Source organism: Sorangium sp. So ce185, from assembly GCF_051526825.1.
Taxonomy (GTDB): Bacteria; Myxococcota_A; Polyangia; order Polyangiales; family Polyangiaceae; genus Sorangium; species Sorangium cellulosum_D.
The window spans coordinates 9,822,262-9,879,932 of sequence record NZ_CP150316.1 but is presented as its reverse complement, the minus strand read 5'-3'; the positions used below and the strand labels follow the sequence as shown (position 1 = coordinate 9,879,932).

The window sequence follows — 57,671 nt, the reverse complement described above, 5'->3', positions numbered from 1 at the left end:
AAGAACGAGTCGCCGGCCATCGCTCCCGCCGGATCCATCCTCGTACGCGGGAGGTGCGTGTCCTGCCTGGTACGGCGATTGCGCTGCCGCGGGCCGCGTTTGTCATGGACCACAGGGGGCCAGGACACAGTAATGTAGAGACACTGCGCGCGCCTGGGGCCGCATCTCGGGGGGGAGCACCTTGCGAAGCCACGACATCCATCTGCTTGGCAAGCAGATCTTGGCATCGCGCCGAGCTCCACCCCCCTCTGGCGTGCGGATCAACTTGCGCGATCCGAAGGTGGCTTGTCCTCCTACTCCATGAGCACCCCTACGACACGGCCTGGCGAAGGCCAGGGCCAAGGGAGTCGACCTCCTATGCAGATCTGGATCGACCCGGAGCGCCAGGTGCTGGCGAAGAGCGCCGCGAAGGCGCTCAAGGACAACGCCGTGCACAACCGCAGCGGCCTCCCGCCGTTCCGGTTGTCGCAGGTCGCGCAGCAGATCCTGGACGAGCTGTTCCAGTTCCTCGCCACCGGCGACGCGGCGCCCGTCCTGTCGCTCGGGCGCAAGCTCGGGCAGCAGGGGCTCGGGCTGCGCGCCCTCCTCGGGCTGAGCCGCGCTCTCCTGCGCGACGTGCTGGCGCGCCTGCCCGATAACGCGCCCGAAGCGCTGGAGCAGGTGGCGCGCGTGAACGACTATCTGACCTTGCTCGTGGACGCGGTGGCGGAGCACGAGAACAGCGCGATCGGCGTCCAGCGCGACGAGATGCAGCTCGCGCTCGAGCGCGCCATCCAGAACCGCGAGCGCGAGCTCCGGCGCGTGATCCTCGAGCTCTCGACGCCGATCATGCCCGTCCACGACCACATCCTCGTGCTGCCGCTCATCGGCAAGCTCGACGCCGAGCGGGCGGCCAGGATCACCGAGTCGCTGCTGCGCGAGGTGGTGGAGCGGCAAGCGCGCACCGCGATCCTCGACGTGACCGGCGTGCCGTCGATGGACGCAGAGGCCGTCGCCGCGCTCGTGCGCACCGCGCGCGCGCTCGACCTCCTCGGCACCCACCCGGTGCTGGTCGGCATCCGCCCGGAGGCCGCCCGCGCGCTGACCGACCAGGGCATCCCCCTCGCGGGCATCGTCGTCCTGGCCAACCTTCAAAGCGGCATCATGCATGCGCTGCGGCGGGAAGGGCTCGACGTGTGCGGCAGCCCGCTCCCGCAGCGCGGGGCTGCTCGCTCGTACCGCGGCCGCTGAAGGGGCGCGCCGCGCGCTCGCGCTAGGAGGGCACCATGGAGATCGACATCACCAAGCCGCACGTCGGCCGGGTTTATGACTACGTTCTCGGCGGGCACCACAACTACGACGTCGATCGCCGCGCGGCCGCGGCGATCATGAACCTCGTACCGACCTATCCGAAATGGGCGAAGCTCAACCGCTGGTTCATCCAGCTCGTGGGACAGCGATGGTCCGAGGCGGGCATCACGAACGTGCTCGATCTCGCCTCGGGGCTGCCGACGCAGGGCCACCTCAACGACTACCTGCCCGACGCGCGCATCCTGTTCTCGGACATCGATCCCGTGAGCGTGATCTACGGCGAGCAGCTCCTCGCCGACAAGCCGAACATGCGCTACGTCCAGGCCGATGTTCGAGAGCCGTCGTCGCTCCTGGCCGCGGCGGCGCAGTTCTTCGGCGCAGAGCGTCGCGTCGCGGTGGGGTGCATCGGCATCGCGTACATGATGGACGATGAGCGCTTGAGCGACCTCCTGCGGAGGATGCACGCGTTTTGCGCCCCTGGCAGCGTGCTGGCCCTCAGCTTCATCGAGGCGCGCGCTACCTCCGCTGCGCACCAGCTGAACGGCGCCGCGGCCCTCGCCGGGGTCAAGGTCTACCCGCGCACGTCCGAGGAGCTGGCGGCGCTCATGAAGCCATGGAAGGTGCGTGAATGCCGGCCCCTCGTGGCGTGGCTCGACCTCGACAACTTCCTGACCCGGGAAGAGTACGAGTCGAGCCCGTTCGACATGCTGGGCTTGATCGCGCACCACTGAAGGTCCCTCCGCGCCCCCACCGCCCCGTCGATCCCCCCGAGCCCTCGGCCGCGCACCCCCCCGCAACAATCGCCCCCTTCACGCGTCTCCCCCTGCAGCCATCGAGCCCGCCCCCCTTTTACCCCCGTAGGCCCGAGGAGGGAGGTGGCGGTGCACGGCGCCTGGGGGATGGGCCGATGTCTGAGCACGCGCCCTGGGCCTTACCCGCAGGGTAAGGTTCAGGGCGCGTGCGAGTTCGGCGGGGCCCCCAGGCGCCGTGCACCGCCACCTCCCTCCTCGGGCCGGTCTTTCTCGACGAGGATGGCCTTGGCCGCGCTCGCCCTCGCCGCCCCGCTCGCCACCGTCGCGTGGTCGACCACCCAGTGCGCGTCCAAGAGGTCCAGGTAGTCGAGATCGAGCTGCCCCCCCGACGGCAGCATGAACACCGCCGAGATGTGCGCGTGGCTCTGCACCGCCTGCACCATCTCCCGCGGGATGTAGAGCGCCGCGTGCGTGAACAGGTGCACCACCGGCGTGCGCGGATCGTGGTGCCGCGTCAGGTCGAGGTCCGTCGCGAGCTCGGCGAACACGCGCGCCGGGTTCCTGCCGCGCTCCCCCTTGAACGACAGCAGGTGCGCCGTGGGGAGCTGGCCGTTCTTCGCGCGGTAGAGCTCGTAGAGGCGCGCGTCGAAGAAGCGGAACGCCACGTCCTCGCCCTCGAGCAGCAGCCGCTTGCCCGTGGCGATCGCCATCCCGCGGGCGAACGTCTGGCGGTCGCCGCGCATCGAGGCCGACGCGTCGATGAGGAGGTAGTGGATGCGCCGCTGCTCGTCCCGGCTCTGCTCGCGCGCGAAATACAGCACCTCGTTGTCGGCGATCCGGCGCGCGAGCTCCACGTCGTCCCAGGCGAGCTCCGTCAGCACCATGCTGTCGATCGATCCGCGCGTGCCGAGCCCCGAGTAGCCGTGCGCCGCCGACGTGCCCGCCGCCGGGCGCGTCTTCGTCTCGAGCACGCTCGGCAGGATCTCCAGCGAGAAGTTCACGATGTCGTTCGCCTCGGGCGACGAGAGCGCCGCGAGCAGGTCGACCTGGGCGAGCGCCCCGGCCGACGCCTCCGAGCCCAGCATGCCGAACAGGCGCAGCGTCTCGACGTCGAGCGCGTCCGACATCGTGAGCACGTACAGCCGCGACATGTCGAGCGCCTCCAGCGCCCGCTGCTCGAACTCGCGCCGCGCCGACAGGAACAGGCCGCGCAGCTGCGGCTCGATCCCCTCGAACAGCGCCGCGTCCGCCGGGAGCATCGCGCGGTAGGCCGGCGCCGCGTGGGTGCGCGCCGCGACCGCGCCGAAGAGCCGCGAGAGCACCACCGTGACCAGATCGTCGCTCATCCGGAGCTGCGCCGCGCAGCGCGCGGCCTCGCTCTCGGCGAGCTCCCGGAGCATCGACCGGTACCCGTCCAGGATGCGCTCCGCGTCGCGCAGCCGGCCCGCGAGCTCCCTCGCGTCGCAGCGCGGGCCGATCTCGAGCTGCTCGCGCGGCGTCGAGAAGAGCAGGCCCGCGTCGTGCACCATCGCGAACGGCAGCACCACCCCGAGCCGCTCGAGGCTCTGGTGCCAGCGGATCGCGCGCAGCGCGAGCGACGAGCTCAGCGGGCGGACCTGCGAGAACGCGAGCGTGCCGAGCGGGCCGGCGATCGAGGGGTTGGCGAGCTGCGAGGCGGGGACCGGCACGGCTACAGGTTCGTGACGCAGCGGAAGCCGATGCCCGGCGCGCTCGCCGTCGCGAGCTGGTGGAAGCGGAACGCCGGGTTCAGCCAGAGCAGGACGCCGCCGTTGTAGCCGCCGCCCCGGATCGCCTTGCGATCGCCGGCCGGCGCCCCCTTCGGGTTCACCTGCTCCTCGTCCTTGTAGGTCTCGAACCAGTCCGCGGTCCACTCCCAGACGTTGCCGACGACGTCGTGGGCGCCGAACCTCGTCTTGCCCTTCGGGAACGAGCCGACCGGCGCCGTGCCGTAGAAGCCGTCGTCGGCGTCGTACATGCGCGTGCTCGGCGCGAGCCCGCGCGCCTTCTCCCACGCGGTGCACTCGGTGCCGCACGCGTTCATGAAGGTCTTGTCGCCGGGCTCGTCGCCCCAGGGGAACTTGCGCCCGTCGGAGCCGCGCGCCGCGTACTCCCACTCGGCCTCGGTCGGCAGGCGCTTGCCGTGGACCTCGCAGTACGCGTCCGCGAGGCTCCACGGCACGCAGTTGATCGGGTGCTTCTCGAGCCCCGGCTTGCCGAAGGTGCAGTGCTCGGCGAGGACCGTGAGCGCCTTCTGGTGCTCGGCGTCGGACACCCCGTCCGCCTTCGGGTAGTCGGGCGTGGTCGGGGGCCGCTTGCACTCCCCCTTGTCCGAGCACGCCTTGTAGTCGCCCGCGGTCACCTCGTGGATGTCGATGCAGAAGGTGTCGAGCGTCACCTTGTGCGCCGGCTGCCACAGCTTGAAGCCCGGCTCGTCGGAGCCCATGAAGAACTTGCCGCCGGGCACGAGCACCATGCCGGAGGGGCACTCGGTCCGCCGCGCGGGGACCGCGGCCGCGGCGGCCGTGGCGCTCGCCGTCGCGACCGCCGTGGCGGACGCGGTGGCCACCGGAGCGACCGGCGTCGCCTCCGGCGCGGGCGGCTCGGAGCGGAGCAGGCCCCAGACGAGCGCGCCGCCGGCCGCGAGCGCGAGCGCGGCGCCGCCGAGCGTCAGCGCGCCCTTCGACCTCGGCGCCGCCGCCGACCGCTGCGTCGCCGCGTCGTTCGCGGTGCCGCCCGTGCTGCTCGTGTCGGCGGCGACCGACGTCGGCTTGGCCGAGGCGGCGGGCCCCGGCGCCGTCGAAGGCGCCGCCAGCGTCGGCGCGACCTGCGGATAGGACAGCCGCGGGGCGGAGGACATGCGCGGGGCGGAGCCGCGGGCCGCCTGTGCCCCGGAGGTGGGCGCGGGCGCGCCGTTGCCCGTGGCGACGGCCCAGGCCGGATCGTCCGGGAAGACGGCCCGGCGCAGCGCCGCCCAGAAGCGGCCCATGGTGGGGAACCGATCCGCCGGCGCGACGGCGAGCGCCTTCTCGAAGACCGCCTCGACCTCGTCGCTGACGGTGAGCCCCAGGGTGCGCGGGGTCGGCCGGCGCGACGGATCGCGGCTCGCGACGGCGAGCTGGAGGTAGTCGTCGCCCTGCAGCGCCGGCGCTCCGCCCAGCATCGCCTCGATCATGATGAGCGCCATCGCGAAGACGTCGGTCCAGGGCCCGGTCGCGCCGTGGGTGCGGCTGAACTGCTCGGGGGCGCCGTAGCTCGGGGTGAACGCGGTGATGTCCTTGCCGGTGTGGGCGAGCGCCGTCGCCGCCGCCGCGTGCTCGGCCATCACCTTGGCGATGCCGAAATCGAGCACCTTCACGAAGGTCGCGGCGTCGCGCGGCGGGCCGATGACGAACAGGTTCGCCGGCTTGATGTCGCGGTGCGCGATGCCGCGCGAGTGCGCGAGCTCGAGCGCGACCGCCGCCGACTCGAGCAGCGCGATGGTCGCGAGCAGATCGCGCGGCGGCGCGCCCCGGGTCGTCTCCTCGTAGAGGACCTGGTCGAGCGGCTTGCCGTCGAGCCACTCGAGGACCATGTAGGGCAGCCACTGCCCGTCCGGCGCGTTGAAGGTGCCGATGTCGCGCGCCTGGACGATCGCGGCCGAGCGGCTGGAGAGCTCGGCCATGAGCTTGCCCTCCTGGATGAACGCCTGGAGCAGCTGCTCGCGCTGCTCGGTCGGCGCGTCCGCGAGGAGGGTGAAGCACTTGAGGGCGACGGGCTGCTTCCAGATGACGTGCTCGGCCCTGTAGACGACGCTGAAGCCGCCCTCGCCGACGGCGTGATCGACCCTGTACTTGTCGGCGATCAGGCTTCCGGCGATGTTGAGCGGATCGCGGCGGTCCGAGTTCTGGCTCATGAGATCCCTGCGCACCGCGGCGGGGCGCCGATCGGAGCGCCTCGTGCGTGCGTCGGGGTCATCTTAGTGGCCCGGCGGCGGCAGGTTGGAACTCTTTCGCGCCTCCGGGCGTCCGCGCCGCCCCCGGCGCCCGCCCTCCGCCGCCGCGCCCCGGCGGGCGCCGCCGGCCGCCCCCGGCGCCCCAGGTGTCCGGTATGACGGATGTCGCCGCTCCCGTGTCCTGGCGCACAGCCGTCGGCTTTGAGCGCTATTGTCGAAGATTCAGGATGTGTTGACAGATGCCGTTGTCCGTTATATTGGACGTCGGCACGGTGGCTCTCCGCTGGCGTGGCTGATCTCAGCTGGGCGCTCGCGGCGGCGGTCTGGCGTCTGCGCGTGTGGCGCGAAGCGCAGGCCGCGGGGCGCGAGGGGCCGCCGCCGGCGAGGGCGTGGTGCGCCTTCGCGCCGGCGGCGCGTGCCGCCGGGCGCGCAGCACAGGGTCTGATCCGAGGACAGGACGCTTGAAATCGATCCATCGAAAGAAGTCGCACACGGTCCGCGCGGCGGCGGCGCTCTCGCTCTTCGCCGCCGCGCTCCCCCTCCAGGCGTCTGCGCAGGCGCCCGCGGCGCCCCCGCCGGCCCCGGCGCCTGCGCCGCCGCCCTCGGCGCCGCCGGCGCCGCAGGAGATCGGGGCGGCGGAGGGCGTCGAGCCGCTGAGTCGCCGGGTCGCGGAGCTCGAGCGGCAGCAGCGCGCGTTGCTGGAGCGCCTCGACGCGGAGCGCCGGGCGGCGGCCGAGAAGGAGGCCGCCGCCGCGCCGAAGCCGGCGAAGGACAAGGGCGGCGACGTCAAGGTCACGGCCGCTCCCGGAAAGGGCTTCACCGTCAGGACGGCGGACGACACCTTCTCGTCCACGATCCGGGCCCGCGTGCAGATCCGCGAGACCATCACGCACACGGCGGAGGACGACACCAACGAGATCAACGTCAAGACGCTGCGCCTCGTGACGAGCGGCCATGTCCTCTCGCCCGACCTCAAGTACAACGTGCAGCTCGCCTTCGGCGGCAACGACTTCGAGAAGGACAGCGCCTCTCCGATCTTCGACGCGTTCGTCGAGTACACGGGGATCCGCGATCTCAACGTGCGCGTCGGCCAGTTCTTCGTCCCGTTCGACCGGGCGCGGACCACGCGCGAGTTCACGCTCCAGCTGGTGGATCGCCAGATCGCGGTCCGCGAGCTGACCCTCGATCGCGACGTCGGCCTGATGCTCTCGTCGCCCGATCTCTTCGGCCTCGGAGGCAGGATATCGTACAACCTCTTCGTGGGCGGCGGCGAGGGGCGCAACCGCTTCGGGGGCCAGAAGCACGGGCCGCTCGCGGTCGCGCGGCTCTCGTTCCGCCCGTTCGGCGCGTTCGACGACGATCAGGAGGGCGACCTCTCCCGCGAGGCGCGGCCCCGGCTCGCGATCGGCGTGGCGGGCGGCTACAACCACCAGACGAACCGCCAGAACAGCACCTATGGCGCGACGCTCTCGCTCGGCGCGGCGGACTACCTGCATGGCGCGGCCGATCTCGTGTTCAAGTACGCCGGCTTCTCGCTCTCGGCCGAGGCGGTCGCGCGCCACGCCGCGCGGGACGCGATCGAGGGCGAGGTCGACGGCGCGCCCGCGCGCGAGTGGACCCGGTCGGGCTACGGCTACTTCGTCCAGTCGGGCTTCCTGCTGACCGAGCGGCTCGAGATCGCCGCGCGCTGGGACCAGATCTTCGCCGAGCGCGGCACCGATCCGAAGCTCGTCGAGCTCGTCGACACGCAGGGAAAGCAGGTGGGCGGCGGGCTCAACTACTATGTGAACGGCTACGCCTTGAAGCTCCAGGGCGACTATTTCTACATCTTCGGCAAGGACGCCTCCGAGGGCCGCCACGTCGGCCGCCTCCAGCTCGACGCCACGTTCTGAGGGGACGGGGCGCGCCGGAGGGCAGTGTTCACGCTCGAGCCATGATCCCCGGTGCACGTGGCCTGGCCGGCCTCTGGCCTGCCTTGGCCGGCCAGGCCTGGCTTACCGAGCCTGGCCAGAAGCATGCGCGGGGCGGTGGAGAGCGCGGGTCTCCGAGGTGCCGCGCGTGGCTTCGTTCTTGCCATGGCGCTCCTCCCCGGCGCGATCGATTGCGCCGTTTCAGGGAAGGAGTTCACCATGGCTCGTTCATTCACCTCCCAGGATCTCGTCGCTCTCCCCCGTCTCAATGCCGCCGAGTCGGTCGTGCTTGCCACGGAGCTCATCACGGTGGCTGACGCCAAGGAGCGGCAGCTCAGGCCGAAAAAGCTCCCCGAGGCGATCGGGCGATCCAAGGGCCGCCTCGCCGCCGCCGTCGCCACGCTCGAGGCGCTCACCCGGCCGCAAGGGGGCGATCCGGTGGAGACGAAGACCAAGCCGAAGGCCGATCGCCTCCTCGACAACGCGTGGAGCGGGACGTTCGACTGGCTCGGAGGGTGGTGCAAGCTCCCGCCGGAGCGGAACCCGAGCCTCGATGAGGCGAAGGAGCTCTTCAAGCTCCTTTACCCGGACGGCCTCTCGTTCACCCGGCTCCCGTACAAGCTCGAATGGAAGGAGTCGAAGGCGCGCCTCGACGCGATCCGGAGCGCGCGGCACGAAAGGACGTTCAAGAAGCTGGGCGGCGAGGCGTTCCTCGCTCACCTGGAGGAGGCGCACGAGGCCTACGGCCGGGCCCTGCACATCACCGCGCCGAAGCCCGAGAGCGCGCCGACGGGCGACGTGCGCGCCGCGTTCCTGGCGACGCTCGCAGCGCTGCGCGACTACGCGGCCCGGGTCGCCGCGCACGCGGATCCCGACGTTCCCGGCAGCGAGGAGGTCAGCGCGGCGCTGCTCGCGCCGCTGGCGGCGTGGGAGTCGCGGCCCGCTGGATCGAGCAGCGAGGCCGGCGACGACACCGAGGCGCCCTCCGCGCCCGCCGCGCCGCCGGAAGCGGAAGAGGAGGCCCTGGCCGATCCGGCGTGAGTCGCGCTTGACGCTGTGAAGCGACTTACGTTTCTGTGAAAAGACAAGCGTTCTTCATAGGATGCGTCTCCACGGACCAGAACGCGTTGTGGTCGCGGGCGAGCGCGGTCGCGACGGACCAGAACGCGTTGTGGTCGCGGGCGAGCGCGGTCGCGACGGGACCAGAACGCGTTGTGGTCGCGGGCGAGCGCGGTCGCGAGGGGGCCAGGACGCGTTGTGGTTGTAGGCGAGCGCGGTCGCGCGGGGACCAGGACGCGTCGTGGTCGCGGGCGAGCGCGGTCGCGAGGGGACCAGAACGCGTCGTGGTCGCGGGCGAGCGCGGTCGCGAGGGGACCAGGACGCGTCGTGGTGACGGTTCACCGCGGGGGCGCGCCTCGCCTGGCGAAGTGCGCGTAGTAGCGCTGGTAGATGTCCTGCCACCTCGAGTGCTCCGCCGGGTTCCCGCGGAGCCGCTCCTTCCAGGCCGCATCGACCGCCGACCGCATCTCGCCGGAGCCCAGGCCGTAGCGCCGGAAGATCTCCTCGGCCGTGGCGGGCGACAGGGCCAGCTCCGCGCAGAGCGCGGCATACGCGGCGAGCGGCAGGATCGTGTCCAGCGCGTCGGGGAGGGGCGCTGTACCTCCGTCGCCCGCCGTGCTCGAGGGCCTGGAAAGCGGCGATGCTGCGGCTGCTCCGGTCCCAGTGGCCGGCGTGGACGCGGTTTGCGTCAGCAGCTCACGGGGGATCGCGAGGTGTAGCGACGTCTCCTGGAGCTCTGCTGCGGCCGGCGGAGCGGCCTTCGACGCTGCCAGAGCTCCGCCAGGCCTCGTGGGATCCGCTGCCGCGAAGGGGATCGCCGGGCCGCGAGGGGGAGCCTGCACCGGTGACGTCTCTGCGCCCTCCCGGGGGGCTCGCGGCTGCTGCGGCCGGGCTGTCGGTGGAGACGGCGCGGGAGCCCCCGAGGCACCGGCCGTGAACGGGAGCGCGGGGCCACGGGGAACGTCCGAGAGCGGCGCGGTCTCCGCGATCGCAGGAGGCGGGCGCTTCACCACCTTCGCCGCGTCGGATCGCGGGAACGGCAGCTCCGGCCCTCGCGGAACGTCGGACAAGGGGGCGGTGCCGGTGAGCGACTCCGCAGCGCGAGGAGGCTTCGGCTCGGTCTTTCGGGTCGCGAGCTCGGCGTGCACGAGCACGAAGGGGACCGCTGCGCCTCGAGGGACACCCATCAGGGGCCCCGTGCCGTGCAGCGCCGCCGGGGCCATGAGGGGCGCCGCAGGGCCGGCCATCGCCTCGGAGGACGGCACGGCAGGCGCGGACGAGGCCGCCGATCCCCGCGCCTCGGCCATCCTCGACGGACGCAGCACCCGGGGGCCAGCCCGGAGCGGCCCCAGCTTCCCGGGCTTCGCGTGCAGATCCTTGAGCAGCTCGCCGACCTTCGCGTCCTCTCCAGCGCGCCGCGCCCACCGGCGGCGGAGCCGCGCGACGTCGTTCATGCCCAGGTCTTTCTCCTGCAGCAGCTCGAACGGGGCCGGGTGCGCCCCGAAGGCGGCAAGGAAGCTCGCCCAGGCGGCCGGGTCGCTCGCGAGCGGCTCGACCTGCCGATCCAGCCAGTCCTCCGCCCGTGCCAGCTCCAGCTCGTACGCCGCGAGCAGCTCCGGCTCGGCGACCAGCCGCTGCTTCCAGGCAAGATCGGCCCGCGCGAACGTACGCGGCGAAAGCCCCTCGACCTCGAGCACGTCCGCGAGCGGGAACCCCTCGGTCACCGCCGCCTTGACGGCCGCGTACCGCGCCAGCGAGATCCCTTCGCTCGCCCCCTGCGCCCCTGCTGCGGGCTTCGTGGCTGCCGCCATCTCCCTGCCTCTAATCGCCGACCAAGACGGTTCCGGAGGCGATCACGCTCCCGTTCGGCGCGTCGGCCGGGTCGTTGCAGGTCATCGCCGGATCCCCGAGGTGCGCGGCGGGCTTGTCGTTGATGAGCACCGTCTTGCTGCTCGCCTGAACCCGGGCCTGGTTCGACGGCGGCCGCTGGAACGTGCCCCCGGGAGGTACGTGCGCGGGCGCGTTCGCCGCGGTGCTGCCATGGATAGCGGCCGGTTTGCCTTCGATCAGCACGTCGCGGCTCAGATCGCCGTTCAGCGTCCCGCTGAAGGGCAGCGGCGCCGGCGTCGGCACCGGCCCGCCCGGCGAGGGGAGCATCACCACGTGCGTGTCGATGCCGACGACCTTGTCCCCTTGCTTTGCCGCGGGCTTGCCCGCCTTCGGCCCATGCGCTGGCATCCTCGCTTCTCCTTCTCTTTATCTCGCGGCGATCACCGGCTCACGGTCCGCAGTAGGGCGCGAGCGAGTTCCAGGTCTTCTCATCATGGTGGGCCACGTGAGCCGTCACCTCGAGCGGCTTCTCCGGCTGCCCGGACGGCGCGATAGGCACGAAGGTCATGATCCATAGCGCGTCGCCGATCACGGCCCGGAGCCCTCGATCGTCGACCAGGACACCGAAGAGGCCGTCCACCTTGGGAATCTTGGTGAACGGTAGGTCTTTCCTCGCCTGGACGAAGATGCCGTAGAAATCGTCGTGCGTCCAGGAACATTCATGCTCTTCCGTGGGGTGAAGCCAAGTCGCTGTAATTTCGAGCACCACGCTTCCGCCACCACCGGGCAGCTCGCCGCCGCTCACCGCTTCCATGTAGCGGCACTCCGGGGGTTCGCAACGCTTCTGGGGGATGAGACCTTCGGGGGGAGCACGTTGGGTCAATGTCTCTTTCTTGTGCAAGAGGCACCTCTCCGGCGATTCGGTCTGCTGAAACACGACCGACCGTGCCGACCGACCCTGCTCAGGGCACACCCCCTCGAGCACCCGCACGACCCTCGCGATCTGGGGTCCCCAGCTCTCGCGCTGGAGCAGATACTGCCCCGGCGTCATCCGGCACGGCGGAACCCCGTCGCCCAGTATCCACACCGGATCGTTGCTAGAGGTGGCACCTCGCGCCCGCGCGCTGGCTTCGTCCAGCGGTACCTCGGAGTCCTCCTGCACGGGCTCTCTGGGCGGACTCTCCACCATCTCGGGCAAGAGCCAGCGCTTGTCGTGGGCGCGTTGTTCTTCATTGAACGTGGCCACCCGGGCGCGCTGAATCGGTGGACATAGGCCGACCTGCTCCCTCGGCGCTGCGGACGGACGAGGAGCGGCGTGCGCGACGCCGGCTTCAGGCTTGGCTTGTCGCGCCGCTGGGCGGCAGGCAGAGGTGGTCACGCCGATCGCGACAGATAGACCAAAGAGAAAAAGACGACTCATCTCGCGCATCATGGTACCCGATCGGAACGGCTGGGACACGGCGTCGACCTACATCGCGGTCGCCTGTCGTGCCTCGGTTTCGGCCTGCTTGGCTGCCGCCAGCGCCGCGTCTGCGGCATCCAGCGCCTTTTGCCTCTTGTTTTCTGGCATCTTCTCGCTGGAGGCAGCTCTCTTCACGGCATCACCGGCAGCGCTCACCTTGCTGAGCGCTGCGTCTGCCGAGCGTACCGCCGTACGGCATGCGTCCTCCTTCGTCGTGTTGCCGGCGAGGCTTGCCTGGTTGGCCGCTGGTCCCGCCGCCTCTGCTGCACTCTTGATCGCCGTAGCAGCATCCCTCAGCTTTTGGAGGCCGACATCGTCCTTCGTGCCCAACATGTTCAAGAGCTGCGACGCCTTGTGTGCGACGGCGACGTCATAGAACTCGTTGAGCACCTCGAATCCCATATCGAAGTGCATCATGTCGCCAAAGTCCTGTCCTCCCCAGCGCAGGCCCACCTTGATCAGCGCCAGCACGACTTCCTTCTTGAGCATCAGGAACCCTCGACAGGGCTCTCGGAAATTGGTCGCGCTCTCATCGATGCGGTCGGCGCTGATCTTCAAGGCGTTCTTCACCATGCCGTACCGCATCACCTTGCGATCGGCCTCGATCTGGGCGTACGCCTCGCCCAGGAGCCGCTCATCGACGCCCCCTTGCTCGTCGTATGGGCTCCGTTCAGCGAGCTTTCCGATCCCATCGCGGAGTAAAATTTTGCAACCGCTGAGCGTCGTATCCTTCTCAGATTTGACACGGTTGATGAAGTCGCTGAGGGATGTCTCGGTCAGGTCCTCCTGTGCGCCGTTGGGGTAACGGTAGGCAAGGTAACTTACCAGCCCATCATGGACCTTCTTGAACGTATCGTAGGAGCGTGATGCATCGCTCGACTTGCGCGGCTGAATGCTGTGGCCGAAGCAGAAGAGCGTGGCGCGCTGGTACACCTCCAAGCAAGGCTCCCAGACGTTGATCCTGCTCCACTCGACGTTCCTGTTGTTGTGGATCTCGCCGGTTGGGCCACTGCTATCGTAGATCGGTACCCATGGTGAGGTCGTATACTCGACGTCGATCGCACTCCCGTCTCGGTGGTTGCCCCCGCCGCGCTTCCCCTGTCCTCCGACGAGCTCCTTCGCCGAACACCATTCCTTGAACTTCTTCTGATCGTCGGCGTCGTCAGCCGGAGCGCCCATCGCTTCGCGGTACTGTCGATAGAGCTCCTCCTGTGCGCGAAGCAGCTTCTTGAGGAGCTCCCGGTTGACACCCATCACATTGCCAGAATGGAAACCTACGCCAAGAAATTGGAACCAATAAAGCCGAACGGTTCGCTTGGTGGTTGGCCCGCCCTTCGGGTAGGTGAGCTCCAGATCGGCGGCGTCCTGCGTCTGGGTAATCTCGAGGACCCACTTCGGCAACGCAGCCGTGAAGGGCGTGCCGGCCGCCTGGGAGATGTGGTTGTCAGGCCCTGGGCTTACGTCAGCAGCCACGGGTGGCGGCGGATCTTTTGGCAAGGTGCTCGGGGGAGGAGGCGGCGGTGGAGGGGCCGGCGGCTGCTCGGGCGGCAGCGCCTCAGGCTCGTGGGGATCGGACGTGTGATAATCGTACGCCTGCGGTCCGCCCTCGGCACCATCGAACCGGGGATCGCTCCCCCCGCTCGCTCCGCCGGCGCCCCCTCCGCCATCGGTCCAATTCATGACACACCTCGAGAAGACCTGGTTTGCATCCTTCGCGCCCGCATCACGACGTCAGTGGCCATATGCCTCTCTCAGCTTCGCGACGGTCGCTGTATCGAGCTTGCCGGTCTCTTCCACTCCATGGTCCCGCTGGAACTCCACGAGCGCGTGCACTGCTGCCTCGGGTAGCTCGGCCATGTCATCCCGGAGCGGCCCCTCGTAGTAGCCCAGGTTGCGCAGCCTGAGCGCTGCGCCCGGCACCGAGCCGGCGGGCGCGCTCTCGCGCAGGCTGAGGGTCCACTGCTGGCGCGGCCCCTCCGGGTAACTCTCGATCCAGACCACAAGCACCGCGCTCCTCGCGGCTTCCGGTACCTCCAGCTCGAGCTCACCGTTCGGGCCCGTGGTTCCCTCGTGGACGTGACCGTCGACCGTGAGGCGGTAACGCTTTTCCGCGTAGGGCACCATCGCGACATCCGACAGCTTGAGCCGCAGCGGCCGGGTCCTCGGGGGCTCCTGGTCCTCGTCGCCGGAGAGCAGGTCGGCCGAGTCGCAGTTGAGCTTGACCAGCTTGCCGCGCAGGTGCGCATCGTCGTCCAGATCGAGCGAGGCGTTCGGGGAGAAGATCCGGATCTTCTTGGCGACGAGCTCGGCCTCCTCGCCCAGCTCGAGCGCAGGGCCCTTGCCCTTGATGCTCGCCCCGCTCGCTCCGGCCAGCGCGAGCACGTTGCCGCCGATCTTCACGCCCTCGGGCGTGAGGGCGATGATGCTGTCGCCACATTGCAGGGTGAGCGAGCGGCTCGCCGTGAGCACGAGGCTGCCCGCGGCTCCGGTCGTGTGATCGCCGAAGACGTAGAAGTCGCTCCGGGACGAATCCCCGCGAGAGCCGATCGTCACCGCCGCCTGACGCTCGACGTGGAGCGTGTAGGTGTCCTGGCAGAGCGTTGCCGCGTCGTCCATGAAAACCTCCTTGGATACGCCGCCGACGACGAGCCGCCGGTTCCCTCCAATCTCCGTCGTCTGGTCGCGGTCCACGCGCACGGTCTGGTGGCCTTGAACCCGTTCCTCGTGATCGCCGCCGACGCTGCCCCGCCGGTTTCCTCCGATACGCTCGTGTCGCCCACCGGCGACCCGATGGTGCTGGTCACCGCGCACGTCGGTCTGTTCGTCCTCGCCGATGAACGTCGTCCGGCGCCGCTCGATCCGCTCGTCGAGGTCACGCTGCGCATGCACGTAGATCTGCTCGTCGCCGGCGGTGTCATCGAAGCTGAGCTCGTTGGAGCCAGCCGCAGCCGGTGAGCTCTGGGTTCGAACTCCGCTCCTGAGCTCCTCGGCAGGGAGCTGGAAGGGCGGCGGATGCGTGGCATTGTACAGGCACCCGAGCACGACCGGGCAGTCGGTGTCCCCGCCGAGGAAGCCGACGAGCACCTCCATGCCCACGCGCGGCACGAACTGCGCGCCGAACGACGCGCCCGACCAGCTCTGCGCGACACGCAGCCAGGCCGAGCTCTTCTCGTTATGCTGCCCCGCGAGATCCCAGTGGAACTGCACCTTGACGCGCGCGTGCTCGTCGGTGTGGACCTCGTGCCCTGCCGGCCCGGTGACCACCGCCGTTTCGAGGACCTGCCTCGGCTTGCGTCCGGGGGCGCGCGGTCGGAGCAGCGCCGTCGCGGGGATGCACTCGAATCGGTTGCTGTAGGTGCGCTCCGCGGATCGCGCGGACAGCTCGGGGGTATGGCCCTCGTGGACGACACGGGTCACGGCGTAGGCTCCCTCGATCCCGGGGGAGAGCTCGGCGCTGAGATCGAAGCGACGTCCCGGCGCGAGCTCGCGCACCCAGCTCTCCCCGCTGCCCACGACGGCTCGGCGCTGGGCCTGCTCCAGGAACACCCGCGCGCGATCGGGGGTGACATCCGGCGTGTCGTAGTCGGCGTGGTGCTGGTACACCTCCAGCGGTGGCGGCCCGCTCGCCTCGAGCCCGACCCGCTCGCTCAGGACCAGGTTTGGCCGGCGGAAGTCATAGTCCCTGAGGTGTACCGAGCTTGGCTTGATGGATCGCTGCAGACCGAAGGAGATGATCTCGCGCCCTGTCGGCATGAGGCCCTCCTCGGGACGCAGGACGAGGGGGCCGGCCTCGCTGCCGATCGCTGGGGGGTAGTGGGCGGGGTCGTCGAGGAAGATCACGGGAGCGCGGGTCCCCACGGTGCCTGGCGGCGCGTCCGCGAAGCAGAACGCGATCCCCTCCTCGGCCGCGAGCCGCCGCACGAACGCGAGATCGCTCTCGCGGTACTGCACACAGTAGCTGCGGACCGCATACGTCCGCGAGAGGCGGAGCTCGACCGGGATGGAGGCCGCGGCAAGGACGTGCTGGAGGATCTGCGGCACGGTCTCGTCCTGGAAGATGCGGCTCGTGGTCCGGCGCCGGAGCAGCGCGAGCGGGGGGACGAGGCGCAGGTGCCAGGTCGGGCCAGTCCGCGCGACGAACGCGGCGTCCGCGCGCACCTGGTCGACGAGGGCCTCGATGCGGCGTTCGGCCCCGCGCCCGTCGCGCAGGACGAAGGCGGCGAGGCTGCCGAGCAGCTCGGCGTCGCGGCCCTCGAGCTCGGGGGTGCCCTGCACGACGAGATGGAACGAGAACAGCTCGGAGAGCGCCTCACGCCCGCGGAAGGAGACGACGCGCACGTCCGCGGGCGTGAACTTCCCGGCGTGGAGCTCGAAGGGATCGCGGATCACGGGCGCAATGTAACAGGAGCCGCAAGGCCGCCTGCAAGGAGCACGGTTGCCGCGCGACGGACGTGCGTGGCGTCGCGCATGTGAGGACGTCGCTCGGGCTGCGCCACCATGCGGCCGGGCGCGACCATGCGACCTCCCTCTGCCGGGGGCACGTCGGCCTGATCGGGGACACGGTCACCGAGCGTGACGAGCGCCGTGCGCTCGGCGGATTCAGCGGGGTTGCTCATGAGCTCTTCACCTCGGGCTGCCGTGGTGAACCCGCGAACGCTGAAGCGGCCAGCCGGGGGCGCAGGTAAATTTCTTCCAAGATCTCGGCGGCGCGACCCTCTAGGAAGCTGGCATGCGCCGTCCCCCGGGAACGGTGCAGCTCGATGCGAGCACGAAGGAGCGCGACGATGACGAAGAGCCAGGTCCCCCCCGTCCCCGAAGGTCAGACGTGCATTCCTTACCTGACGGCGCGTGGCGCCGCGGAGGCCATCGACTTCTACAAGCGCGCTTTCGGCGCACGCGAGGAGTTTCGCGTCACGATGCCCGATGGGCGGATCGGCCACGTCGAGCTGTCGATCGGTCGAGCCCGGTTCTACCTGTCGGACGAGTATCCCGATCTCGGCGCCGTCAGCCCCGCGACGCTGGGGGGCACCAGCGCGAGCGTGATCGTCTACGTGGAGGACGTCGACGCGCTCGCCGCGCAGGCCGCCGCGGCGGGCGCGACCATCGAGCGCCCGCCGCGGGACACGCCGTTCGGAGACAGGATGGCCTGGCTCCGCGATCCGCACGGCCATCGCTGGGGGCTCGCGAGCCGCATCGAGGCGATCTCTCCGGAGGAGATGCAGAAGCGCCTCTCGGCGACGTAGCTCCGTGTCGAGGAGGTCCGAAGAGCCAGAGAGATGAACCGCAGAGGCACAGAGGGAGGGGAATGAAGACTCTCTCCCTCATCCTCGGTGTCCTCTGCGCCTCGGTGGTTCAAATTCTCCTCCATCACCGAGCCAGGAACGTCAGGGGCATCGAGCCGCGGTGTACTCGCCGTTGGCGTCGAAACGGTCGGTCTCGGTGCCGCTCAGCCGGACCACGACGTTGGCGGCGTCGATGCTCACGATCTCCAGCGTGCCGGACGTGAAGATGCCGCCGCGCCGCGAGCAGTCGCCGTCGCCCCTGTCAGGGCCGTTTACAGCGTAAAGCGATAGCAGATAAAAATTCTCATCGCTGAAATCGATGACGCCGGGCACCTGCAGCGTAGGGGGAATACGGAAGCTCACGCGCCATTCGCCGCATTCGAGCGCCTCGCTTGGAGCCGCGCAGGAGCGCGCCGGGGCGCCGAGGATGACGAAGAGATCGTTCGGATCGTAGGGAAGCCCGCCGCCCGTGGCGGAGCTGCTATAGGGATCATCCGGCCGCTCGGGGAGCTGACTCCCGAGGAGCGCGATCGCGCCCGCCGTCGCCGACTCGGAGCCGCCCCCGGTGCCGGAGTTTCCGCCGCCCCCGACCGGCGAGCCGCCCCCGGTGCTGGAGTTACCGCCGCCCCCGACCGGCGAGCCGCCCCCGGTGCTGGAGTTTCCGCCGCCCCCGACCGGCGAGCCGCCCCCGGTGCTGGAGTTACCGCCGCCCCCGACCGGCGAGCCGCCCCCGGTGCTGGAGTTTCCGCCGCCCCCGACCGGCGAGCCGCCCCCGGTGCTGGAGTTTCCGCCGGCGCCGCCGCTGCCGGTCCCGTTGGCGTCATCATCGGGCCCTGCCGCATGACCGCTGTCGTCGCCGACCTCCACGAAGGCGGTGCAGCCGGCTCCGAAGGTCTGGAGCATCATCAGCCCAAAGAACAATGAAATGGATGTGTTCGCGAGGCGTCGCATTCCTGTCTCCCCGGGCGTGTTCGCGCAGCCCGTCGTCATCCCCCTGCCCTTCATGGCCGCGTGGGCGAGAGCTTATGAGAGAAAATCGATGCCGGGAGCGAATCGCGTGGAACCAGGGAAATTCAGGGGAAATCGACGCCGAGCAGGACGTCCGCCGTCCCGGCGAGCGGCGCCATCTGGAAGATCTCGCGATCCCGGCCCTGCGCGTCGACGTAAAAGAAGGTGTCGCGCACGAGCGGCACGATCAGCCCGAGGCCGCCGCCCGCGGTGAGCGGGCCGACGAGCCGCCGGGTGAGACGGACGTCGAGCGCGCCGCCCGCGGTCAGGCGCTCGTCGGCGCGGTCGACGCCGAACCCGAGGCCGCCGACGCGGAGCGCGCCGAGGCGGGCGCCGGCGCACGCGGAGAGCCGCGTGGCGCTCCCGAGCGAGACGGGGCACGCGGACACGAACCCCTCGCCCCAGGAGAAGCGCGCCGAGGAGGCGCCGGTGGTCGCCTCGTTCGGGAACCAGACGGCCCCCCCGACCTCGAACGACCAGAACCGGGGCGGCGTGAGGCGCGCGCGGATCGCGGCGGCGGCGCCGGGCGAGGGCAGCAGGCCGAGCCCGAAGAGCGGACCGGCGCCGACCTCGACACGCCACGGCGCCGGCGGCGGAGGCGCCGGCGGCGGGACCGGGATCAGGATGCGCTGCACGAGGATCTCCGGCTGCGAAGGCGCCGGCGCCGGCGCCGGGGGTGGAGGCGGAGGCGCCGGCGGCGGAGGCGCCGGCGGCGCGCCGGGGGACAGCACCGCGCTGGGGTCGATCATGAGCGCGATCGCCAGGGCGAGCTCGTCGTCGATCGCCCCGCAGCGGGGCGACGCCGTGGCGATCTCGCGCGTCCCGAGCAGCGCGCCGTCCGCATCGGCGACCGCGATCACCGCGCGCCACCCGCCGGAGGCGCCCGGCTCGACGCGCCCCTCGATCGTGAGGTCGGCCCGGGCCGCCGAGACGAGCGCCGCGCGCCCGAGGCGCGCCTCCACCGCCTGCGCGAGCGCGCGCGCCGCGACGCACGCCTCGGCGCCCGCGAGCCGGACCCAGCTCAGCGACGCCGTCTGCTCCCCGGAGGACGCGCGCGCGGGGCGCGCCGCGGCGACGAGCGCCGCGGCGAGGAGCGCGAGGCGGGCTGCGCGGCGCGCCATCACTGGCCCGGCGAGGCCACGATCCCGACGTAGGTGGGCTCGGGGACGGCGGTGACGCGGCCGGTCGGCTCGAGGGCGCCCGTCGCCTCGTCGACGCGGAACGCGACGATGTCGTCCGAGTCCTGGTTCGCGACGAGCATCAGCGCGCCGGACGGCGAGAGCTGGAAGTGGCGCGGGGTCATGCCCTCCGTCGGCGCGTGGCCGACCGGGGACAGCGTCCCCTGGTCGGGATCGACCGCGAAGATGGCGATGCTGTCGTGGCCGCGGTTCGACCCGTACACGAACTTCCCCGACGGGGAGACCTGGATCTCGGCGCAGGTGTTGCCCCGGCCGCTCACGCCCTCCGGCAGCGTCGAGACGGTCGCCACGACGGAGAGCGCCCCGCGCGACGGGTCGTAGCTCAGCGTGGTGATCGCGTCGGCAGTCTCGTTGATCACGTAGGCGAACCGGCCGTTCGGGTGGAAGTCGAGGTGCCGGGGGCCCGCGCCGGCGGCGAGCGCGACGGCCGCGGGGTCGCTGGGCTCCACCTGGCCCATGTCCGCGTCGAACGTGAGCTGGGCGATGGAGTTGAGGCCGAGGTTGGTGACGAAGGCGAACCGGTTGTCCGGGTCGGTCACGACGTGGTGCGACCTCGGCATGCGCCCGTCGAAGGCGATCTGGTCGACCGCTTCCCCGAGCGCGCCGTCGTCGCCGACGGGGAGCACCGCCGCCGTGCCCCCGCCGTAGTTGGCGACGAGGACGAAGCGCCCGGCGCGATCGAGGGAGAGGTGGGCAGGGCCCTCGCCCTGCGAGGATACCCGGTTGAGGAACGAGAGCGTCCCGTCGCCCGCGTCGATCCGGAACGCGGCGACCGCGCCCGACGCCTCGCCGTCCACCTCGTCGAGCTCGTTCACCGCGAAGAGGCGCCGGCGCGCCGGATCGACGGCGAGGAAGGTCGGGTTCATCTCGGCGTCGAGCGGGCCCTCCACGGCCGAGAGCGCGCCGTCGGCCTCGTCCAGGCGGAAGACGAAGATGCCCTTGCGCCCCCCGACATAGACCAGGGGCGCGACGGCGGGCGGCGCGCCGCCGCCGCCCGCGCCGACGCTCGCGCCGACGCTGCCCGTGCCGCTGCCGCCCATACCGCTGGCCGTCGTCGTGGCGTCGCCCTGGCTCGTGCCGCCGCCGCCTGCGGAGCTCCCCGCCGTCGCGCCGCTGTTCGCGGCCCCATCGGCGCATCGGCTGCATCCGAGCCACAGCCCAGCGGCCAGACAGAAGAGGAGGCGCTGCCTCGGTCGGTTCGCGTTCACCGGTCATGCGTTACCCCCGGCCGGCGCCGTGGGGCAAGCGCCACGGCGCTCGTCAGGCTCGCCCGCGCAGCGCCCCGGCGGCGGCGCCGAGGAGCGCGCCGGCCGCGATCGGGAGGCCGTGGGCGAGGGCGACGTGGATGAGATCGTCGAGCTCGCAGTGCGTCCCGAGGCCGATCACCACCGCGAGGCCGCACAGGGCGCCGATCGCGGCGCCGCGCCACGCCGGGGCCGAGAGGAACGAGCGGCGCAGCACGAGCGCCGCCAGCGCGAACGGCACGAGCCCGGTGCCGACGGCGCTCGCGATGCACCTGAGGTGCAGCTCCAGCGGCACCGGCGGATCGGCCACGCGCGACGTCGCGAGGGCCGCGGCCAGGAACCCGACCGGCACCGCGGCGACGAGCGTCTGGAGCGCCCGCACGCCGGCCGGCAGGCCCCGGGCGCGCGGCCTCAGCGCGAGCAGCAGGCCGAGGCCGGAGAGCGCCGCCCCGACGGCGAGCGGGACGGCGACCCCGGGAGACCCGAGGTCGTCGCGGAAGCCCTCGATCCAGCTGAAGATCAGGATCCAGGCGAGCCCGACCATGCTCGCGATCAGGGCGCGGCGCTCGCGCGCCGGGCGCGTCAGCGACGGCTCGGCCGGCACCGCCGCCGGGGCGGGCGGCGGGCGGGCGACGAGGTGGGCCGCGGGATCGGGGATGTCCTCGATACCGCTCAGCAGGTCGCGCTCATTCGCCATCGGCACCTCCCCGCACGCCCGGCTGTCCCTTGCCGCGGCGGCCGCTCCGCTCCGGTTTCGCGGCCGCGGGCCCGTCGTCCTTTGCTCTGGCGCCCTTCTCCGCGCCCCCGCCTTCGCCTGGTCCCGCCTCGGGCTGCCGCTTGAGCTCCTCGAGGGCGGCGCGCAGCGCCTCGTAGGCGCGGAACGCGCGGAGCTTCACCGCGGTCCCGGTCGTCCCCAGGATCGCCGCGGCGTCCTGCACGCTCAGGCCCTCGTACCGGATCAGGATGAACGCCTCGCGCTGCGACGCCGGGAGGCGCGCGAGCGCGCGCTCGACCGCCCGCGCCGTCTCGGTGGCGATCGCCACCGCCTCGGCGTCGGCGCCGCGCGCGTCCGGCGGCTCCGCGCCCGGATCGCTCGGGAGCCGCTCGGTGCTGCGGTGCTTCTGGGCGCGCGCGTGATCGACGTACACGTTCCGCGCGATGGCGTAAGCCCACGGCGTGACGGCGCCGCCCCGCGCGAAGGTCGATCGGGCGCGGTGCATCCGCAGGAACGTCTCCTGCGCCAGGTCGCCGGCGAGCGTCTCGGAGCCGCACATCCGGGTGAGGTACGCGAGGAGGCGCGCGGAGAGCGCGCGGTGCAGCTCGGTGAACGCGCGCGCGTCGCCGCACGCGTACCGGTCCATCGCTGCGTTCAGGGCGAGCTCGTCCATGGCGCCTCTGACGGCATACACCGTCTGCGCGCCGGCGATCAGCACGGCGCGGCGCCCGGCGCGCCGATGGCCGGCGCGCGCGACGGTCCGAGGAGCGCCCCGCGCTCGGCGAGGTCGCTCAGGAGGGCCGCGGCGCTCGCCAGCACCGGGCCGTCGACCGGGTGCCCCAGCGCGGCGCAGCCCTGGACCACGGCGTCGCCGAGCGCGGCGCCCGCGAGGAGGCGGTCGAGGAGCTCGGCCGCGAGCGGCGTGAGCTCGAGGAAGCGCACCTCGTGCCCGGCGTCGCGGTATACGAGCAGGCGCGTGGGCTCGCGGGCCGGCACGTCGCGCGCCGACTCGGCGCCTTGGAGCCGGTGGACCGCGTGCTCGTAGCGCGCGAGCGCCGCGGCCCGCTGGAAGCGCACGCCGCGGTCGAGCGAGAGCGCCTCGCCGGGGGCGGGCGCGCCCGGCGTATCCGGTCCGCGCGGCGCGTCCGGGTCGCCCGTCGCGCCGGGGTCGCCCGTCGCGCCGGGGTCGCCCGTCGCGCTGGCCTCTTCCTCGTCCGGCTCGGCGCACGCCGCCGCGAAGGCGGCGAGCTCGTGGCGGGCGAGATCCGCGAGATAGGCGGGCACCTCCGGGTCCTCGACCCAGCGCGGCGCCGCGAAGGCCACGAACGCGAAGGCGATGTCGCGGAGGTAGCGCGACCGGGGCAGCTCCGCCTCGAGGAAGCGCGCCGCGTCCGCCTCGAACCGGGCGCCGAGCCGCGCCGCGGTCCGCGGGATCCCGGCGCGGATCGCGCCGGTCAGCCCGCGGCGGACCAGGCTCCGGTAGAGCAGCAGCCGCCTCGGCGGGAGCGCGGCCATCGCCTCGAGGTCCGGTCCCTCGAGTCCGGCGCTGGCGAGCCACGCGCGCGGGTCGGCCGCGATCGCCTCGCCGTCCGGCGCGCTCACGCTCGCCTGGAGCGCCCGCTGCAGCGCCGCGAGCTCCGGCGGCGGCCCGTCCGTCGCCGCTGGCGCCGCGGTCGCGCCCGGGAGCTCCGGCGGCGGCCCGTCCGTCGCCTCGCGCGCCGCGCTCACGCCCGCGCCTCCCGCGCGGCGAGCCCGCGCCGGTACGCCGCCTCGACCTCGGCGAGCTCCGCGAGCAGCGCGTCGAGCGGCGGCACGTCGTTGTCGCGCTCCAGCACGACCGGCACCGGCCCGGTCCGCGCGACCGCGCGGGCGAGCAGGTCGAGCACCGGCGCGACGACCGGCGCGCCGTGCGTGTCGACGACGACCCCCGCGTCGTCGCGCCATTCGTGCCCGGCCACGTGCATCGAGACGACGCGCGCGGGTGGAATCTTCTCCAGGTACGCGACCGGATCGAAGCCGTGGTTCCTGGCGTTGACGTAGACGTTGTTCACGTCGAGCAGGAGCCCGCAGCCGGCGCGCTCGAGCACCTCGACGAGGAAGTCGGCCTCGTCGAGCGAGGCGCGGCCCGGGACCAGGTAGTAGGTGATGTTCTCGATGGCCATCGGGCGCTCGAGCCGGTCCGCGGCCTCGCGGATGCGGGCCGCGGCGTGGGCGGCGGCCGCGGAGGTGAGCGGGAGCGGCAGGAGGTCGTGCACGAACCTGCCGTCGACGCCCGAGAAGCAGAGGTGGTCGCTGTGGAACGGCGGGTCGAGCCGATCGACGAACCCCCGCAGCGCGCGCAGGTAGCCGTCGTCGAGCGGATCGACCCCGCCGACCGAGAGGGTGAGCCCGTGCGTCAGGATGGCGCGGTGCTCCCGGACGCGCGCGATCGCGGCGGGGTAGTAGCCGCCGCGGCGCATGTAGTTCTCGGGGGAGAGCTCGAAGAAGGGGACGGCCAGCGCCGCGCCGCGCGCGCCCTCGTCGGGCGCCTCGAGCGCCGCGAGTACCTCGTCGAGGAACTCCCATCGGAGCCCGAGGCCGACGCCGGTGAGCGCGCTTTCGGTCATGGGGGCGCGGGGCGGGCGGGGCCGACCGGGATCAGGCGCAGGTGCCCTGGCCGCAGCCCGCGTGGCCGGGCTTCTTGGCGGCCGCCTTCTTCGCCGCGGGCTTGGGCGCGGCGGTCGGCGTCGGCGGCGTGGGCGCGGTGGCCGCCGGGGTGGCCGTGGGCGCGACCTGCGGCGAGGTCGCGGCGGACTGCGCGTCGCTCGGCGGGGCGGCGGAATCCGGCGCGGCCGGGGCCGCGGGGACGTTCGCGCCCGCGGCGGCGTCGCCGGAGGTCGTCTCGGCCGGCGCGGGCTCGGCCGGCGCGGCGGGGGCGGCCGGGGTCGCCTCCTGCTCGGCGGGGACCTCGGTCGCGTTGACCGGCGCCTGCGCGCCGCCGCAGCCGCCCATCAGCAGGGCACCGGCGCTCAGCGCGGCGAGGGTCTCGTAAATGCTCTTCTTCGACAGCATCGTGTGGCTCCTCTGGTTCTCGTCGTGACGGCCTGCGCCCACTACGGGCGAGGCGTGATCCGGTTTCCCGGCGGCGCACGGAGCGCCGTGTCATCTCAGAGCCGCCGCGGCGCCGCAATGGCTCCCGGGCAGGCGGCGCGCGCGGCTCATCGCGCCGCGCTGCCCGCCGGCGCCGCGGCTGCGGCCGGCGCCGGGGTCGCGGCGCCGGCGGTCGCGGTGAGCTCGAGCGACACCATCGCCTCCTTGGCGACCTTGGGCGCCAGCACCTCGAGCGTCTTCTGGGCGAGCTTGCCGAACGCCTCGCGCGGCCGGACGTCGTGCTCGGCCAGCCCGACCGAGAACGGCTTCGCGGTCTTCACGGTGACGCCGGCGGGCCTGTCGCCCTCGTACCGGAACGTGGCGATGAGCTCCACGGTCTTCGGGGTCTGCCGCTGGTGCAGCAGGAGGTCGCCCGACGCGGTGAGGGTCACCGTCCGCTCCGCGCCGGACAGCTTCGAGAGGTCCTTCTCGCCGGAGGTCGAGATCGACCGGATCGCGAACTGGGCCTTGGCGTTCTTCTCGCGGACGTCGTCGGGCGTGTCCTTGGAGATCTCGAGCCAGGTGCGCGCGTGCTCGTTCTGCACGTCGCTCTTCTTCTCCTCGCCGGGCTTGCCGTCGTCGCCCACGGCGGTCTGGAAGAGCTCGAGCGTGGAGAGGTCGACCGTGATGAGGCCCGTGGTCTTCGTGATGTCGGCGGGATCGACCTGCAACGTCCCCCCGGCGGCGCCCTCGATCCGCCCGCGGATCTTCTCTCGCGGCGCATCCATCGCGAGCTCGACCTTGCTGCCCGCCCGGTCGATCGCGAAGGCCGCCGCGGCGGGCGCCTTCGCTTCCGGGGCCTTGAGCTCGGTCGCGGCGGGCGCGAGGGGCTGCGGCTCTCCCTGGCAGGCGGTCGCGCCGGGCGCGGCGGCCGCGAGCACGACGAGGAGCAGTGTCCTAGTCCGTATCGTCTTCACGCTCGTCTCCTGGGTCTCATGGGGTTGGTGCTCGCGGCCGCGATCGCGTGGCGCTCTCCACTGGAGCAGGAAGGTCGGAGGGCGGGAAGGGCGATCGGAGCTGCCCTGTCTGCCCGCCCGTTCGCTCGATGTCATCGTCGACCCGAGCGATGCCGTGGCCGCGGGCGGCGTCCGATCCCGGCGAGCGGTGGCTCGGCGCGCCTCGCTCGATGCTGCGTACGGGTCTACGTGCGAGCGGCGGCGCGGTTTCGGCGGTGGATGCGGCCGTGAGGCGGCGTCCGCGCGGGCGGGCGTGCGGCGCGGGCGAGGGCGTCGGACCCGGGTTGCACAGCCGCGCGTGGCCTGCGGTGTGCACGCGGCGGCGTCGGAGGCGGAACCGGTCCAGCCGGGGGGAGGCGGAGCCGGGGCCATCCGGGGGGAGAACTGCAATGAGCACGCGACGATTCGCGGCGTCGGCCATGGTTGCCGCCGCCATGATGGCGCTCGCTGGCGCGGCGGAGGCGCAGGGCGCGGCGCGACAGGACCAGCGCGACCGGCCGGCGGGCAACGTCCCTCCGGCGGATCAGCCGCTGATCCGGCGCATCCCCGAGCCCACGATCGCGGTCGAGGGCGGCTTCGGCATGCTGGGCTACCTGGGAGGGACGGCGGGGGTCGGGCCCACCTGGAACGTGCGCGTGACCGGGAGCATGTCGCCGCGCGTGGCCGTCGAGGGCAACTACATCGGCTCGGTGAACCAGCGCGCGACGCTGGGCCGGTCGCTGGTGCTGACGTCGCTCGACGCGGGGCTGCGTTACAACGTCTTGCGGGCCGACGAGGCGATCGTGCAGCCGTTCGTGGTCGCGGGGCTGGGTTACGCCGGCTGGGCGGGCGAGGGGGGTGATGCGTTCGCGCTGACGGTGCCGGTCACCGTGGGGGTGGAGCGGCTGGTCACGCGCAACGTCAAGGTGGGCGCCCGGCTCAACTTCCGCCCGGCGTTCTTCGACGACCTGACCGTCCGGGGCGCTGCGACCCAGACGGGCGGCGACAGCTGGGCGCTGCTCGCGCACGGCGGCGGCGCGTTCTGACCGGGGTTGAGGCGGGCGGCCCGACCCAGGTTGAGGCGGCCCGACCCAGGTTGAGGCGCGTGGCCCGGCCCGGGTTGAGGCGGCCCGACCTGGGTTGAGGCGGCCCGACCCAGGTTGAGGCGGCCCGACCCAGGTTGAGGCGGCCCGACCTGAGGCGGCCCGACCCAGGTTGAGGCGGCCCGACCCAGGTTGAGGCGCCCGACCCAGGTTGAGGCGCCCGACCCAGGTTGAGGCGCGCCGTCCGACCGGGGCCTCTGGCCGCCGAGGCAAAAGCGCCGGACGACCTCGTTCCGTGGAGTAGTCTGCCGGGCGCGCTGGTCGGCGACCTGCCTTCCGGTCCCCGACCCAGCCTCACCCACGGAGAACGACGGCATGAACATGCGCAGCTGCTCGCCCCGCCGGGGCCTGCTCTTCTTCTTCACGGGGCTCGCGCTCGCCGGGAGCGCCGCCTGCACGCCCCGGCAGCAGGCCACCCAGGGGACGTCGACGACGGCGACCGGCCCGACCCCGGAGCGCGACTGCTCGGTCGGTCCGCTCCTGGATTGCCCCGAGGGCCAGCTCGACGGCTGCGCCAACGGGACCACCTCGGTGCACCGGTGCGTGGAGGCGGGCCCCGGGAAGTGCCTCGACATCCGGGCTGCGCTCGTGAAGTGCCAGGAGGACGAGATCCTGACCCACGACGGCTGCCCCGAGCCCGCCTACATGCAGCGGTGCGCGCCCAGGCCGACGCAGCAGCAGCAGCCGTGACCCGGCGGCCCGCCGGGGAGCTCCGCGGGCCGTGTCATCGACGAATACTCCCGTAACTACGAAGGCTTACGCCCCGATCTCCCCGCGGGGAGCTTCGTGTCCGAGATCACCGGCCCCCCCTCGTACGAGCCGGCGCCGCCCTCGCTGCCCCAGGTCTCGACCTCGCCGGGGGGCGCGTCCTCTCGCTCGCCGGACGACGTGATCGGCCCGCGGACCCCGGGGACGTCCGCCTGCGGGTGGGGCAGCTTCTCCTCGCTCACCTCGCGCTCGGGCCGCGGGGCGCCCAGCTGGTCGTGCGTTGTCTCGTCTCCCATGTTTCCTCCTTCCGGAGGCCTCTGGGGCCGGCGCGCTCGATCGTCCACTCCCTCCCGGGGCGGCCGCCCCGGCGCTCGCCGCCGGCTTACCCCTCGGCGTTCCCGACGGGGATCGTGAACCGGAACGTGGTCCCCACGCCCACGCGGCTCTCCACCTGGATGGTCCCCCCGTGCGCGACCACGAGCTCCCGGGCGATGGCCAGCCCGAGCCCCGTGCCCTTGTAGCCGTTCCGCTGGCCGCGCCAGAACCGCTCGAACAGGTAGGGCAGCTCGTCCTCCGGGATCCCCGGCCCCGTGTCCGCCACCGAGAAGACGACGTGCTCCTCCCGGTGCTCGCACCGCACCGTGACCGACCCCTGGGCGCCCGTCACCTTGAGCGCGTTGCTCAGGAGATTCGAGAGCACCTGGAGCACGCGATCGCGATCGCACACGACGAGCGGGACGTCCTCGGCCGGCGTCACGCCCAGGTGGATCCCCTTCTCCTGGGCCTGCGACTCGAACGTCTCGACCGCCTCCCGGCCGATCTCCCGCGGGTCCTGCGGCTGCCGGCGCAGCGCCAGCCGGCCGGCGCGCAGGCTCGCGAAGTCGAGCAGGTCGTGGAGCAGCCGGTCCATCCGGTGCGCCGACCGCTGGATCGCCTGGATCGCCTTCGCGTCCCCTTTTTCCCCCCGCGCCGCCGCGCGCTTGGTCATCACGGCGGCCGCCGTGATGATCGCGCTCAGCGGGTTCCGGAGGTCGTGGGACACCGTGGCGAGCACGTTGTCCCGGAGCTCGATCGCGCGCTGCGCGGCCTCGTAGAGCCGCGCGTTGTCCGCGGCGAGCGCCGCCCGCTGCGCCAGATCGTGCGCGACCGCCAGGTCCGCCTCGTCGTAGACCCGCCCGGACTCCGCGGTCGCCAGGGTGATACAGCCGAACGTGCGCCCCCGCGCCACCATCGGCACCACCATCGCCGACGTGATCCCGAGCGCGCGGACGAGCCGGCGGAAGGCGGCGTGCTCGCCGAGCGAGGCGAGCAGCGGGTGCGACAGGTCCCGGACGAGCTCCGGGCGCTCGGTGCAGAGGACCTGCTCCATCAGCGCCGCCAGCGCCGGGGGCGGCTCCATCTCGCGGAAGAGCGCGCGCGCCCTCTTCACGGTCTCCGGGTCCGCGTGCGTCAGCGTGACCCGCCGCGCCGCTTCGAACTCCGGGAGCGTCTGGATGACGCACCAGTCCGCGAGCTCGGGCACCGTGAGGCGGCCGAGCCGGTCGAGCGTGCCCTGGAGATCCAGGCTGTCGCTCAGGGCGGCGCTCGCGGCCGCGAGGAAGCGCTGCCCCTGCTCGGCGCGCGTGCGCTCGGTGATGTCGAAGAAGGTGACGATGCCCGCCGAGACGCGCCCGTCCGGATCCCGCACCGGCGATGAGCGCACGAGGATGCGCCCCCACGTGCCGTCGCCGCGGAGAATGTCGATCTCCTCGTCGTCCACGACCTCGCCCGTCGTGACGGTGCGCGACAGCGGCCACTCCCATGTCTCGTACGGCTTGCCCGACCGCGGGTGGAAGCCGCGGCCGGTGTAGCCCTCGATGCTCTGGATGCCCTCGAACGACTGCCGGAAGATCTCCGTGGCCTGCCGGTTCGTGAGCAGGACGCGCCCCGTCTGCCGCTCGCCGATGATGAGCCCCGCCGGCATCTGCTCGACCACGGTCGCGAGCAGCGCGCGGGCGTCGTCCGCCTGGTGCCGCGACGCGCGCTCCTTCGCGACGAGCTGCGCCTGCACGATGATCCCGGTCGCCCGGCTGGTCATCGTGCGGAGCATCAGCATGTCCTCGTCGGAGAAGTCCTCGGCGTTGCGGGAGCCGAGGATCGCGACGCCGATCGCGTGCCCCTCGTGGAGCAGCGGCACGCCGTAGACGGCGCGCAGCCCCCTCGACCGGATCTCGCGCGCGGTCGCGGGCAGGGCCGGGAGCGCGGCGTCGAGCGAGGTGGGCCCGCGCAGCGCGAGCACCGCGCGGGCGAACTCCCGCGTCGCCTCGAGCGGCGGGCCGAGCAGCGGCCCATCGTCGAGGCCGGCCGTCGCGTGCACCTCGAGGCCGTCCCCGAGCAGGACGATCGCCACGTCCACGGCGGCCGCCGCCTCCCGCGTCGCGCGGATGAGCGCCTTCAGGAAGGTGTCCAGGTCGCTGCTGCCGAGGGCGGCCGCCGAGATCGTGTCGAGCGCCTGGAGCAGGCGCACGCGCGCCTCCTGGTAATGCGACACGGCGCCCGCGATCGCCTCGTCGATCGCCGCGTTCAGCCGGATGAGCTCGCGCCCGCCGTCCCCGCCGCCGTCGCGCTCCCAGAGCTCCAGGATCACGGCGCGGAGCGCCGCGTACTCCATCACCACGTCGGAGAGGTCGTACCCGTGGGCCAGCCGGTTCAGCGCGTGATACCCGGGCATGCCGCGGAGCCTCCGGTCGACCGCGGCCTCCGCGCCCTCGCTCCCGGTGGCCTCGGCGATGTACGCGAGGACGCTCGGGATATGGTCGGTCAGCAACGCATCCGACAGCCGCCGCGCCGGGCTCAGCGATTGGACCCGCTGCTTCCACTTCTCCAGGACCGCGTCGTGATGGCGCTGGATGAAGTCGGAGAGCCGCTTTGGGTCCGGTCTACCGAGCTGCTCCATCGAGGTCCTTACGATAGCGCGAAACCTTGAGCATGTGTTCACCTCGCGCCCCGCCCCGCGCCGCGTGGAATCGAGCTGGCGGGCGGGAGTCGCTCCCGGGCGGAGCCCGCGCCGCGGCGTGGAGCCGCGCCCTCAGCTCCGGATGCCTGGCGCCTCGTGTCCGCTCTGGGCGACATACTCCAGGTATCCGCCGCCGTAGACGCGCGGCCCGTCGGGCAGGAGCTCGAGGACGCGGTTCGACAGCGCGGCGAGGAAGCGGCGATCGTGCGAGACGAACAGCATGGTGCCCTCGAACGAGGAGAGCGCCTCGACGAGCATCTCCTTGGTCGCCATATCGAGGTGGTTGGTCGGCTCGTCGAGCACCAGGAAATTCGGCGGATCGTAGAGCATGATCGCGAGCACGAGGCGGGCCTTCTCGCCGCCGGACAGCACGCGACACGGCTTGTCGATGTCGTCGCCGGAGAAGCCGAATGCGCCGGCGAGCGTGCGGAGCGAGCCGATGGAGGCCTGAGGGAAGGCAGCGACGATGGACTCCCAGACGGAGCGGATCGGGTCGAGGAGCTCCATCGCGTGCTGCGCGAAGTACCCCAGCTTGACGCTCGCGCCGACGCTCACCTGGCCGGCGTCCGGCGCGGAGGCCCCGGCGATGAGCTTGAGGAGCGTGGACTTGCCGGCGCCGTTCACGCCCATGACGCACCAGCGCTCGCGGCGGCGGATCAGGAGGTCGAACCCGTCGTAGATGGGGCGGCCGCCGAACGCCTTCTTGACCCCGTCGAGCCGCGCCACGTCGTCGCCGGAGCGCGGGGCCGGCTTGAACTCGAAGCGGATGGTCCTCCGGCGCTTCGGCGGCTCGACCTTGTCGATCTTCTCGAGCTTCTTCACGCGCGACTGGACCTGCGCCGCCTTGGCGGCCTGCGCCTTGAAGCGCTCGATGAAGCGCATCTCCTTCGCGAGCATCGCCTGCTGGCGCTCGTATTGCGCCTCGGCCTGCTGCTCGTTGATGGCGCGCTGCTGCTCGTAGAACTCGTAATTGCCCGAGTAGCTGGTGAGCTCGCCGCCGTCGATCTCGATGATCTTGGTGACGATGCGGTTCATGAACTCGCGATCGTGCGAGGTCATGACGAGCGCCCCTGGATACTGCTTCAGGTACCCTTCGAGCCAGATGATCGACTCGATGTCGAGGTGGTTGGTCGGCTCGTCGAGCAGGAGCGCGTCGGGCCGCATGAGGAGGATGCGCGCGAGCGCGACGCGCATCTTCCAGCCGCCGGAGAGGGCGCCCACGTCGCCATCCATCATGGCCTGGCTGAAGCCGAGGCCGGCGAGGATCTCGCGCGCCTTGGCGTCGAGCGCGTAGCCGCCGAGCTCTTCGTAGCGGGCCTGCGCCTGGCCGAAGCGCTCGATCAGGCTTTCCATCTCGTCCATGCGCTCGGGGTCGGCGAGCGCGGCCTCGAGCTCGCGGAGCTCCGCCGCGACGACGGAGACCGGGCCGGCGCCGTCCATGGTCTCGGCGACGGCGCTCCTGCCCTTCATCTCGCCGACATCCTGGCTGAAGTAGCCGATGGTGACGCCGCGGTCGATCGCGACCTGGCCGCCGTCGGGCGCCTCTTCCTTGGTGATCATCCGGAAGATCGTCGTCTTGCCGGAGCCGTTCGGCCCCACCAGGCCGACCTTCTCGCCGCGGTTCACCGCCGCGGAGGCCTCGAGGAAGAGGATCTGCTTACCGTGCTGCTTGCTGATGGAATCGAGGCGGATCACGAGGGGCGCTGCCGCGGGGAGGCGGCTCCTTTCCGCGCACGTATACCAGACGGCCCGTCGCGCGACGTGGCAATTTTTCCGCCGCAAGGTGGTGACCACACCGGCGGCTGGCCTGTGATAAATCCACGTCGTTGCGCACCTTGGGATGGAGAACTTTGCTTATGAGAGCTCGATTTTCTCTGCTGGTATGCGGAATCTTGGCTGCGGCCGCGAGCGGCTGTGGTGACGGCGCCGATTCTCCCGGATTTTCCTCGGAAGGGGGCGGCGATCCGGGCGGCTCCACCGGGGGCCAGGTCGCCACGAGCGGCAGCGGCAGCGGCAGCGGCAGCGGCAGCGGCAGCGGCAGCGGCAGCGGTGGCGCGGGCGCGAGCGGCGCGACGAGCGGCGCGACGAGCGGCGCGACGAGCGGCGCGACGACGGCGAGCGGGTCAGGCGGCGCGGGCGGCGGCGGGTCCGGGGGGGGCGGGCTCGGCGCGGGGGGCGGCGGGAGCGGCGGCGGTGGCGGCGGCGGCGGCCCGGGGATCTGCCCGGGAGGGCCGTATGCGGCCGATCCGCTGCCCGCGAACCGCAGGGCGGAGCGGGTGCGCGGCGGGTTCGACTACGTCGAGGGGCCGGTCTGGGTTGCCGAGCTCGGCGCGCTGTTCTTCTCGGACATTCACCGCTTCCAGCAGAACCAGCCGCCGCTCAACGGCCCGCCGGCGACCCTGCACCGGTTCACGCCTCCGGGCTCGTTCGAGGTGTTCATCGAGAACAGCTCGACGAACGGCCTCGCCCTGTCCACGGACGGGGAGCTGATCGCGTGCACCCACGACACGCGCGACATCTCCGCCTTCAACCTCGGCACGAAGGCGCGGCGCCCTGTGGCCGAGCTCTACGGGGGCAAGCGGTTCAACTCGCCGAACGACGTCGCCGTGCGGGCCGACGGCAACATCTATTTCAGCGATCCGGAGTTCCAGCTCACCGGCTGGCCGGAGCTGCCGACGGCGGTGTACCGCGTGTCGCCGTCCGGCGAGGTGAGCGTCGTGGGCACGATGAACGAGCCGAACGGCGTCGCGCTCTCGCCCGACGAGCGCGTCCTCTATGCCACCGAGTTCAGCATCGGCCGGATCCGGCGATATCCGCTGGACGAAGGCGGCGCGCCCGGCCCCTCCTCCGATTTCGCCTCGAACCTCGAGAAGGCCGACGGCATGGGCGTCGACTGCGCGGGCAACCTCTACGTCGGGTGGAGGGGCGGCGTCGAGGTCCTCGCGCCGAACGGCGCCAGGCTCGGCACGATCGAGGGGATGATCGAGGCGTCGAACGTCGCGTTCGGCGGGGCCGATCGGAAGACGCTCTACATCACGGCGGGCGACTCGCTCTATTCGATAGCGATGAACATCCCCGGGTATCCCGACTGAAGGCGTGGCCCGCCGGGCGGCTCCATCCGATTCGACGCCAGGGCGCAGGGCGCAAGGCAGCGGAGAGGGAGCGGCGGGCCTTGCCACTCGGCGCGTGCGAGGGCAAAAGGCCCGCATGAGCAAGGTCCAGATCCTCTCGTATTCCGGGTGCAGCACCTGCAAGAAGGCCTTGAAGTGGCTCGGCGAGCGCGGCGTCGACGTCGCCGTGCGGCCCATCGTCGACGAGCCGCCGACGGCCGAGGAGCTCGCCCGGTGGATCCCGGCCAGCGGGCTCCCGGTGCGCCGGTGGCTCAACACGAGCGGGCAGAGCTACCGCGCCCTCGGCAAGGCGCGGGTGGACGCCGCGAGCGACGCGGAGGTCGCGCGGTGGCTCACCGAGGACGGGAAGCTCGTCAAGCGGCCCGTGCTGGTGAAGGGGAGCCGGGTGCTGGTGGGCTTTCGCGAGGACGACTACGCCGCGCTGTTCGGCTGAGGCCGCCGGTGCTCTTCGTCGATCCGGGGCAGGCGTTCGGCGTCTGGATCGACGACGTCGCCTTTTGCCGGCAGGCGCAGGGAGGGCGCTTCAGGGCGCCGAGGTGAAGCGGCCCTGCCGGACCTGGCTCAGCTCGAACGAGCTCTCCGGGTCCAGGGTCTTGTCCGTCGTGCCGCCGCGCGTGCGGCTGATCACGACGTCCACATCGCAGCTCTCGGGCTCCTGCGAGCTCGTCGCCTCCAGCTCATCCGCGCCGATGGTGTACGTCCCGGGATCGCCCCCGACATCGAACGTCTTGGAGAAGATGCATCTGCCGTCCACGCGGATTACCATGTCGTCGCCCGACCCGCTCGGCGCCCACGTGATCGTGAGGTCCTCGCCGCGCGGGACCGGATCCTTGGGCAGCGCCTCGAGGTCGAACGGGTCGGGGAGCGTCCCGGCGTTGTTCGGCGCGTCGTCGTCGTCCTCGCGGTCCAGCCGCACCGTGAACTCGGTGCCTCCCTCCCCGATGTCGAAGTGGGCCACGTAGACGCCGGAGCTCTCGGAGGACATCTCGACCTCCTCGCCGTCCGCCGTCGCGGAGATCCGGTCTCCCGCGCTCAGGATGACGTAGGTGTTGCTCTCGTCGCCGCCCGCCTTGAGCGTGGCCTTCACGCTCGTCGACGACGCGCTCTCGGCGGTCGCCTCCAGCGTCGCCGAGATCCCTCCGGTGCGGATCTGCTTCGAGTCGAGCGTCTCCGTGCAGCCCGCGAGCAGCCCGGAGGCCGCGAGCCCGAACATGGCCATCGTGGTCTTCGTGATCATGAATTGCCCTTTCCTCATCGCCATACCTTCCCGCCCGGGCGCGCCGGCCTGTAGTTTTTTATCGATGCTACACCGAATCGTGTCCATCGTGTCCACCGACGAGGCGCACGTTGTCGACGAATCGGGGAGATCCCGACGTGGATTCACCTGCATCGACGCCGCAACCTGGGTGCAGGCTGGGTGCCAGGCGACGTGAGCCCGCCGGCGGCGGCGTGGCGCGCCGACGCGCGCAGCGCGATGGGCGCCGCGGGCGAGCTGCGTTAGGGGCGCGTTGCGCCGGCGGCGGCGGGCGCGGGCGGGCTCACCACCGGCTCTGGACCGCGACGCCGCCGCCGCTCGGCCCGGCGAGCAGCGACCAGCTGACCGTCCCGGCCTGCGGGCGGGGCGCGGCGCTGGCTTGCGGGCCGGACGGGGAAGGCTCCGTCAGGAAGAGCAGCACCGCCGCGCCCGCGAGCGCCGCCCCGGCGCTGAAGCCGATCGTGCTCACGGTCCCCAGGTCCTTCGCGCGGTCGCCGGCGGCCTTCGCGACGGGGGTGTCGCATTCCGCCACGCCGGGGCCGACGTCCTTGCACTCCTTGTCCGCGCGGCTGCTCTCGTTGAGCGCCATCCACCCGGTCACCGAGCCGACGATCAGCCCGCTCACGGCGAGCCCGCCCGCCATGTACGCCAGGACGCGCTGGCCGCTGGGCCCGGACGACCGCGGGGCCCCCGCGGCGCCCTTCGCGCCGTTCACGGGCGGCACGCCGAGCGGGTCGGGCGGCCGAGCCGCCGGCTTGTCGGGCGGAGGCTCCTCGCGGGGGAGCTTCACCTCGAGCGCGATCGTCTTCGTGTCGGACCTGTCGATCGTGAACCGCACCTCGTGCAGCGGTCCCCCCGGCGCCCTCGTCGTCACGACGTGCTCTCCCGGGTTGACGGGGAGCGGGATGTCCAGGGAAGGCCGCTCGAGGGTGATGCCGTCGCGCTGCACGACCGTGCCCGCGGGCGCGTCGTCCGGCAGCGACAGCGTGAGTTGCGGCACGAGCGGCGCGAGCGTGTCGCGTTGCTCGATCGCGACCTTGTAGCGCTCGAGCTGCTGGAGCTTCTCGGCCTCCGACATGCGGGAATACAGCGCCAGAAAGTCGTTGTAGCGCGCAACGGCGGTGGCGATGCGCCCCCACTGGGCCTCGCACTCGGCGAGCGTGAACAGCCGACCTGCGCGAGGATCGAGCCGATAGCTCTCGGCGAGGGCAGGGCAGCCCGCCGAATGCCGTCCCGCCAGCATGTCCGCGAGACCGCGGTTGAAGAGCGACTCGGCCACGGCGACGGTGTCGGGTTGCGCGCTCGCCGGAGCGGTGAGAGCGATGCTCAGCAATCCGCTCACTAGAGGCGCAGACCAGGCGAAGCGCATCGGTGGATGCATGAGATACCATTCCTGCTATCGCCGCAGGCAAGAAAACAGCGCTCCGCCGTCGCCGCGTCAGCGCGGGCGCTGCGTCAGTCCGCCGAGTAGAGCGATTCCCGGGGCTTGGCCGAGGAGGACGCCGGCGGCGTCGGCGCGCGCCCCGCGCTGGAAGGCGGCGCTGCGCTGGACGACGTCGCTGCGCTGGAAGGTGGCGCTGCGCTGGAAGGCGGCGCTGCGCTGGACGGTGGCGCTGCGCTGGACGGCGTCGCTGCGCTGGACGGCGTCGCTGCGCTGGACGGCGTCGCTGCGCTGGACGGCGCCGTGCCGCGAGGGTGCGGCGCCACGCGAGGCGGCGGCATCGCGTCGTTCGCGCTCGCGGACGCTGCCGCGGGGACCGGCGCCAGGTCGACGTCCTCGCGCGGCGCGGGCGTCGCGGCCGCAGGCGCCGCGAGGTCGGGCGGTCCGGAGGGCCCGGAGGCCTCGGGGAGAGCGGGCACCGGCACGGTCGATGGGAAGGGCGGCGTGGAGATCGGCGGGGCGGGGGCCGCCCGGGCCGTCGGCGCGTCCGCCGCGTTGCCCGGAGCGAAGCGCGCGCCCCCGCCCAGCGAGGCAAAGGCGATGGCGCCGCCGCCGATCAGGGCGACGGCCGCGATCGCGACCGTGGACCAGCTCCGCGGCGAGGTGGCGGCGACCCTCGTCTCCACGCCCGTGCTGGAGGACTGGGCGGCCGCCGGCACCGACGAAGCGCGCGCCTGGTAGGCGCGCGGGAGCGGCGTCTGGTGGGCGCGCGGGAGCGGCATCTCCACCACGGACAGGCGCGACGACTTCGCCGGCGCGGGCGCGATGTCGAAGATCTCGGCGAGCGCCTCGACCGCGGCGGACGCGGTCGGAAAGCGCTCCTCGGGGTCGTGCGCCGTCGCCTTCGCGAACCACGCGTCGAAGGCCGGGGGCAGCTCCACCCCATCGGCCGCCGCGCGCGCACACGCGGGCTCCTGCGGGCCGTACATCGCGATCACCGCGAACGCGAGCGTGTTGCTGAACTCCCGCATGTCGTTGAGCCAGTAGGCCTTGCCGACGAGGAGCGTGTACGCGATCATGCCGAGCGCGAAGAGGTCGACGGCCTTCGAGATGGACCCGCCGCTGAACTGCTCAGGCGCCATGTAGAGCGGCGTCCCGAGGGCCGCGGTCGTCGCCGAGTCGAGCGCGGTCTCCGCGACGAGCTTGGCAATGCCGAAATCGAGCACCTTGATGCGGAACTCGTCGTCGTCGCCGACCGCCGCCAGGAACAGGTTCGCCGGCTTGAGATCGCGGTGGACGACCCCGGCGGCGTGCGTCTTGTCGAGGGCGATCGCCGTCTGGCGCAGGTAGGCGACCGCCTCTTCCGGCGACAGGCGCCCGGTGCGGCGGATGCGCTTGCTGAGCTCCTCGCCGCGGAGCAGCTCCATGACCAGGAACGGCATGCCGGTCTCCGGGTCGATCCCGGCGTCGAACACCTCGACGATGTGCTCGGTGGCGATGCGGGCGGCGACGCGCGCCTCGAGCTTGAACCGGGCGTGGAACTCGAGGTTCTCGGCGAGGTGCGGGTGCATCACCTTGAGCGCCCGCCGGCGCTCCGTCTCGATGTGCACGACCTCGTAGACCGCGCCCATGGCTCCGGTCGCGATGCAGCGCACGACGCGGTACCTACCTGCGAACAGCCTCCCCTCGATGAAGTTCAGCGACATGGATTCACCGCGTCGATCGAGCTTACACCATGAGGTCGGACGGCTGCATCCAGGAACTTACCGTCGCAGGTCCGCCTACAGCGCTCGCCCGGTGTAGGCTGCGCTGGCGCGATCCGTGTGGTTTGTTCGGTGATTCGCCGTGATTCGCCGTGATTCGCCGTGTTGGGCCGCTTGACCAGCTCGATCGTCGGCATGGCAGCGCTCCATGCCCTCCAGCTCAGTTACGATGTCGTGGAAGAATTCGATGTCTGGGGCGACGTTTCCTTCTATCGATTCTATCGATTCTATCGATTCTATCGACTCTATCGAATCGACGCGGCTCACGCCCCCGACGTCCCGCCGGGCGCCGGCGCCGCGCCGCTTCGCCCGGGCAGGGCAGCGGCTCTCGCGACGGCGGTAGACCCGCCTCACAGCACGAGCACCGCGAGCAGGCGGGGCCCGTGGAACAGGTCGAAGCCGCCGATGTCGATCTTGCGGCCGACCGTGTAGGTCGTCTCGTCTCCACGTCTCGTCGCGTGGATGCTGGACACGATGCCCTGGCCGACCGCCTCGACGTTGTAGGACAGCTCGGTCAGCAGGCGGAGCCGGCTGAGATACGACGTCAGCCGGAGTCGGAGCCCCACGGACAGGTTGCCGGAGAGCGCGATCATCGTCGCCTCGTCGACCTCGCGCGGGCCGCCCGGGACGGCGGGATCCGCCGAGAAGGCGTAGCGCACCGGTCCGGCGCCGCCGTAGAGGCCGAGGTCGCCGAACGGCGCGACCCGCGGCCACTCGCCGTTGCCCATCCGCAGGCTGAAGCCGCCCTGGTAGAAGCGCGATGTCACGCTCTGGGCAGGGCTCTGCCGCTCGAAGACGTAAACATCGCCGGTGCCCGGCTCCCGCTCGCGGAGCGCGTAGAAGATGCGCGGGAGCTTGTAATCCATGTACCGGAAGCCGACGAGCAGCTCCTCGAGGTAGAGATCGTCCGCGGCCTCCGGGAAGAGCTTCGTCACGTCGAAGCCGACGTCGACCTGGCGGACCAGGAGCTGGAACGGCGCGCTCGCCACGGCGCCGGCGTCGCGCCCGGTCGCCGGATCGACGGCGAGCTCGGTGACGTTGCCCGAGGTGAACCGCGCGATCTTGAGGCTCGTGCTGATGCCGACGAGGTCGGCGCCGATGTCGAAGACGTCGCTCGCGAAGCCGTTCAGGCCGATCAGCTTCCCGAGCGAGCTGTCGTACGCGATGTCGCCCCCCGACGAGAACAGCCGGTCCGTCTTGAACCCGGCGTTGAGGCGCGCGGCGTTGCGCACGTGCTCGAAGTCGTACGTGAGCAGCGCGCGGCCGCCGACCATGAACACGGGATCGACGTCGTAGGCGAGCCGCCGCGTCCTGCCCCGGTAATCGTTGATGCCGCCCGAGGAGCTCGGGCTCGCGAGCTGGTGGAAGAAGAGGAGCTCGACGTCGCTCTTCAGCTGGAGGTGGACGGCGTCGATGCTGATCGCCCGGCCCTGCTCGAGCAGGCTCTCCTGCATCTCGAAGCCCGCGGTGTCCTCGAGCGGCGTCCGTGCCGGCACGGCGAGCGCCTCGGCGCAGGCGGAGAGCGCCTCGCGCTGCTCCTCGAGGACCCTGGAGAGCGCCTCCGCGCGCGCCGCCGTGGCCCCGTAGCCCGGCTCGCCGCGCGCGACGCGCCGGGCCTGCTTCACGACGTACGGCGCCACGGCGAGCGCCTCCGTGTGCATCCGCAGGAGGAACGACGTGACGCGGAGGGCGTCGCGCGCGATGGTCGCGGCGGGCTCCTGCCCCGCGCTCGCCGCGCGGAGCTCGGCGGCCGCGCCCGCGATGTCCCGTTGCGCTCCGGCGAGCGCCCGCCGCCGCGCGGCGACCTTCCCCTTCGCGGCGGCGAGCTCGGGCGTGTCGGGCGCGCCGAGCGGCCTTCCGGCCGAGAGCCGCTCGACGCTCCGCTCCTCGACGGCGAGCGCCCGCGCGTGCCCTGCGAGCGCCTGCCACGCGGCCGGCAGGCGGCCCGCGGCGCTGGATGCGGGCGGGGGCGCCGCCGGCGCGGGCGGGGGCGAGGGCGCCGTGGGCGGGGGCGCCGTGGGCGGGGGCGCCGTGGGATCACGCGCGGCGAGCGCCGCCAGCGCGTCGAAGAGCCGCGCGAACGCGGGCGGCGCTGGCCGAGGCGCCGCCGCGCGGGCGAGCGCCTCGTCGAGCTTCACGCGGTAGAGCTTGGCGAGGGGGACCTCGTGCTCCCCGTCGTACGGCGCGGCCTCCTCGAAGCGCTCGCGGAGCCGCTCGCCCTCGTCGTCGTCGAGCCGGAGCGCCGCGACCCACGCGTCGCCCGGGGAGTAGGGGGTGTTCGCGAGGACCTCGTCCGCCAGCCAGACCGCGCGCTCCAGATCGGCCGCGCGGTCGTCGACGATCGCGCGGCGGGCGTCCTCGTTGGCGAAGGCGCGCGCCGCGCGGACGTTGTACGTGGCGGGGACGCACGCCGAGGCCGCGGCTGCGGCGAGGAAGAGGCCTGCGAGCGCCGGGCCCGGTCGCACCGGCGCGAGCCTACCACGGCGCGCGAGCGCGCCTCCACGCTGTCACGCCGTCGACGCACGGGGCGGCGCGCGGGGCGACGCGCGCGGCGCGCGGGGCGAGGCGCGCGCGTCGCCGGCGTGGCTGGCGTGCAGGCGCGGCGTCCGTTCACGAGCGCACTGGACGCCGCGCCGCCGGCCTGCTCAGAATGCGCGGCCGTGGCTGCCAGCCGACCCAACGAGATTGACGGCGCGCGGGCCGAGGCCTTGCTGAGCCGTCCCATCCGCGCAAGACAGCGCAAGACAGCGGTCGCTGACGGAGCATGAGCAACGCGTGAAGGAGAAGAACCGGGATGAATGATGCCACATCCAGCTGCGACATCGGCATGATCGGGCTGGCCGTCATGGGCGAGAACGTCGCGCTCAACATGGCCGACCACGGGTTCAAGGTGGCCGTGTACAACCGCACGGTGCAGGTCGCGAAGGACTTCGTCGCGAGGAACCCGAGCACCCCCGGCGGCCTTGTCTACTGCGAGACGCTGAAGGACTTCGTCCGCGCCCTGAAGAAGCCGCGCAAGGCGGTGATCCTGGTCAAGGCCGGTCCGCCGGTGGACATGGTGGTCAAGCAGCTCATCGAGGCGGGCGTCGAGCCGGACGATATCGTCGTCGATCTGGGCAACTCGCTCTGGACGGACACCATCCGTCGGGAGCACGAGTACGCGCAGCAGTGCAAGTTCTTCGGCTCGGGCGTGTCGGGCGGCGAGGTGGGGGCGCGCTTCGGCCCCTCGCTGATGCCGGGCGGCGATCCCGAGTCCTGGAAGCACCTGGAGCCGATCTGGCGCGCGATCGCCGCCAAGGTCGACCCTGCGACCGGCAAGCCGATCGAGGGCGCGGCCCCTGGCAAGCCGGTGGAGGGCGGCGTCCCCTGCACGGCGTACATCGGGCCGAACGGCGCGGGCCATTACGTGAAGATGGTCCACAACGGCATCGAGTACATCGACATGCAGCTCATCTGCGAGGCGTACACGCTCCTCGACGGGCTGCTCGGGCTGTCGAAGGACGAGATGTCGCGGGTGTTCGCCGAGTGGAACAGCGGCGACCTCGACTCGTACCTCATCCAGATCACCGCGGACATCCTCCAGCAGAAGGACCCTGTCCAGCAGGACAAGCCGTTCGTCGATTTCGTCCTCGACACGGCGGGGCAGAAGGGCACCGGCAAGTGGACGAGCAGCAATGCGCTCGACATGGGCATCCCCGCGAACGCCATCGCCGAGGCGGTGTTTGCCCGTTGCCTCTCGGCGCTCAAGGACGAGCGCGTCGAGGCCTCGAAGCACCTCTCGGGGCCGACGCCGACCCCGGTCAAGGATCGGCAGGGGACGATCACGGCGATCCGCGATGCCCTGTATTGCTCGAAGATCTGCGCCTACGCTCAGGGGTTCCAGCTCATGGCCGCCGCCCAGGCGGAGTACAAGTGGAAGCTCGATTTCGGCACGATCGCGAGCATCTGGCGCGGCGGATGCATCATCCGCGCGCGGTTCCTCCAGAAGATCACGGAGGCGTACACGCGCAATCCTGGCCTGACGAACCTCCTGCTCGACCCGTACTTCAACGATCAGATCAAGCAGGGTCAGGCCAACTGGCGCAAGGTGGTCTCGATCGCCGCGCAGAACGGCGTCTGGGCGCCGGCGTTCATGTCGGCCCTGTCGTATTACGACGGTTACCGCGCGGCCCATCTGCCCGCGAACCTCCTGCAGGCGCAGCGCGACTACTTCGGCGCCCACACCTACGAGCGCACGGATCAGCCGCGCGGCAAGTTCTTCCACCTCGACTGGCCCCACCCCTCCCGCCCTCAGCTCGAGATCAAGGGGACCGGCGGCGGCCACTGACCGCCCCCGCGACCCCCGCCTGACGGCGCGGGCCTGAGCAGGACCGGCCGGGACGCCGTCCCAGCCGGGCCTCGCCTCAGGTGATGCCTCGCCTCAGGTGAGGCTGATCCGCGGCCGCAGGTTCCGCTCGCGCAGGAACGGCTCGAGGTCGTCCATGATGTCGAGCTGCACCCCCGCCAGGCTCATCGCCGCCGCGATCGTCTGGATCCCCATGCGCCCCAGCTTGTTCATCTCCGGCGGCGGGCGGACCACGATGTGCTCGATCCGGTCGCGCACGCTGAGCCCCCACTGCGTCAGGACCACGCGCGCCTCGGTCTCGTAGCGCACCATGAGCGCCATGTCGTAGATGAAGTACGCCCGCTCCCCCGGGCGCATCACGCCCACGAGCTTCTGGTACGCGTCGACCGAGATGAACCGCGCCAGCTCGCCCGTCGCCGCCGTCTCGCGCAGGAGCTGCACCACCATGCCCGCCGGCTGCGTGATCCACACGCCGACGCTCCCGCTGTCGTCGAGCAGGTGCGGCTGCCTTCGGAACGCAAGTCTGCGGTTCGACGGAAGCATCTCTCTAATGACAATAGCCATTCCGGCTACCGGGGCCCGCCCGCGACGACCGGAGGCGCTCCGCCCGCCCATCCGGCCCGGCAACGCCGAAGCATGCTGCTGTTCCACACATCACCGGCCGAGCTCCTTCCTCGGGGTCAACGCTGCGCCATGGTGGTCCCAAACGGCGAATACGACCAGAAATGTGCGATTCTGCCGCCTCAGGCCGCCGGTGGCAACGTCGCGCTGCGGCGCCGGACGCCACCGCGATCCCTTCCGGAAACTTCCCGGAAACACTGGAAAACGGCGGACGCTCGCGGCCGCCCGCTCAGCCCCGGCACGGCCACCCCCGGCGCGCTCTTCGCCGGCCGCGACGCGGCGAGCGGGGGCGACGCGCGCGGCCGATCAGGCGAACAGCGCGGCGCAGGCCGACCCGATCAGGTTGACGTGCTCGAGCCGGGCGATCCGCGGCTCGACGCGCGCGCCGAGGAGGCCGCGCAGCGTCTCCTGCACCCGCGGCGCGTAGCGCGGATCGCCCCAGAAGAGGCTGCCCTCGGCCAGGATGCCCACCCCCGGGGGGCTCTCGAGCACGTCGGCGACCGCCGCGAGCGCCGCCGCCACGAGGTCGGCCGAGCGCTGCAGCAGGTCGCCGGCGACCCGGCGCGCGTCCCCCGTGCCCTCGTCGCGGAGCCGCACCAGGTCCGCCGAGCTGGTCAGGGGGGCGTGGTCCGGGCAGAGCCGCGCGAAGAGCCGCGGCAGGTAGGCCCCGGACACCGCCTTCTCGAAGCGCTGCGCCCCCGGGTTCTCCGAGCTCGCGTCGACCTCCGCGTCGAAGGGCTGGAGGTGCGGAGGGTTGAAGTTGCCGTTCTCGAGGTTGACCGCCATCGGCGCGACGAAGTGCCCGGTCTTGAGCTTCGGGATCCGACCGGCGGGGAGGAACGTGGCCATGTTGGTCCCCGTCCCCACGATGAGGCCGATGAACGCCGCGGGCGAGGCCCCGCCGTGCGTGAAGGCGCCCCCGAGCAGGCTCGCCACCGTGTCGTTCAGCACCCGGACCGGGCCGGGCCGGAGCCTCCGCGCGGCGAGCGCCCGGCCGAGCCGCTCGCCCACGTTCGTGCCCTCGACCCCGGTGATCTGGACGCCCTTGGTCCAGCGGAGCAGCCGCGCGTCGAGCGACGGCAGGGTCTCCGAAGGATACGAGAAGCAGTACCCCACCGGCAGGCCCTGCACGGCGCCGAGGCGCTCGACCAGCTCCGCCTGCACATCGAAGAAGGCGTCGCCCGCGACCTCGGGCCCGCCCGGGAACTTCGCCGGCGCGGGCCCGGCCACGATGCGCGACACGCCGCCCGGCTGGAGCTCCACGATGGCGGCGCGCAGGTTCGTGCCGCCGGCGTCGACCACCACGGCGCGGCCGGTCATCCCCTCCGGCGGCGGCGCGAGGTAGGCGGGGAGCGCGGCGATCTCGGTGCCGGGCGTGGAGAGGCCGAAGACGATGCGGGCCGCGAGCGTGCGGCGAATGTCCTGGAGCTCGGTCAGCGAGAGCTTCATCAGGGAAATTCTTACCCTCTGGCTCCTGAGAAGGAAATAACTTTGCACGTCCCGCCGCGAGCGTGCTTGGCGCCGGCCCCGCTCGGACGGCAGATGTCCAGCGCGCCGCCGCCGCGATTGCGCTCTGCGTCACCTGGAGGACGTGGCCGAAGAGCGGTTATCGTCCACACCGAAGACGACCGGATAGACCACCGTCGCGACGCTCTTGCGATCGGCGGGGGAGGGGAATCGGAGGCCGCGGAAGACGTCGAGCACGCAGCCGACGACCTTGGGGTCGCGGAGCGGCGGAGCGGACGACGACGGCGCCGCCGCGCCGGGCGAGGGGAGCGCGATGAGGAGGGGCGCGTCGGCGGGCGGGTGGTCGGCGTCGCCCGCGTACGTCACCTTGCCCTGGCCGTCGACGACGAGGTGCACGGGTATCCGCCCTTCGAGCTTGGGATTCGCGCGAACGCCCTTTTCGTAGCAGGCGCGCATGGCGCCGAAGTTCTCCTGGACGACGCGCCGCACGACGTGCGGCGGGATGTGGGCTTTGCCCTTGATCGGCTCATAGGGGTTGCTCTTGCAGCGGCCGGCGATGCTCCGCACGACCTTCGCGTCCTTGTCGAGCTCCCGCTCCAGCCCGGCGCGCGCGGCGCCCGCCTTCTTCGGGTTGCGCCCGTTGAGGATGAGCGACGCCCGCAGCTTGCGGACCGCGGTGCTCGTCCGGGCGAAGCTCTCCTGGATGTTCCTGGCCTCGCGGGCGAGCTCCGGATCGGCGGCGCGGACGGCGGCCGCGTCGGCCCACAGGTCGAGCCGATCCGCGATCCGCAGCAGCACCTCGGGGGGCGTGCTCAGGTCGGACTCCCGGAGCACCTCGATCATCCGCGAGGCCTTCTGCACCTCGGGCCCGAGCGCCTTGCAATCGGCCTCGATCGAGCGCGCGACGCGCCCCTTCGAGGACGAGACCGCCGGGGCGCGAGCCTTGTCCGCGGCGCGCTCCTTCGCGGCCTCGGGCGCGGCGTCGCGGGCGAGCCGACTCCCGGGCGAGCGCAGCGCAGCGCGCTCCTTCTCCACGGGCGACGGCAGGAGGGCCTCCTCGGGCGACGGCAGGAGGGCCTCCTCGGGCGGGGGCAGGGCGGCGCGCGCCTCTCGGATCGAGCTCTCCGGGACCGCGATCGGGGCAGCGCTCCGGAGGTGCGCGGGATCGGCGTCGGTTGCTGGCTCTCCCTGCGACGCCGCCCCGCAGCCCAGCAGGGCATGAACTCCGACGAGGACGAGCAACGCGCTTCGCATCGGTTCCTCCGAGGTCCGTCCGACGTACGGTCCGCCGTTTTGATACAGTACACCGGTCCGAGCAACCACCGCACGCGAAACGGCGGCGCCCTTCCGGAAAGTGCGACAGGCGGGGCAGACGGCCCTCACTCGCTCACCCTCGCGAGCGCCGCCCGCGCGCAAGGCCGCCCGCGCGCGAGGCCGCCCGCGCGCGAGGCCGCCCGTATCGGAGCGCGCGGCTCAGTACGGCGAGGAGGACGTCCGGTCCACCTTGTCGGCGTCGGCGGCCGGGGCCTTCGACGCGGCGGCCTTGTCGGCGTCGGCCGCCGGAGCCTTCGACGAGGCGGCGATGAGCTCGCGGATGCTGCGCTCCAGCTGCTCTATCCTGATCGGCTTGCTCAGGAACATCGCGTTCTCCACCTGGCTGAGGCTCTCTCGGATGGCCGGGTCGCGCGTGCCGGTGAGCAGGATGATCGGGAGGTCCGCGCGGATCTTCCGCACCGTGGAGACCAGCGTCAATCCATTGATGTCAGGCAAGTAATAATCCGTGACCAGGACGTCGGCCTGCATGATGAGCGCCCGGTTCTCGAGGGCATTCCTGCCGTTGAGGAAGCAGTGCACGCGATGGCCGTCGAGCGTGAGGATGTCCTGCCATCCTTCACACAGCTCCTCGCTGTCCTCGACGATGATGATGTTCAGGAGCATGCTCCCACCGCCCATCGGACCTGCGTGTCGACCTTCACGCCGGGCATTCACGACGGATTAGCAGCTCGTGCGGCAGGCGTCGAGGATTCCTAAATCCAACGCGTTGTCCCGCTCGAAGCGCTGGCCGGCTCCGGCGCGGCTTCGGCGCGCCGGGCGAGGCGAGAGTAAGGCGTCGCCTTACATGAGAGCACGTAGTCCAGGCGAGATCGCCGCGGATTCAAGCCGCTCCGGCCGGCCGTGGGGCCGTGGGGACGAGGCCAGCGCGGCGTCCGGCAGCCGGCGACCCGCGGCGACCCCAGCGCCCTGCGGCGAGGGCCCGAGCGTCTGTTCCGCGTCTGGCCGGGGGGCGGCCTCAAGCTTGTCTCTGGGGCAGCTCCAGCTCGAAACACGTATTCTTGTGCTCGGTCACGAGCCGCAGGTCGCCTCTGTGGTGGTGCGCGATGTTCCGCGAGAGGCTGAGGCCGAGGCCGGTGCCGTGCTCCTCCTTCTTCGTCGTGAAGAACGGGGTCATGATCTTCTCTGCGAGCGCGGGATCGATCCCCTTGCCGCTGTCGATCACGCGCACGTAAACCCTGCCGTCCGACGGGCGCGCCTCGATCCGGATCCATCGCTCCCGGAGCGCCGAGATGGCCTCGACGGCGTTGTTGATCAGGTTGATGAGGATCTGAATGATCTGGACGGGGTAGCAGTCGATGACGAGCTCCTCCTGCGGCAGATCGAAGCTCAGCTGGACGCTCGCCTGCTGGAGCCGGAAGCCGCTGACACGGACGGCCTCCCGGATGAGCTCCTGGACGTTGTGAGGGCGGAGCTTCTCGGACTCCATCCGGGTGATCGACCGCAGGCCGGAGATCACGTTGGTGATGTTCTCGACCATGCCGTCGATCTCGGTCGCGACGCGGGCGAGGCGCTCCTTCTCCAGCTGCCCCCGCTCCGCGAGCCGCTTCAGGAGATCGGTCTTCGTGGTGATCACGTTGAGCGGCGTGTTGATCTCGTGGGAGATCCCGGCCGCGACCTCGCCGAGCGACGCGAGCTTGCTGAACCTCGAGAGCTCCTCCTGTTGGGAGAGGATGATCCGCTGCGCCTGGACCCGCTGCGTGACGTCGAAGATGAGAAGGATGAGGTAGCTCGGCTCCTCGTCGCCGAAGCTGACGGTGGCCGTCCTGAGCTCGATCCAGAGCTCGCCGCCCGCCCGCTCCGCCAGGTTGATGGTGAACGACGCGAGCGGCTTCTGTCGGGCCGCGTCCGAGACATCGGCGATGCGCGGCGACTCCGCGCCGTGGAGGACGAGGTCGAGCAGCTCGTCGAGCGCGAGGCCGTGGAGCTCGGGCTCGCCCTTGCCGACCTTGTCGGCGAACTCGTTCGAGGCGAAGGTCACCCGGTAGAGCCCCTGGTCCGACTCGAGGATCGCGAGGCCCGCGTTCGACGCGGAGACGACCTTCTTGAAGACCTTGAGGTGCTGCTCCTGGAGCACCCGCTCCGTGATGTCGAGCGCGATGGTGCAGACGGACTGGGCGGTGCGTCGGTCGTCGAGCAGGGGGAACTTCGATGAGAGCCAGTAGCGGAGCTTGCCGCCCACATGCAGGCTCTCCTCCAGCCACATCGGCGACCGGCTCTTCAGCACCTCGAAATCGCGCTCCCGCAGCGCGCTGCCGGCCTTCGGGCCGAACAGCTCCTCGTCCGTCCTCCCCAGCACGTCCTTCTCGGAGCGCCCGAGGACGTCGCAGAAGCGCTGGTTGACGTAGACATAGGCGCCGATCGAGTCCTTCATGGTCACGAGCGCCGGCGTGTTGTCGAGGATGGCGGAGAGCCGCTCCTTGCTGACCCTGCTCTGGGTGAGCGCGTGCACGAGCTCGGTGTTGTCGACGAAGCTCACGACGGCCCCGTCCGCCTCGCCCTTCGACCCCGGGATGAGCTGGATGCGCGCCTCGAAGTGCCGGTCGAGGACCTCGAGCTGGAGCCGCATGGGCCGCCGCTCGCGCAGGCTCTCGGTGACGAGATCGAGGACGGGCTCGACGTTCAGGTGCGCGAGGGCGGCGCGGACGTGCTGGCCGCGGTCCACCTCCGAGATGCGGAACAGGTGGCGAGACGCGGGGTTGTAGTCGGTGAGGCGGAGGTTCTTGTCGACGACGAGGAGGGGATGGGCGATCGCGTTCTGGATCGCGACGAGCCGCTGGTTGAGCGTCATCAGCTCGGACGACTTGACGTTGATCTCCTGGTTCAGCGTCGTCAGCTCCTCGTTCGCCGACTGGAGCTCCTCGTTCGTGGTCTCCAGCTCCTCGTTGGTGGACTGGAGCTCCTCGTTGGACGACTGGAGCTCCTCGTTGAGGGCCTGGAGCTCCTCGCTCGCGGTGTCGTGCTCCTCGATGATGGTCTGGAGGTGCTCCCGCGCCGCCGCGAGCTCCTGCTCGAGCCGCCGGATCTGCTCGTCCGGCGCGAGGCGGGAGCCGCTCGCGGGCGCCTTCGCGGGGCGGGGCGGGTCGTGCGCGTGGCTGAAGCAGACGATGAACTCGGTCCCGCCGTCGGACGGGAGCGGCACGACGGTGAGCTGGAGCTTCCGCTCCTCTCGGTCGACGACGAACGTGTGCCGGTGATCCCCCTTCGCGGCGTGGCCCGACCGCGCGGCCCGGTGGAGCAGCGCGGCGAGCTCGATCGCCACGTCGGACGGGAGCAGCTTCTGGATCGAGACGCTGGGCTCGCCCTTCGGGAAGTTCAGGTACCGGTTGGCGTTCCCGAAGACGTGCCGCACCCGGTGGTCGTCGTCGACGAGGACCGAGTCCGGCGCGAAGCCGTTCACCATGGCGGTGAAGCGGTCCATCGCCGTGGTGGACTGGCGATCCTTCGTGATGAGCGCGCTCTCGCGGTTGAACTCCTGCCGAGAGTACGACCGCGGGAGATCGCCCTTCTTGCCGGACCGGGCGAAGATCTTCGCGTTCTTGTCCGTGAGCTCGAACAGGTCGCTCGCGGTCGTCGCCGACTCGGACTTGCCGAGGAACAGGACGCCCTGGTCGTCCATCGCGAAATGGAACGTCTTGAGCGTGTGCTCCTGCAGGTGGGGGTTGAAGTAGATGAGGACGTTGCGGCACGAGACGAGATCCAGCTTGAGGAACGGCGGATCCTGGGCGACGTCGTGGCGCGCGAAGACGATGGCGTCGCGGACGTAGTCCTTGATCCTGAACCACTGGTCCTGCTCGTCGAAGTACCTGGACCGCAGCTTGGGGGGGATGTCGGCGACCGCGGCCTTCTGATAGAGCCCCTTGCGCGCGACGGACATCGCCTGCTCGTCGATGTCCGTCGCGAAGATCTGGACGTTGAGCTGCTTGTTCGCCTTCTCGAGCGCCTCGAACGCGAGGATGGCGATCGAGTACGCCTCCTCGCCCGTGGCGCAGCCGACGACCCAGGCGCGGAAGCTGTCGCCGGTGCGCTTCTTGTCGATCCGCTCGACGATGGAGGCCGCGAGGGCCTTGAACGAGGCCTCGTCGCGGAAGAACGACGTCACCGAGATCAGGATGTCCTGGAAGAGGAGCCTGCCCTCCTCGGGGCGCACGCGGAGGTAGTCGGCGTAGGCCTCGATCGACTCGCAGCGCGTGGCGATGACGCGCCGCTCGATCCGCCGGCGGACGGTGGTCTGCTTGTACTGGGCGAAGTTGACCCGGCTCGCCTTCTCCAGGAAGGTGAGGATGCTGTGATACGGGTCCTGCTGGCTCAGGCTGAGCTGCCGGAGCGAGGCGTCCGGCTGGTCGGAGCGGCCGGCGAGCTCGTTGAACTTGCTGAGCTGATTGGCCATCTCCTCCAGGCCGAGCTCGAGGTCGACGGCGCCGGTCTGCTTCGCGGCGCGCGGCATGCCGTCGTACTTGGCCGACTCGGGGGTCTGGCAGATGGTGACCCCGCCGGCGGCCTTGATGGCGCGGACGCCCTGCGCGCCGTCCGACCCGGTCCCCGAGAGGACGACGCCGATGGCGTTCTCGCCGTAGTGCTCGGCGATCGACTTGAAGAACAGGTCGACCGAGGGCTTCGGGCCGACCTTGGTCTCGGGCTGCCGCAGGAGGAGGACGTCGCCGTCGACCACCACGTCGGCGTTGGGCGGGGTCACGTAGACCGTGTTCGCGCAGAGGACCTCGCCCTCGGAGACCTCTTTGACGTTCAGGGTGGTGGAGTGGCTGATGATCTCGACGAGCCGACTCCGATGCTGCGGCGCGAGGTGCTGGACGATGACCAGGCTCATCCGATCGGCGGCCTTCAGGCCGCCAATCAGGATCCGGAGCGCCTCGAGGCCCCCCGCGGAGGAGCCGATCCCGACGACGTAGGTGGGGCCAGCCACGGCGAGCTGCTCGTGGGCGGCCGGGGCCCCGGCGCTCTGGGCGATGAAGCCAGGCGTACGATCCTCCAGCTTGGGTGCGACCTGCGCAGTCGCTGGCTTCTTGTTCCTGCTGGATGGCCGCCTGGCGCGGCTGCTGTTCTTCGTTCTCATGGAGACAACAGACCGCGAGGGCGCGGGGTCATGAGGGTACCGGATGCGGGCGTAGGGGGCCATCCGATACCACGCTGCCCGGGCCGGCGCAGCGGGCCGCGCGCGGTCGCGCGCCCCCGACGCCCCTCGCTCGGCAGCGCCGCTCCGCGGGGATCGCGCGCCGGGCGAGCGCAGGGGGTGCCGCGCGGGCCGGGGATCGTGCAGGATGCAGCGAGCCTCACGCGGACGGACGCAAGGGGCGGTCGAGAGTGGACAACGTGAACAAGCGCGAGAAGAACGGCCGCGGCGGGAAGGACGAGCACGACAAGGGCGGGGGCGAGCTCGCCGAGGCGGCGCGCGCGCTCGAGCGCGAGCTCTTCCGCTTCGAGGAGCTCGCGGAGTCGGCGCGGCGGCTGTCCTTGGACACGCGCAAGGGGATCGAGCGTGCGGCGAAGTCGACGACGGAGGCCGCGGAGGCGCAGCAGCGCGTGAGCGTGGCGCTCGGGTCGCTGATCGCGGCGATCGCCGCGGCGCGGGATCGCCACGAGGCGACGGCGACGGCGCTGGCCGCGCGGGGGGAAGAGATCAAGCGGCGGGCGGAGCAGCTCGGGGAGCTGTTCCAGCGCTTCGCGGCGCTCGGCGAGGAGGGGCGAAACATCAACCAGCTGGTCCAGGAGGCGGCGGCGCGCCAGCGCGAGGCGACGAGCCCCGAGCAGATCGCGGAGGTGGTGGCGGCCATGGACGAGGTCGAAGGGCGCATGGGGCGCCTCGCCGACGAGGCGCGCGAGCTGGCTCAGGCGGCGACGGCGGCGGGGATCGTGGACCTCGCGGAGCAGGCGGACGGAATGCGGCAGCAGGTGACCGCGATGCGGAACAAGGTGGGGCTCCTGAGAAAGGGGCTGGTCGCGCGCCTCTCGGGGGGGACGCAACCGAACTAGAGCGGCGTCAACCGCTTCGGATACCTAGAGCAGTTTTCGCTCGGGTTCATGCAGACGTCTTCCGTCCTTCGTCTCTCGTCCCCGTCTTCCGTCTTCCGTCTTTCGTCTTCCGTCTTTCGTGCTCGTCCTTCGTGCGCGTGCGCGTGCGCGTTGACTCCCGGGAATCGCGCACGCGCACGCGCACGGAAGACGGGGACGAGAGACGGGGACGAGAGACGGGGACGAGAGACGGGGACGAGAGACGGGGACGAGAGACGAGGACGAGAGACGGACGACGGCGTATCAGTCCCAGCTGAAAACCGATCTAGATCGACGGGGCGCGACAGAGCGTGAAGTAGTGATCGAGCGCCTTCTCTCCCTTGAAGGCGGCGCCGATCGAGACGTCCCTGGAGACTCTGCGCATGAAGTCGCGCGTCCCGTTGTACACGAAGGCCTGGAGGCCCTTGCTGTTGGGAACGACCTGGGGCCAGCCGTCGGGCACGGGGCCGTCCGGGACCTGGAAGTAGTCGATCACCACCGCGCCGCGCTCCTGCCAGGCGAGATTGCCGGCGGTCGGGACCGCGACGAAGAAGCCAGGACCGATCCAGGAACGCGTGAGACCCTCGTTGTACCCGAAGAGCCGGGCGCCGCCGTCCTCGGGGCGGGCAAAACGCTTCTCGAAAAAACGGAACGGCGACGGGAGAGGAAGACTGTTCCTGCCCTGGTGATGAACCGCGACGCGGCGCGAGGTGCCGTCCGGGACGAAGAAATCGAGCGTGATCGGGGGGGAGTGGCTCGCGGCGGCGTAGAGCGACCGCTGATCCGCGCGGGTCGTGGTCGAGAGGGCGCGGAGGCGCTCGTCGTGCGTCAGGCCATCAAGGTACTCCGCGAGGCGAGCGACCGGGGCGTTCTGGCGAAGAAGTTGGATGAGCTCCGACATGGGCAGAGGAGCATAGCAGCGTCCGCTTTCGACGCAGGCGGCCAGCCTCGCCGCGACGCGAGGCTGGCCGGACGAGGCGCGCCGCGGGCGCGGAGCCTCAGCGGCAGTCGGAGGGAGAACGCAGCAAGGCGGCGGCGCGATCGGTCAAGTCCGCGCCGTCGAGGGCGGCGGCGAAGCGGCGGAACGCCGGCTCGTTGCCGCCCGTCAACACGAACGCCGCGCAGACGGCGCCGGGATGGACCGAGCGGGCCGCGGGCGCGCGAAGCACCCGAGTCAGGCCCGCGAGCGCCGCCTCGTTGCCAGCCGCCGTGGGCGCGGCAGAGGCCACGACGGCGCGGAGATCCGCGGCGAGGACGTCGGAGACGTCGGTCACGCCGAGCACGCCGGCGAAGAAGTCGCGCCACGCGGGGAGGGCGGCCTGGTCGAGCCCGTCCAGGTACGTCGCGAGGTGCCGGAGCGCGAGGACGCGCGCGCGCACCGAGCTCGACGCGAGCGCGACCGGCCCCCACGTGCGGAGCGCCGCGTCGGGCGACAACCTGAACTTGGACAGGTACTGGAGCCGCGCGTCGGAGACGCCGCCGTACGCGAGCCCGGCCCGCAAGAGGGCCCAGTCCTCGGCGAACAGATCCTCGGGCGAGACGACGGCGCTGCACGCCGCGTAGCTGTCGATGTAGTCGAGCCCGTAGCTGTGCGGGGCGCCGGCGAAGAGGCCGGCGAGCACGCTGGACCACGCGCCGCGGACCTTGGCGTCGAGGCCCGGCGCGCTCGCGGCGTCGCACGCCGCGGCGAGCGCCACGGCGCGGGCCGCCTCGCCGTCGAGGTCCTCCAGGAAGATCTCGAGCTGCTCGGGCGCGAGCCCGGCGGGCAGGCCGCCCTGGAGCGCGGCGAGCTGGTGCGCGCCGCCGACCTCGAGGAAGCGCGAGACCGCCTCGGGATCCGACGGCACGCGGCGCGGGGCGAGCGCCGCGGCGTAGGCCTCGAGATCGCGCTCGGTGCCGAGGAAGGCCCACTCGGGGTGGCGATCCAGCGGATCGACGACGAGGAGCTCGGAGGGGCGCGCGGGCGCGACCTCGACGCGCTCGCCGGGCGCGAGCGCCTGCACGCGGGTGGCGCCGTCCACGGAGACCCAGGCGAGCTCCAGCGGGGCGACGAGCGCGCCGTCCGGGTCGCGCAGCGTGACGAACGCCCCGCCCGACGGCGCGGGCTCGACCGCGAGGCTCGGGAGCGCCTTGGCCGAGGCCGCGCGCCGCGCGCGGGCGAGCGCCTCCGGGCCGAGCGCCGGCGCGAAGGCGTCGAGGAGCGCGTCCGTGCCGATCGTCCCGAAGCGGCGCTCCGCGAGCACGCCGCGGAGCGCCGACCAGAAGGCGTCCTCGCCGGTGAGGCTGCGGATCTGGGTGAGCAGCCAGGCCGCGCGGTCGTAGGGGCCGCTCGTGTACTTCTCGTCCGGCGCGAGCGACGGGTCGCGGACGGCGTCGCCCGCGCGGGGGCCGAGCTCGTCGCCGTTCAGCGTGCCCGCGCCGCTCTCGTCCGTGTAGGCGCGGACGCCCTCCTGCTGGAGCAGCGTCGCCATGCCCTCCTTGATCCAGAGGTCGTCCCACGTCTCCACCGTCACCAGATCGCCGAACCACTGGTGCGCGAGCTCGTGCGTCGTGAGCAGGAGATCCGAGGCGAGCGCGGGCTCGGTGCTCCGCTCCTCGCGCTGGAAGCTGATGCTCGCGTGCTCGACCCCGCCCACCGAGAAGTCCGGCAGGAGCACGAGCGCGTACTTCTCGAACGGGTACGGCACGAGCAGCTCCTCGAAGCGGCCGATCGCGCGCGCGATCTCGTCCACCATCTTGCCGTGATCGCCGGGCAGCCCGCGGCGGTGCCAGACCGCGATGGGGAGGTCCCCCCTCGCGCCGCGCTCGACCTCGAAATCGCCGATCGCGAACGCCATGAGGTAGGGCGGCAGCGGGTAGGCGGTCTCGTAGCGGACGAGGCGGCCCGAGGCCCCGAGATCCTCGTCGGCGACGAGATCGCCGTTCGCGATCAGCGACTCGCCGCCGTCGACGCGCATGGCGACCGAGAACACCGCCCGATCCGAGGGCGCGTTGTGGCACGGCATCCACCGCGACGCCCCGAGCGGCTCCGAGATCGTGTAGACCGCGCGCACGGCGACCGGATCGCCCTTGCGCGCCGGCACCGCGCGGAGCGCGTCGCCAGAGAGCGCCTCGTAGTCGATCTCGAGCGCGATCGGCTCGCCGCGCGACGCCTCGGGCACGCTCGAGAGATCGACCGCGAGCGCCTCGCGCGCCGGATCGAGCTCGTGCGGGAGCGCGCCGCCGTCCTTGCGACGGACCTCCTTCACCTCGGCGACGGCGCTGTCGAGCACGACGACCCGCGGGCCGTCGCCGGCGATCGACAGCGTGAGGCCCAGCGTCGCGACGAGGCGGCCCCGCTCCCAGTCGAACTCGCCCCGGAGATCGTACCGCTCGACGTCGAACGCGCTCCCCTCGAGCGGCGCCGGGCCTTCCCCCGAGCACGCCGCGGCGAGCGATCCAAGCAGCAGGCAGGCCACCCGGAACGCTCCGGGGCGGTGTTTCTGGACAGTGCAGTGCATCGGTCTCCCTCGATCGAAATGAGGAGCTTCCCCTCGTCGGCCCGACGCCAGAGCCCGGCACCCCGAGCCCGAGTCGGCGCAGCGACGCGTAACTGACCGCGGGACAGTTACAGAACCAGGGCCCGCGGCCAAGCGAAGGCGACGCCTCGGAGCGCCGCGGCGGGGCGCTCGGCGCTGAAAAAACGGGGCGCTCGGTCGCGCGTGTCACGAGCGCGGCGCGCGGGCCGCCGGCGCGGGCGAGCGCCGCGTCGCGCGCGCAGGCGCTGTCCGAGGCGCGCGCACTCCTGCGCACCATGGGCGCGTCGCACCGGTCATTTCGCCTTTCATTTGCAAGGGTTGCAGCGACCTATGCGAGGATGCTGCCCGCCATGGCACATCATAGAGAGGGGTGCAGGAGGGGGCGCTCGCTTGTCGCGCCGCTGGCCGTGGGCGCGGCGCTCGCCGTCGCGCTCGTTCCGAAGAGCTCGTCCGCTCAGACGTGGGCCGACGGGCGGACGACGCCGGTGCTCGACGAGATCGTCGCGCTCGACAAGACGGGGGAGCCGCGCTGGCCGTACGGCAAAGAGGATGTCGCGGGCGACGGCATGGGGACGTTCGAGGTCCCGGAGCAGTCGATCGATTTCCGCGCGGCGTACGCGGTCGCCGACGCGGGGCGGCTCTGGGTGCGCGCTTACGTGTCGGGGACGACCGCGGTCGGCGCCCAGGCGACGCTCTTCGTGTTCATCGACGCCGACAAGAACCGGGGGACCGGCGGCACGGCCCGGGCGCCCGAGATCGACCCGCGGTTCACGGAGGACGATTCGCCGGGCGGCTACGAGGTCGTGCTCGGCGTGAAGGGCGACGGCACGCGCGCGGGGGTCTGGACGTTCGCGGCCTCGGGGAGCTACGAGCCCCTCACGGTCACCGACATGCAGGTGGCCACCGAGGCACGGGCCGACGTCGATCCGCTGCTGCTCGGCGAGGAGACGCGGGGATACGCGCAGGGCTCGATCGCGCTCGACATCGTGGGCGTGGACGCGACGTGCAACGCGAACCTGTACTTCCGGTCGGTGAACGACGCCCCGGGGCTCGGGGCGGGCGATCTCGACGTCGGCATCTCCGCCCCGTGCATGGCCGGCGATGCGGACGGCGACCGCGTGCCCGACGTGATCGTGCCGCCCTCCGGCTGCACGGACGACGCGGACTGCGCCGGCCGGGGCGTCTGCGTGGACGGCGACTGCATCCTCCCGGTGTCGTGCGTCGACGACGCGGACTGCGACGCGGACGAGGACTGCTCGCCGGATCACCGGTGCGTCCCCACGCCCAGCGGCACCTGCACGTCGAACGCCGAGTGCGGCGATCTCGTGTGCGTGAGCGGGCAGTGCGGCCCGTGCTCGCCGGGCTCGTCGGCGTGCGGCGGGGACCTGGTCTGCGCGCCGACCGGGCGCTGCGTCGAGGGCGGGACGGCTGGGGTCCAGGGCGGCGCCTGCGCCTGCACGGCGGGGCCCGCGCCCCTCGGCGGCGGCGCCCTCTCGCTGCTCGCCGCCGGCGGGCTCGCGCTCGCCTGGCGCAGACGCCCCCGCCGCGGACCGGGGGCTGGCCGATGAAGAGGAGACCCATGCGCGCACGGACCACCGCCGCCACCGCCTGCAGCATCGTCACGATCCTCGCCGCCGCGACGAGCGCGTCGGCGCAGGAGACCAACATCGACGTCGAGCGCTTCAAGCCCGCCGTCACCCACGACGCGTTCGTCGTCACCGAGGGCTCCGGCGTCCGTGAGCCCGCGGACCCCTGGGAGTTCGGGCTGCTCCTGAACTACGCGCACAACCCGCTCATCTTCGCGACCGGAGACGGGGACGTGCGGACCCAGATCGTGAGCGGCAGGCTGGGCGCCGATCTCATGGCCTCGGTCACCATCGCCGAGCCGTTCGCGCTCGGCCTCGACATCCCGTTCTTCCTGTTCCAGTCGGGGGAGGGCTCGCCGTCGTTCGGGGGCCTCGGCGACATCCGGCTCGTGCCGAAGCTGCGCATCCTCGACGACCGCGACTCCATCGGGCTCGGCCTCGTGGCCGAGCTGCGCGTGCCCACGCACACCGGCGACTTCGCGGGCGGCGCGCGCAACGTGGTGTTCTGGCCGCGCATCGTCCTCGATCACCGGTTCGCGCCCGGCCTCAGGTTCGGCGTCAACGCGGGCGTCGCCATCCGCGAGGGGACGACGTACCGCAACGTCGAGGCGGGGAGCGAGCTGACGTACGCGGCGGCGCTCGGCTACCGCTTCGGCGGCATCGACGGCAAGGTCGAGATCGGCGCGGAGG

Annotated in this window: 43 protein-coding genes (1 of these 43 running past the window's edge); 13 read left to right on the top strand and 30 right to left on the bottom strand. The window is 72.0% G+C overall.

The features are described from left to right. Positions 1-357: 357 nt before the first annotated feature. The gene (locus WMF26_RS36260) at positions 358-1,230 is read left to right on the top strand and encodes an STAS domain-containing protein (protein WP_437996449.1); all 873 of its coding nucleotides are present in this window, start codon (positions 358-360) and stop codon (positions 1,228-1,230) included. A 35-nt stretch (positions 1,231-1,265) separates the two neighbouring features. Beyond that, positions 1,266-2,021 (top strand): SAM-dependent methyltransferase, encoded by a 756-nt coding sequence (locus tag WMF26_RS36255; protein WP_437996448.1) that lies wholly within the window; start codon positions 1,266-1,268, stop codon positions 2,019-2,021. A gap of 218 nt (positions 2,022-2,239) precedes the next feature. Here WMF26_RS36255 and WMF26_RS36250 read toward each other — a convergent pair whose 3' ends face one another. Both WMF26_RS36250 and WMF26_RS36245 read right to left on the bottom strand, forming a co-directional pair. Further along, on the bottom strand, positions 2,240-3,730 hold the full coding sequence (locus WMF26_RS36250) for a hypothetical protein (RefSeq protein ID WP_020739085.1): 1,491 nt from the start codon (positions 3,728-3,730) through the stop codon (positions 2,240-2,242). A gap of 2 nt (positions 3,731-3,732) precedes the next feature. Continuing rightward, positions 3,733-5,955, bottom strand: a complete 2,223-nt coding sequence (locus tag WMF26_RS36245) for an SUMF1/EgtB/PvdO family nonheme iron enzyme (RefSeq protein WP_437996447.1) — start codon at positions 5,953-5,955, stop codon at positions 3,733-3,735. A gap of 500 nt (positions 5,956-6,455) precedes the next feature. On the opposite strand from WMF26_RS36245, the gene WMF26_RS36240 reads away from it, so the two are divergent. Together WMF26_RS36240 and WMF26_RS36235 are read left to right on the top strand one after the other, a co-directional pair. After that, positions 6,456-7,886: a porin gene (locus WMF26_RS36240; RefSeq protein WP_437996446.1), complete on the top strand. Its 1,431-nt coding sequence runs from the start codon at positions 6,456-6,458 to the stop codon at positions 7,884-7,886. Between the two features lie 237 nt (positions 7,887-8,123). Next, a complete protein-coding gene (locus tag WMF26_RS36235; RefSeq protein ID WP_437996445.1) occupies positions 8,124-8,945 on the top strand; it encodes a hypothetical protein in 822 nt (273 codons plus the stop codon). A gap of 356 nt (positions 8,946-9,301) precedes the next feature. Here WMF26_RS36235 and WMF26_RS36230 read toward each other — a convergent pair whose 3' ends face one another. The 5 genes from WMF26_RS36230 to tssI all read right to left on the bottom strand — a co-directional run bounded on the left by WMF26_RS36230 (position 9,302) and on the right by tssI (position 16,644). After that, positions 9,302-10,774 carry a hypothetical protein gene (locus WMF26_RS36230; protein ID WP_437996444.1) on the bottom strand — a complete coding sequence of 491 codons (1,473 nt, stop codon included), beginning with the start codon at positions 10,772-10,774 and terminating at the stop codon, positions 9,302-9,304. A 10-nt stretch (positions 10,775-10,784) separates the two neighbouring features. After that, positions 10,785-11,201: a PAAR domain-containing protein gene (locus WMF26_RS36225; protein WP_437996443.1), complete on the bottom strand. Its 417-nt coding sequence runs from the start codon at positions 11,199-11,201 to the stop codon at positions 10,785-10,787. Between the two features lie 40 nt (positions 11,202-11,241). Continuing rightward, positions 11,242-12,225, bottom strand: coding sequence for a hypothetical protein (locus tag WMF26_RS36220; RefSeq protein ID WP_437996442.1), 984 nt, complete (start codon positions 12,223-12,225; stop codon positions 11,242-11,244). 36 nt (positions 12,226-12,261) lie between these two features. Continuing rightward, entirely contained in the window at positions 12,262-13,728 is a 1,467-nt protein-coding gene (locus tag WMF26_RS36215) for a hypothetical protein (RefSeq protein WP_437996441.1), read from the bottom strand. Positions 13,729-13,986: 258 nt separating this feature from the next. Beyond that, a complete protein-coding gene (tssI, locus tag WMF26_RS36210) occupies positions 13,987-16,644 on the bottom strand; it encodes a type VI secretion system tip protein TssI/VgrG (RefSeq protein ID WP_437996440.1) in 2,658 nt (885 codons plus the stop codon). Positions 16,645-17,039: 395 nt separating this feature from the next. Here tssI and WMF26_RS36205 point away from each other — a divergent pair, with 395 nt between their 5' ends. Beyond that, entirely contained in the window at positions 17,040-17,498 is a 459-nt protein-coding gene (locus WMF26_RS36205) for a VOC family protein (protein ID WP_437996439.1), read from the top strand. A gap of 141 nt (positions 17,499-17,639) precedes the next feature. On the opposite strand, the gene WMF26_RS36200 is transcribed toward WMF26_RS36205, so the two are convergent. From WMF26_RS36200 to WMF26_RS36160, 9 genes are all read right to left on the bottom strand, one after another. Beyond that, positions 17,640-18,443, bottom strand: a complete 804-nt coding sequence (locus WMF26_RS36200) for a hypothetical protein (RefSeq protein WP_437996438.1) — start codon at positions 18,441-18,443, stop codon at positions 17,640-17,642. A gap of 167 nt (positions 18,444-18,610) precedes the next feature. Next, the gene (locus WMF26_RS36195) at positions 18,611-19,666 is read right to left on the bottom strand and encodes a hypothetical protein (RefSeq protein ID WP_437996437.1); all 1,056 of its coding nucleotides are present in this window, start codon (positions 19,664-19,666) and stop codon (positions 18,611-18,613) included. Then, positions 19,666-20,952, bottom strand: coding sequence for a lactonase family protein (locus WMF26_RS36190; protein WP_437996436.1), 1,287 nt, complete (start codon positions 20,950-20,952; stop codon positions 19,666-19,668). Before WMF26_RS36190 ends, WMF26_RS36195 begins: the two co-directional genes overlap by 1 nt. A gap of 52 nt (positions 20,953-21,004) precedes the next feature. After that, positions 21,005-21,685, bottom strand: a complete 681-nt coding sequence (locus WMF26_RS36185) for an NrsF family protein (RefSeq protein ID WP_437996435.1) — start codon at positions 21,683-21,685, stop codon at positions 21,005-21,007. Further along, positions 21,675-22,376, bottom strand: a complete 702-nt coding sequence (locus tag WMF26_RS36180; protein WP_437996434.1) for an RNA polymerase sigma factor — start codon at positions 22,374-22,376, stop codon at positions 21,675-21,677. Before WMF26_RS36180 ends, WMF26_RS36185 begins: the two co-directional genes overlap by 11 nt. A 38-nt stretch (positions 22,377-22,414) precedes the next feature. Next, on the bottom strand, positions 22,415-23,431 hold the full coding sequence (locus WMF26_RS36175; RefSeq protein WP_437996433.1) for an HvfC family peptide modification chaperone: 1,017 nt from the start codon (positions 23,429-23,431) through the stop codon (positions 22,415-22,417). Next, a complete protein-coding gene (locus WMF26_RS36170) occupies positions 23,428-24,309 on the bottom strand; it encodes a DUF692 domain-containing protein (protein ID WP_437950679.1) in 882 nt (293 codons plus the stop codon). Before WMF26_RS36170 ends, WMF26_RS36175 begins: the two co-directional genes overlap by 4 nt. A gap of 31 nt (positions 24,310-24,340) precedes the next feature. Then, the gene (locus WMF26_RS36165; RefSeq protein WP_020739071.1) at positions 24,341-24,754 is read right to left on the bottom strand and encodes a hypothetical protein; all 414 of its coding nucleotides are present in this window, start codon (positions 24,752-24,754) and stop codon (positions 24,341-24,343) included. Positions 24,755-24,900: 146 nt separating this feature from the next. Beyond that, the gene (locus WMF26_RS36160; protein WP_437996432.1) at positions 24,901-25,749 is read right to left on the bottom strand and encodes a hypothetical protein; all 849 of its coding nucleotides are present in this window, start codon (positions 25,747-25,749) and stop codon (positions 24,901-24,903) included. Positions 25,750-26,177: 428 nt separating this feature from the next. Between WMF26_RS36160 and WMF26_RS36155 the strand changes: the two genes are divergently transcribed. Continuing rightward, the gene (locus WMF26_RS36155) at positions 26,178-26,813 is read left to right on the top strand and encodes a hypothetical protein (protein ID WP_437996431.1); all 636 of its coding nucleotides are present in this window, start codon (positions 26,178-26,180) and stop codon (positions 26,811-26,813) included. A gap of 372 nt (positions 26,814-27,185) precedes the next feature. Continuing rightward, the gene (locus WMF26_RS36150; protein WP_437996430.1) at positions 27,186-27,560 is read left to right on the top strand and encodes a hypothetical protein; all 375 of its coding nucleotides are present in this window, start codon (positions 27,186-27,188) and stop codon (positions 27,558-27,560) included. Between the two features lie 56 nt (positions 27,561-27,616). Here WMF26_RS36150 and WMF26_RS36145 read toward each other — a convergent pair whose 3' ends face one another. From WMF26_RS36145 to abc-f, 3 genes are all read right to left on the bottom strand, one after another. Next, entirely contained in the window at positions 27,617-27,874 is a 258-nt protein-coding gene (locus WMF26_RS36145; protein WP_437567637.1) for a hypothetical protein, read from the bottom strand. An 86-nt stretch (positions 27,875-27,960) separates the two neighbouring features. Continuing rightward, positions 27,961-30,513 (bottom strand): ATP-binding protein, encoded by a 2,553-nt coding sequence (locus WMF26_RS36140; protein ID WP_437996429.1) that lies wholly within the window; start codon positions 30,511-30,513, stop codon positions 27,961-27,963. Positions 30,514-30,645: 132 nt separating this feature from the next. Further along, a complete protein-coding gene (gene abc-f, locus WMF26_RS36135; protein ID WP_437996428.1) occupies positions 30,646-32,268 on the bottom strand; it encodes a ribosomal protection-like ABC-F family protein in 1,623 nt (540 codons plus the stop codon). A 197-nt stretch (positions 32,269-32,465) separates the two neighbouring features. On the opposite strand from abc-f, the gene WMF26_RS36130 reads away from it, so the two are divergent. Together WMF26_RS36130 and WMF26_RS36125 are read left to right on the top strand one after the other, a co-directional pair. Next, positions 32,466-33,665, top strand: coding sequence for an SMP-30/gluconolactonase/LRE family protein (locus tag WMF26_RS36130; protein WP_437996427.1), 1,200 nt, complete (start codon positions 32,466-32,468; stop codon positions 33,663-33,665). Between the two features lie 115 nt (positions 33,666-33,780). Continuing rightward, the gene (locus tag WMF26_RS36125) at positions 33,781-34,137 is read left to right on the top strand and encodes an arsenate reductase family protein (RefSeq protein WP_020739063.1); all 357 of its coding nucleotides are present in this window, start codon (positions 33,781-33,783) and stop codon (positions 34,135-34,137) included. A 90-nt stretch (positions 34,138-34,227) separates the two neighbouring features. Here the strand turns inward: WMF26_RS36125 and WMF26_RS36120 are convergent, their stop codons facing one another. From WMF26_RS36120 to WMF26_RS36105, 4 genes are all read right to left on the bottom strand, one after another. Then, on the bottom strand, positions 34,228-34,941 hold the full coding sequence (locus WMF26_RS36120) for a hypothetical protein (protein ID WP_437996426.1): 714 nt from the start codon (positions 34,939-34,941) through the stop codon (positions 34,228-34,230). Positions 34,942-35,242: 301 nt separating this feature from the next. Then, the gene (locus WMF26_RS36115; RefSeq protein WP_438002474.1) at positions 35,243-36,301 is read right to left on the bottom strand and encodes a hypothetical protein; all 1,059 of its coding nucleotides are present in this window, start codon (positions 36,299-36,301) and stop codon (positions 35,243-35,245) included. Between the two features lie 113 nt (positions 36,302-36,414). Then, positions 36,415-38,046 (bottom strand): serine/threonine-protein kinase, encoded by a 1,632-nt coding sequence (locus tag WMF26_RS36110; RefSeq protein WP_437996425.1) that lies wholly within the window; start codon positions 38,044-38,046, stop codon positions 36,415-36,417. Between the two features lie 407 nt (positions 38,047-38,453). Next, a complete protein-coding gene (locus WMF26_RS36105; RefSeq protein ID WP_437996424.1) occupies positions 38,454-40,568 on the bottom strand; it encodes a hypothetical protein in 2,115 nt (704 codons plus the stop codon). 329 nt (positions 40,569-40,897) lie between these two features. Here WMF26_RS36105 and gndA point away from each other — a divergent pair, with 329 nt between their 5' ends. Then, positions 40,898-42,430 (top strand): NADP-dependent phosphogluconate dehydrogenase, encoded by a 1,533-nt coding sequence (gndA, locus tag WMF26_RS36100; RefSeq protein ID WP_061629641.1) that lies wholly within the window; start codon positions 40,898-40,900, stop codon positions 42,428-42,430. Between the two features lie 93 nt (positions 42,431-42,523). Here the strand turns inward: gndA and WMF26_RS36095 are convergent, their stop codons facing one another. From WMF26_RS36095 to WMF26_RS36075, 5 genes are all read right to left on the bottom strand, one after another. Continuing rightward, complete coding sequence (locus WMF26_RS36095) at positions 42,524-42,991, bottom strand: hypothetical protein (RefSeq protein ID WP_020739056.1); 468 nt, start codon at positions 42,989-42,991, stop codon at positions 42,524-42,526. A 384-nt stretch (positions 42,992-43,375) separates the two neighbouring features. Then, positions 43,376-44,518, bottom strand: coding sequence for a hypothetical protein (locus WMF26_RS36090; protein WP_437332802.1), 1,143 nt, complete (start codon positions 44,516-44,518; stop codon positions 43,376-43,378). Between the two features lie 129 nt (positions 44,519-44,647). Then, positions 44,648-45,790 (bottom strand): hypothetical protein, encoded by a 1,143-nt coding sequence (locus WMF26_RS36085; protein WP_437996423.1) that lies wholly within the window; start codon positions 45,788-45,790, stop codon positions 44,648-44,650. 219 nt (positions 45,791-46,009) lie between these two features. Continuing rightward, positions 46,010-46,474 (bottom strand): response regulator, encoded by a 465-nt coding sequence (locus tag WMF26_RS36080; protein WP_437996422.1) that lies wholly within the window; start codon positions 46,472-46,474, stop codon positions 46,010-46,012. Positions 46,475-46,826: 352 nt separating this feature from the next. Next, on the bottom strand, positions 46,827-50,942 hold the full coding sequence (locus WMF26_RS36075) for a chemotaxis protein CheB (RefSeq protein ID WP_437996421.1): 4,116 nt from the start codon (positions 50,940-50,942) through the stop codon (positions 46,827-46,829). Positions 50,943-51,199: 257 nt separating this feature from the next. On the opposite strand from WMF26_RS36075, the gene WMF26_RS36070 reads away from it, so the two are divergent. Beyond that, a complete protein-coding gene (locus tag WMF26_RS36070; RefSeq protein WP_437996420.1) occupies positions 51,200-51,859 on the top strand; it encodes a hypothetical protein in 660 nt (219 codons plus the stop codon). Positions 51,860-52,163: 304 nt separating this feature from the next. Here the strand turns inward: WMF26_RS36070 and WMF26_RS36065 are convergent, their stop codons facing one another. Next, entirely contained in the window at positions 52,164-52,778 is a 615-nt protein-coding gene (locus tag WMF26_RS36065) for a hypothetical protein (protein WP_437996419.1), read from the bottom strand. Positions 52,779-52,875: 97 nt separating this feature from the next. Beyond that, positions 52,876-55,377, bottom strand: coding sequence for a M1 family metallopeptidase (locus WMF26_RS36060; protein ID WP_437996418.1), 2,502 nt, complete (start codon positions 55,375-55,377; stop codon positions 52,876-52,878). Between the two features lie 368 nt (positions 55,378-55,745). Between WMF26_RS36060 and WMF26_RS36055 the strand changes: the two genes are divergently transcribed. Both WMF26_RS36055 and WMF26_RS36050 read left to right on the top strand, forming a co-directional pair. Continuing rightward, complete coding sequence (locus WMF26_RS36055) at positions 55,746-56,963, top strand: hypothetical protein (protein WP_437996417.1); 1,218 nt, start codon at positions 55,746-55,748, stop codon at positions 56,961-56,963. Positions 56,964-56,974: 11 nt separating this feature from the next. Next, positions 56,975-57,671 carry the 5' portion of an OmpA family protein gene (locus tag WMF26_RS36050; protein ID WP_437996416.1) on the top strand. Its footprint extends 770 nt past the window's final position, so only the first 697 of its 1,467 coding nucleotides appear in the window; its start codon is at positions 56,975-56,977; its stop codon lies off the right edge, out of view.

Bases quoted from the DNA above. Each gene is read 5' to 3' on its own strand.
- WMF26_RS36120 (WP_437996426.1), bottom strand. From the start codon at position 34,941: ATGATCACGAAGACCACGATGGCCATGTTCGGGCTCGCGGCCTCCGGG.
- WMF26_RS36085 (WP_437996423.1), bottom strand. From the start codon at position 45,790: ATGCGAAGCGCGTTGCTCGTCCTCGTCGGAGTTCATGCCCTGCTGGGC.
- WMF26_RS36170 (WP_437950679.1), bottom strand. From the start codon at position 24,309: ATGACCGAAAGCGCGCTCACCGGCGTCGGCCTCGGGCTCCGATGGGAG.
- WMF26_RS36205 (WP_437996439.1), top strand. From the start codon at position 17,040: ATGACGAAGAGCCAGGTCCCCCCCGTCCCCGAAGGTCAGACGTGCATT.
- WMF26_RS36065 (WP_437996419.1), bottom strand. From the start codon at position 52,778: ATGTCGGAGCTCATCCAACTTCTTCGCCAGAACGCCCCGGTCGCTCGC.
- WMF26_RS36140 (WP_437996429.1), bottom strand. From the start codon at position 30,513: ATGGAGCAGCTCGGTAGACCGGACCCAAAGCGGCTCTCCGACTTCATC.
- WMF26_RS36230 (WP_437996444.1), bottom strand. From the start codon at position 10,774: ATGGCGGCAGCCACGAAGCCCGCAGCAGGGGCGCAGGGGGCGAGCGAA.
- WMF26_RS36260 (WP_437996449.1), top strand. From the start codon at position 358: ATGCAGATCTGGATCGACCCGGAGCGCCAGGTGCTGGCGAAGAGCGCC.
- WMF26_RS36150 (WP_437996430.1), top strand. From the start codon at position 27,186: ATGAACATGCGCAGCTGCTCGCCCCGCCGGGGCCTGCTCTTCTTCTTC.
- WMF26_RS36055 (WP_437996417.1), top strand. From the start codon at position 55,746: ATGGCACATCATAGAGAGGGGTGCAGGAGGGGGCGCTCGCTTGTCGCG.
- WMF26_RS36235 (WP_437996445.1), top strand. From the start codon at position 8,124: ATGGCTCGTTCATTCACCTCCCAGGATCTCGTCGCTCTCCCCCGTCTC.
- WMF26_RS36155 (WP_437996431.1), top strand. From the start codon at position 26,178: ATGAGCACGCGACGATTCGCGGCGTCGGCCATGGTTGCCGCCGCCATG.
- WMF26_RS36185 (WP_437996435.1), bottom strand. From the start codon at position 21,685: ATGGCGAATGAGCGCGACCTGCTGAGCGGTATCGAGGACATCCCCGAT.
- gndA (WP_061629641.1), top strand. From the start codon at position 40,898: ATGAATGATGCCACATCCAGCTGCGACATCGGCATGATCGGGCTGGCC.
- WMF26_RS36165 (WP_020739071.1), bottom strand. From the start codon at position 24,754: ATGCTGTCGAAGAAGAGCATTTACGAGACCCTCGCCGCGCTGAGCGCC.
- WMF26_RS36095 (WP_020739056.1), bottom strand. From the start codon at position 42,991: ATGCTTCCGTCGAACCGCAGACTTGCGTTCCGAAGGCAGCCGCACCTG.
- WMF26_RS36090 (WP_437332802.1), bottom strand. From the start codon at position 44,518: ATGAAGCTCTCGCTGACCGAGCTCCAGGACATTCGCCGCACGCTCGCG.
- WMF26_RS36125 (WP_020739063.1), top strand. From the start codon at position 33,781: ATGAGCAAGGTCCAGATCCTCTCGTATTCCGGGTGCAGCACCTGCAAG.
- WMF26_RS36180 (WP_437996434.1), bottom strand. From the start codon at position 22,376: ATGGACGAGCTCGCCCTGAACGCAGCGATGGACCGGTACGCGTGCGGC.
- WMF26_RS36255 (WP_437996448.1), top strand. From the start codon at position 1,266: ATGGAGATCGACATCACCAAGCCGCACGTCGGCCGGGTTTATGACTAC.
- WMF26_RS36200 (WP_437996438.1), bottom strand. From the start codon at position 18,443: ATGATGCTCCAGACCTTCGGAGCCGGCTGCACCGCCTTCGTGGAGGTC.
- WMF26_RS36145 (WP_437567637.1), bottom strand. From the start codon at position 27,874: ATGGGAGACGAGACAACGCACGACCAGCTGGGCGCCCCGCGGCCCGAG.
- WMF26_RS36245 (WP_437996447.1), bottom strand. From the start codon at position 5,955: ATGAGCCAGAACTCGGACCGCCGCGATCCGCTCAACATCGCCGGAAGC.
- WMF26_RS36060 (WP_437996418.1), bottom strand. From the start codon at position 55,377: ATGCACTGCACTGTCCAGAAACACCGCCCCGGAGCGTTCCGGGTGGCC.
- WMF26_RS36075 (WP_437996421.1), bottom strand. From the start codon at position 50,942: ATGAGAACGAAGAACAGCAGCCGCGCCAGGCGGCCATCCAGCAGGAAC.
- WMF26_RS36080 (WP_437996422.1), bottom strand. From the start codon at position 46,474: ATGCTCCTGAACATCATCATCGTCGAGGACAGCGAGGAGCTGTGTGAA.
- WMF26_RS36220 (WP_437996442.1), bottom strand. From the start codon at position 12,225: ATGATGCGCGAGATGAGTCGTCTTTTTCTCTTTGGTCTATCTGTCGCG.
- WMF26_RS36225 (WP_437996443.1), bottom strand. From the start codon at position 11,201: ATGCCAGCGCATGGGCCGAAGGCGGGCAAGCCCGCGGCAAAGCAAGGG.
- WMF26_RS36110 (WP_437996425.1), bottom strand. From the start codon at position 38,046: ATGTCGCTGAACTTCATCGAGGGGAGGCTGTTCGCAGGTAGGTACCGC.
- WMF26_RS36195 (WP_437996437.1), bottom strand. From the start codon at position 19,666: ATGGCGCGCCGCGCAGCCCGCCTCGCGCTCCTCGCCGCGGCGCTCGTC.